We start from the raw sequence: 55,162 nt of genomic DNA, 5'->3' as shown, positions 1-55,162 counted from the left end.
ACCGCGGGACCGCGGGGCCCGCGCGGCGCACCGGGGCGCCCGGCGGTCGCGTTCTCCGGCCCCGGACGTGCGCCGGCCCGCGCTCCCGGGTGGGGGCGCGGGCCGGTCCGCGGGGTCACTTCGCGGTGAATTCCTCGTACGCCTTCAGGACGACGCCCGTGGGGCCGTCCATGCGCAGCTCGCCCTTCTCCAGCCACAGCACGCGGTCGCAGGTGTCGCGGATCGACTTGTTGTTGTGGCTGACCAGGAAGACCGTGCCGGCCTCCTTGCGCAGCTCGCGGATCCGCGCCTCGGAACGCTTCTGGAAGGAGCGGTCACCGGTGGCGAGCGCCTCGTCGATCATCAGGACGTCGTGGCTCTTGGCCGCGGCGATGGAGAAGCGCAGGCGCGCCGCCATGCCGGAGGAGTACGTCCGCATCGGGAGCGAGATGAAGTCGCCCTTCTCGTTGATCCCGGAGAACTCGACGATCTCCTCGTAGCGCCGCCGCACCTCCTCCTGCGACATGCCCATCGCGAGGCCGCCGAGGATGATGTTGCGCTCGCCGGTCAGGTCGTTCATCAGGGCGGCGTTCACACCGAGCAGCGAGGGCTGGCCCTCGGTGAAGACCCTGCCGCTCTCGGCGGGCAGCAGGCCGGCGATGGCCCGCAGCATGGTCGACTTGCCCGAGCCGTTGGAGCCGATCAGACCGATCGCCTCGCCGCGGTAGGCGGTGAAGCTCACGCCGCGCACGGCGTGCACCTTGCGGACGTTCGGGTTGTCGCCCTTGCGGGTGACCAGCCGGGACAGGGCGCCGACGGCGCTGCCCTTGCCCGAGCCGGCGCCGTGCACCCGGTACACGATGTGCAGGTCGTCCACGATCACGGTGGGGATGCGCTCGCCGCCCACGGCGGTGTCGTCGTGCTCAGCCACGGCCGTACCTCTCCTCGGCCTTCCAGAAGTACACGAAGCCCCCGACGCCCATGACCACGGCCCAGCCCAGCGCCAGCGCCCACACGTGCGGGGGCAGCTGCTCGGAGGTGAAGCTGTCGATCAGCGCGAAACGCATCAGGTCGATGTAGACGGCCGCGGGGTTGACGTCCAGGAAGATCTTGACCGGGGCCGGCGCGTGCGCCGCGAAGTGGCTGATGCTGTACATGACACCGGAGGCGTACATCCAGGTCCGCAGGATGAACGGCATCAGCTGCGCGAGGTCGGTCATCTTGCTGCCGAGCCGCGCCATCACCAGCGCCAGGCCCGCGTTGAAGACGCACTGCAGGGCGAGCGCGGGCGCCACCAGCACCCACGACGGCCCGGGCACCTCGCCGGTCATCAGCACGATCGCCAGCAGCACGAACATCGACATCAGCAGCTGCTGCAACTGCACCAGGGTGAAGGCGATCGGCAGGCTCGCGCGCGGGAAGTGCAGCGCGCGGATCAGCCCGAGGTTGCCCGAGACCGCGCGCACCCCCGCGAGCACCGAGGACTGGGTGAAGGTGAAGATGAAGACGCCCGTGACCAGGAAGGCGATGAAGTTGTCGACACCCCGGTCGGTGCCCAGCAGCAGGCCGAAGATGAAGTAGTAGACCGCCGCGTTGAGCAGGGGCGTCAGCACCTGCCAGAGCTGGCCCAGCCGGGCCTGGGTGTACTGCGCCGACACGCGGGCCCGGGCGAACGCCGAGATGAAGTGACGGCGGCTCCACAGCTGCCGTACGTACTCGACGAGGCCCGGCCGTGCGCCGCTGACGGACAAGCCGTACCTGGCCGCCAGCTCGGACGGCGAGGGACCGCCGCCCGCCGGGGGCACTGCGCCCACGGCGACCGCACCGTCGTGCGTTGTCTCGCTCACAGTTGACACTTTCGTCCTCTTGGTGCGCCACGGGCCGGGGCCCGCCGCGCGGGGTCACTCTTCGTCCGAGCTTGTCAGATGATCGGGGGCCGGCCCAGTCGGGCGAGACGCCACACGGTCCGCCACCGCATGGGCCGGCGCGGGCCGCTCGGGGTCGTCCAGCCCTCCTTGAAACCGCCGAACCACGCTCTGAGCGCGGGGCCCGAGGGCCTGCGCAGGAGGGTCAGCAGCAACCACACGCCGAGGTAGACGGGGACCAGGGCCCACGGGAGGTTGCGGCGGGCCAGCCACACCCGGTTGCGGGCCACCATGCGGTGGTAGACCGCGTGCCGGGAGGGGGCGGTCAGCGGGTGGAACAGCACCATGTCGGCGCGGTAGTCGATCATCCAGCCCGCGTCGAGGGCCCGCCACGCGAGGTCGGTCTCCTCGTGGGCGTAGAAGAACTCGTCGGGCAGGCCGCCGACCTCCCGGAAGACCTCCGTGCGCACCGCGTTGGCACCGCCGAGGAAGGTGGTGACGCGTGAGGAGCGCAGGGGGTCGGAGGCCCGCAGCCGGGGGACGTGGCGGCGCTGGGTGGTCCCGGAGTCCGGGTCGGCGATCCGGAAGCTGACGATGCCGAGCGCGGGGTCCGCGGCGAAGGCCTGGCGGACCAGCTCCCCGGTGTCCTCGTTCGGCAGCAACCCGTCGTCGTCCAGGAAGAGCAGGACGTCCACCTCGCTGCCGCCGGGGCCGAAGGCCTCGATGCCGACGTTGCGGCCGCCGGGGATGCCCAGGTTCTCGGGCAGCTCGACGGACCGCACCCCGGCGGGCAGCTCGGGCAGTGGCGAACCGTTGCCGACCACGGCGACCTCGATCGCCGGGCCGCGCTGCTTGGCGACCGAGTCCAGCAGGTCGCGCAGCTCCTCGGGGCGGTTGCCCATGGTGATGATCACCGCGCCGAGGCGGATCGTTCCGGCCGACGTCCCCACGGCGCTCACCTCAGCCTGCTCGACGCGAGGATCGACACCAGGTGCAGCAGCGTCTGCAGCACGGCGATGGCGGCCAGGAGGCAGACGGCGACACGGGTGAACAGCAGGTCGCCGTGGACGGAGTCCGCGACGCCGGCGGCGAGGATCAGCAGCGAGGCCTCGACGCCGCCCACCAGCCGGTGGAACTTCAGCGCGGCCGCGGCCCTGCGGGCCACCGCCAGGCCGGACGAGCGGGGCACGGAGGCCTCGTCCTGCACGGCGGGCAGGCCGCTGCGGGTGCGGGCCACGTCCACCAGGTCCGTCTCGGCCTTGATCAGGATCGCGCCGAGCGCGGCCAGCGTCCCGAGGAAGGCCCAGCCCCACTGGGTGGTGGCGCCGTCGCGGTGGAAGACGTCGGCCGCGCGCACGCCGAAGCCGACCAGCAGCGCCGCCTCGGACAGGTAGTGCCCCACCCGGTCGAGGTAGACGCCGGTGATCGAGGTCTGCTTGCGCCAGCGCGCGACCTCGCCGTCGACGCAGTCCAGCAGCAGGTACAGCTGGATCAGCAGCGCACCCGCGACGGCACCGGCGAGGCCCGGCACCAGCAGCGCCGCGCCGGCCGCGATGCCCGCGACGATCATGAGGTACGTGAGCTGGTTGGGGGTCACCCGGCTGTTGACCAGGTGCCGGGTCCAGCGCAGCGAGATCTCGCGCATGTAGATGCGCCCGGCCCAGTGCTCACCGCTGCGACGGTCCTTCAGCCCGGAGGGGTGAACGACCGGCCGCAGCTCAGCTACCGATGGTTTTGGCATAGTCGGCGTATGCGTCCCTGATCTGGTCGGTGGAGAGCTCCAGGTGCTCCAGGATCGTGTAACGCCCGGGGCGGGTCTGCGGAGCGTAGGCGACGGCCGTGACGAACTCGGCCTCCGTGAAGCCGATTTCACCCGGCGTGGTGGGCAGCCCGTGGCGGTGCAGGACCTCCGCGAAGAGGCCGGCCTCGTCCTCGGCGCCGCGCAGGAACATGGCGAAGGCGGCACCGATGCCGACCTGCTCGCCGTGGGCGGCGGCCCGCTTGGGGTACAGCAGGTCGATGGCGTGGCTGATCTCGTGGCACGCCCCGGAGGCGGGGCGGCTGTCGCCGCTGACCGACATCGCGATGCCGGTGAGCACGAGCGCCTCGGACAGCACGGTCAGGAACTCGTCCTCGCCCGTGCCCCCGGGGTGCCGGAGCACCGACTCGCCGGCGGTACGCGCCATGGCGGCGGCCAGCCCGTCGATCGGCTCCCCGGTCTCGCGGTGGGACAGCTCCCAGTCCGCGATCGCCGAGATGTTGGACAGCGCGTCGCCGATGCCGGAGCGCACGTAGCGGACCGGGGCCTCGCGGATCACGTCGAGGTCGACGACGAGCCCGATCGGGGTCGGCACACCGTAGGAGCCGCGGCCGTTGTCGTTGTCCAGGGTGGACACCGGCGAGCAGATGCCGTCGTGCGACAGGTTGGTAGCGACCGCCACCAGCGGCAGGCCGACGCGCGCGGCGGCGTACTTGGCGGCGTCGATGATCTTGCCGCCGCCGAGCCCGACCACCGCGTCGTAACGGCTGCCGCGCATGGCGTCGGCCAGCTTCACCGCGCCGTCGATGGTGCCCCCGGCGACCTCGTACCAGTCCGCGCCCGGCAGCGCCGGGGCGAGCCGGTCGCGCAGTACGGCCCCGGAGCCGCCGCTTATCGCGATGGCGAGCCTGCCGGAACTGGAAATGCGCTGGTCGGCGAGTACGCCCGCCAGGTCGTCCAGGGCTCCGGCACGGATGTCGACGACGACCGGCGAGGGGATGAGCCTCGTCAGTACCGGCACGCGATCTCCCGGGCACGGTTCAGGTCGTCGTGGTTGTCGATCTCGACCCAGGAGACCTCGCCGATGGGGGCGACGTCGACCTGGAAGCCGCGGTTGACGAGCTCCTGGTAGCCGTCCTCGTAGTACAGCTGCGGGTCGCGCTCGAAGGTGGCCTTCAGCGCGTCGGCGAGCTCGGCGCCGGCCTCGCCCTCGATGAGGGTGACGCCGATGTACTCGCCGGTCGCGGAGGCCGGGTCCATCAGCTTGGTGATCCGCTGGACACCCTTGCCCTCGGCGGTGATCACCTTCATCTCCTCGTCGGCCAGCTGCTTGACCGAGTCGAGGGCGAGGATGATGCGCTGCCCGTCGCCGCGGGCGGCGAGCAGGGTCCGCTCCACCGAGACCGGGTGCACGGTGTCGCCGTTGGCCAGGATGACGCCTTCCTTGATGACGTCACGCGCGCACCACAGGGAGTAGGCGTTGTTCCACTCCTCGGCCTTGTCGTTCTCGACGAGGTGGAGCTTGAGGCCGTACTTGGCCTCCAACTCGGCCTGCCGCTCGTAGACGGCCTCCTTGCGGTAGCCCACGACGATGGCGGCCTCGGTCAGACCGACCTCGGCGAAGTTGCCCAGCGTGAGGTCCAGCACGGTGGTGGTGCCCTCACCCGCCGGGTCCACCGGCACCAGGGCCTTCGGCAGGGTGTCGGTGTAGGGGCGCAGTCGCCGTCCGGCGCCGGCCGCCAGCACGAGGCCGATCATGCAGGTCCTCCAGTTTCGTCGTGTACAGCGGGTGCTTGTGAGGACACCCAGAAGCCGATGCTCTCGGTGAGCACCACCACCGCCAGCGCGACGGCGAGGACCGTCAGCGCGACCGTGAAACCCGTGTTGTGCGCCAGGGCCGCGGCCGCCGCGGTGACCAGCAGTGCCCGGCCCTCGTGACCGCCCGTCGCGCGGACCAGGCCCCGCGGGGGCGCCCCGGTCCCGCCGCGGATGCGGTACACCGTGTCGTAGTGATGGTAGGCGACAGCGGCCACCAGCCCGAAAGCCGCGGGCAATGCCCCGTTCACATGGGAGACCGCCGCGAGCACCAGAATGGTTGCGTATTCGGCCGCGCGGAAGACCGGCGGCACGATCCAGTTGAGGGCCCCCTTGAGCGGCCGTGACACCGCGAGCGCCGACGTCACGGCGTAGCCGCCGGCCGCGACGAGCGGCCACGGACTGCCTGCCGGGGCGAGCATCGACGTGGCGATCATCACTGCCGCGCCCAGCAGCGCGGCGGCGGGGACGCCGCGGCCCCGGAAGAGACCGATGAGGCTCTCGCCGAGCGGCCCCGTGTCGGCGAGGTCGGTCAGCGCGCGAGCGGCGGCATCACCGGAGGGCGTCCTGCGGCGCAGCGAGCGCAGCACGCGGCCCGCGGTGGTGTAGCAGGCCGCGAGCCCGGAGGCGGCGATGAGCACGATGAAGGTGACGCGCGGCGTGGTCGCCGCCGTGAGCACCGCGATCAGCGCCCAGCGTTCGCCGATGGGCAGCACGATCATGCGGCGCAGCCACACCGTCCAGCCGACGTGGTCGAGCTTCCGGGAGAGCACCGCGGCGCCGGTCCCGGCGTCCTGGCTGGTCTCGGCGAAGGCGAAGTCCACGACGTGGCGGCAGGTCTGCAGCACCATGGCGCCGAGCGCCAGCGCCCAGACGTCGTCGCGGCCGCGGGCCGCGCCGAGCGCGAGGCCCGCGTAGTAGGCGTACTCCTTGGCGCGGTCGAAGGTGGCGTCCAGCCAGGCGCCGAGCGTGGAGTACTGCAGCGAGTACCGGGCCAGCTGGCCGTCGGTGCAGTCCAGGACGAACGACGTGAGCAGCAGCACACCCGCGGCGACGAAGCCCGGCCGGGTGCCGGTGGCCGCGCAGCCGGCCGCGATCAGGGCCACGAGCAGCGAGGCGGTGGTCACCTGGTTCGGGGTGAGCCCGCGGCGGGCGCACCAGCGCGCGATGTAGCGGGAGTAGGGGCTGATGAAGAACGTGGTGAAGAAGCCGTCGCGGGACTTCACGGCGCTGCGCAGCCGCACCGCCTCGTCGTCGACGGCGGCGACGGCCGCCTCCGCGCCCGCCCGCGCCGCGGCGTCGGCGGGGACGGTCGCGACCAGGACGCCCAGCTCGGGGCGGTGGACGGGCACGCCGTCCTTGTCCATGCGGGCGGCGAGCCGGTCGGCGAGGGTCTCGCCCTCACCCCCCTCGTCCCCGTTCCCGTTCTCCGCGACGGCCCGCACCAGGGCGGCGCGGGCGGCGGGGCGCACCGAGACGGCACCAGGCAGGGCGGAGGCGTCGAAGCGGGGGTCGGTCAGCCCGAGGCGCAGCGCGTGCACGTGCCCGACGAAGCGCGGGTCGACCACGGCGACGGGCTCGGCCGCGGGGACGGCCCGCAGGCGGCCGGCGAGCGAGGCGGCGTCCTCCGCGGTGACGACCTCGAAGCCGAGCTGCCGCAGGTCGCCCTCGATCGGCGACGACGCGACCCGCGGACCGGTGAGGATGGCGGTCGACAGAAGGACTCATCTCCCTGGACGTGCGTGTGTGCCCGGCGCCTTCCGGGGACGCCGCCGCACGGGTGCGTGACGCACCGCGCGGGGCTGTGTCGGCAGAGGCTATCGGATTCCCGGAAGGCTCCGTTCACCGGCCGTTTCCCCTGCGGTGGGCCACCGGGCGTGATCATCATCGCCGATCGCGGAGGCCCCGACAACGCCCGGTACGCCTCGTATGCGGGACGTCACGGTGGGTGTCCGTACGCCGGTCTCCCTCCTGCCCGGAAGGAGCCGCCCGGGGCTTCCGTCGGGGGCTCTCCGCGGCCGCGATGTGTCGGCCACGCGCCACCGTGCGCGACGCCTCCCCGGGGTCGCGCCCCACAGCGATGCCCCGGCGGGGTGCGGCCCCGCGCTCCGCTGCCGCGTGCCCTGCCCCGGGTCCCGCTGACCCTCCCCAGCTGACGCCGCGTGCGGCCCGGCCGCTCGGCGGCCGACTACGGCGACGACGCGGACGGCCCCGGCCCGAGCCCCAGCGGCAGCCCAAGGGAGCGGGTCCCCACTCCCGCCGACGCAGAGCGGCTCCGGGGGTGTGAGACCCTCCCCTGCGGTGCTGCAGCCGGAGCTCCATCACCGGCGACCGCCCGGAACCAGCACCCCGCCGGGCGCCGCTCGGCGAACGCCCGCGGCGGCAACGCGGACGGCCCCGGCCCGAGCCCCGCCCGGGGCTCGACACCGCCCCGGTCCTGCGCCTGGAAGCGCGACACCTCCCCCGGGTCGAGCCCCGCCGGCAGCCCAAGAGAGCCGGCCCGCACTCCAGCCGACCCGGCCCGAGCCCCACCCGGCGGCTCGACACCGCTCGGGTCTTGCGCCCGGAGCGCGGCACCGGGCCGAGGCCCCAGCGCGAGCCCACGTAAGCGGGCCCGCACTCCCGCCGCCGCGGAGCGGCTTCGGGCGCGCAGGGCCTTCCCCTGCGGTGCTGCAGCCGGAGCCGCTTCGCCGGTGACCCGCCGCGTACTCCGCGACGGCCCGGCCGTTCGGCGATCGCCCACGGCGCCGACGCGGCCGCAGGCCGAGCCCCCGGCGGGAGCCCAAGGAAGCGAGCCCGCACTCCCGGCTGACGCGGAGGGGTTTCGGGGCGCGCAGCGCAGGGCCTCCTCCCCCACAGCGCTGCCGCCGAGCCGCACGTCGCCGGTGACCGGCCGGAAGCAGCACCCCCCGGCGCGCGGGCGGCCCGGCACCGCAGGGGAGCCGGGGCGTCGGGCAGCGGCCAGGGGGAGGCCCGAGGAGGCGGGGGCCGCCGGCGGAGCCACTAGGGTGGCGGCCATGACTTGGTTGATCACCGGCGGGGCCGGCTTCATCGGATCTCACGTGGTGCGGGCGATGAGCCGCGCGGGCGAGCGCGTGGTCGTGCTCGACGACGGCTCGGCCGGTGTGCCGGCCAGGGTGCCCGCGGACGTCCCGGTGGTGACCGGTTCCGTGCTGGACCGGGCCGTGCTGGACGAGGCGATCGCCGCGCACGCGGTCACGGGTGTCGTGCACCTGGCCGCCCGGAAGCAGGTCGGCGAGTCGGTGGAGCAGCCGCTGCGCTACTACCGGGAGAACCTCGGCGGCCTCGGGACGCTGCTGGAGGCGGTGGCGGAGGCCGGCATCGGCCGCTTCGTCTTCTCCTCCTCCGCCGCCGTTTACGGCCTGCCCGACGTGCCGTTGGTGACGGAGTCCACGCCGTGCCTGCCGATCAGCCCGTACGGCGAGACGAAGCTGGCCGGCGAGTGGCTGGTCCGGGCGGCCGGGCGGGCGCACGGGATCTCCACCGCGTGCCTGCGCTACTTCAACGTCGCGGGGGCGGCCGAGCCCCGGCTGGCCGACACCGGGGTGTTCAACATCGTCCCGATGGTCTTCGACAGGCTGACCCGCGGCGAGGCCCCGCAGATCTTCGGGGACGACTACCCGACCCCCGACGGCACGTGCGTGCGGGACTACATCCACGTCGAGGACCTCGCCGACGCCCACCTCGCGGCGGCCCGCTGGGTCGGTGAGCGGGACGGCGCCGCCGACCTGACGGTGAACATCGGACGCGGCGAGGGCGTCTCCGTCCGGGAGCTGATCGACGTCGTCCTGGAGGTCACCGGCCGCAAGGACGTCGAGCCGGTGATCCTGCCGCGGCGCGCGGGCGACCCGGCGAGCGTGGTCGCCTCGTCCGAGCTGATCCGCCGGGAGCTGGGCTGGACGGCGAGCCGCGGGGTCCGCGAGATGGTCGAGTCGGCGTGGGACGGCTGGTGCCTGAACCACCCGGAGGCGCGGGGCGCCTGACCACCGGCGTTCCCCCGCGGCCGTGACGCGGTCCATCGCCGCAGGTCACCACGGCTGACGGCGGTCACCCGTCGGCGAGTTGCCCACGGACGGTGACCGTTGTTCACTGGGCTCGCCGGTCTCCGCGCGCGGGCACGCCGTCGCGCGGAGGGCGTCGGACGGGAGTGTCGGGCGATGGGCGCAGGGCACGCGCACGGCCACGGCCACCCGCACGGGCCGCGGTCGGCGACCACGGGCACGGCGGCCGCCGCGTACCGCGGGCGGCTGCGCACGGCCCTCGGCATCACCCTGCTCGTCCTGGTGGCGGAGGCCGCGGGCGGCGCGCTCACCGGTTCGCTGGCCCTGCTCGCCGACGCCGGGCACATGGCGACCGACGCGGCGGGCCTGGCGATGGCGCTGGTGGCCATCCACTTCGCCAACCGTCCGCCGAGCGAGCGCCGCACCTTCGGTCTGGCGCGCGCCGAGATCCTGTCGGCCGTGGCCAACGCGGTGCTGCTGTTCGGCGTGGGCGCCTTCATCTTCTACGAGGCGGTCCGCCGGCTGATCACGCCCACCGAGGTCGAGGGCGGGCTGACCGTCGTCTTCGGTGCGGTCGGCCTGGTGGCGAACTCGGTGTCCCTGGTGCTGCTGATGGGCGGGCAGCGCGAGAGCCTGAACGTCCGGGGCGCCTTCCTGGAGGTCGCGGCGGACGCGCTGGGCTCGCTGGCCGTGGTCGTGGCGGCGCTGGTGATCCTGGCCACGGGCTGGCAGCGGGCGGACCCGGTGGCCTCGATCCTGATCGGCCTGATGATCGTCCCGCGGACGTGGCGGCTGCTGCGCGAGGCGATCGACGTCCTGCTGGAGGCGGCGCCCAAGGACGTGGACATGGCCGACGTGCGCGCGCACATCCTGGCGCTGCCCGGGGTGGCGGGGCTGCACGACCTGCACGTGTGGACGATCACCTCCGGGATGCCGGTGCTCTCCGCCCACGTCGTGGTCAGCCGGGACGTCCTGGACGCGGTCGGCCACGAGAAGATGCTGCACGACCTGCAGAGCTGCCTCGGCACCCACTTCGACGTGAAGCACTGCACCTTCCAGCTGGAGCCGGTGGGACACGCGGAGCACGAGGCGCGGCTGTGCCACTGAGGGCACGCCACGGCCGCGACGAAGTGTCACCATACGACAACTCGCTGCAACCGCACCGTGCGTCCCCGCGTGAGGCAAACTGAGGTCTTGTCGTCGAAGCAAAGGATGGCCATGCCCACGAGCCCCGCCGCCGACCGGCCCCGCACCCCCGCCGCGGACCCCTCCTCCAACGGTGCCCCGGCACCGATCCTCCTCGAGCTGGTCGACGAGACCGGTGCGACGATCGGCACCGCGGAGAAGCTGTCGGCACACCTGCCGCCGGGGCGGCTCCATAGGGCGTTCTCGGTCTTCCTCTTCGACGGCGAGGGCAGGCTGCTGCTGCAGCGCCGGGCGGCCGGGAAGTACCACTCCCCCGGCGTCTGGTCGAACACCTGCTGCGGCCACCCCTACCCGGGTGAGGCGCCCTTCGTCGCCGCCGCGCGCCGCACCGCCGAGGAGCTCGGCGTGGCGCCCGCGCTGATGCGGGAGGCCGGTACGGTCCGCTACAACCACCCGGACCCCGCGTCGGGCCTGGTCGAGCAGGAGTACAACCACCTCTTCGTCGGCCTGGTGACCGCGCCGCTGGACCCGGACCCGGAGGAGATCGGCGAGACCGCGTTCGTGTCGCCCGCCGGGCTCGCCGCGCTCCGCGCCGAAGGACCGTTCTCGGCCTGGTTCCCGACCGTGCTCGACGCCGCGCTGCCCGCGGTCCGCGAGCTGACGGGCGACGCGGGCTGGTAGTCCCGTCCGCGCCGTCCGTGCGGTCAGTGCACCAGGCCGGGCGGCAGCGGGAGCGCGGCCCAGATGACCTTGCCGCCGGTCGTCGTCTGCTGGACGTCGCACATCCCGCCCGCCTCCGCGGTGACCGTCTTGACCAGCAGCAGGCCGCGCCCGCCGGTGTCGGCGTCGTCGACCTGGAGGGCCTTGGGCCGGTACGGGTGGTTGTCCTCGACGGCCACCCGTACCCAGTCCACGCCCGCGGCGAACTCCACCGCGATCTCCGGCGAGAGCAGCGCGGCGTGCCGCACCGCGTTGGTGACCAGCTCGGAGACGATCAGCAGCAGGCCGTGCAGCAGCTCCTCGGTGACCGGCACGCCCTGGCGGACGATCAGCTCCCGTACGGCGTGCCGGGCCTGCGGCACGGAGGAGTCCAGTGCGGGGGCGGTGAAGCGCCACACGCCCTCGTACGGGCGCGGGACATCCGGCGCCACCGGGGGCACCGGATCGGGGGGCGGGACGCTCCCGCGTACGTCCATGGCGGTCTTCACCCTCGCATTCGCGCGATGCACCCCGCGGTCCCCACGGGCCGCCCACGGCGGCGGCGGGGTCCGCCTCACGGATCGAGTGTCGGCAGGTGGAGGGCCCACCCCGAGCCGCTGACCGTAAATCCGCATCTTTCGACCACGTCCGACCCGGGACGACCGGACGTGTCGGACCGGTGAACCCTCCTGATCCGGCCGTTCCGGTTCACTGACGCGTCAGCGGGGCGTCCCGGGCGTCGGCGACCATGCCGACGATCCGCCGGCCGCCGAGACCGGCGCCGAGCAGCCCCAGCCCGTCGAAGAGCAGCGCCAGCGAGAAGAAGGCGCCGATGACGTAGACGCTGCTGTCCGGCCAGTCGGCGAGGACCAGGATCGCCAGCAGGATGCCGACGGCGCCCTGGATGAGCGTCCAGACCATGTGCGGCCCGCGCACCACCATGCCGCCGAAGAGCCGGAAGATCCCGCCGGTCAGGAAGAGCAGCGCGGCGAACATGGTGAGGGCGGCCGCCGTCTGTTCGGGATTGCGGATCACGACGACCCCGGCGGCGATGTAGAGGGCCGCGACGACCAGGGCGAGCCAGAAGAAGTTGCTGTTGCGGTTCTGCACCGCCTGCACCAGGCCGACGACGCCGCCGACCAGCAGCAGCCAGCCGAAGAGCAGCATCGAGGTGATGGTCGCGAAGCCCACGTAGCACAGCCCGACCAGGCCGCCCACGACCAGGACCGCCCCGAGGGCGGCGACCCAGCCGAAACTGCGCTTGATCCCGGCCTCCGGGGGCTCCGGGCGCCTCTTCCGTCCCTTGAACGGTGCCATGACCGCCGCCTCCTTGCGCTCGTCGGGAGCCAGTCGGGAGCTACAGCTCGTATACCCGATTTGCCGTGGCACGGACCGGGATAGGATCCCCGTCCGGCGGCCTCCGCGATCTCCGCCGCCGGCCGGACGACGACGAGATGAGGGATGCGGGCATGTCCGAGCCGTCCGGACCCGGCCTGCTGGTGCGCACGGTGGGCGCCACCGCCACGGTGACCATCAGCCACCCGGCCAAGCGCAACGCGATGACGGTGGCGATGTGGCGGGAGCTGCCCGCCCTGCTCGACGGCCTCGCGGCGGACCCGGCCGTACGCGTCCTGGTGCTCACCGGGGCCGGTGACACCTTCTGCGCCGGCGCCGACATCTCCGACCTGCGCGACCCGGCGAGTGGTTCCGGCGCTGCGCAGAGCGCGGCCGTGGGCGCGGAGGAGGCCCTCGCGGCGTTCCCCAAGCCGACGCTGGCCGCGATCCGCGGCTCCTGCGTTGGCGGCGGCTGCCAGCTCGCGGCCGCCTGCGACCTGCGGTTCGCCGCGGAGGGGGCGCGCTTCGGGGTCACCCCGGCACGGCTGGGCATCGTCTACCCGGCGTCCTCCACGCGGCGGCTGGTCGGCCTGGTGGGACCGTCGGCGGCGAAGCACCTGCTGTTCTCCGCGGAGCTGATCGACCACGAACGGGCGCTGCGGACCGGGCTGGTGGACGAGGTGCTGGCGGAGGACGCGCTGGACAAGCGGGTCGAGGAGTTCGCTGGGGTGCTGGCCTCCCGTTCGCTGCTGACGCAGGCGGCGGCCAAGGAGTTCACCGCGCCGGAACCCGACCCGGGGCGGGTCGCCCACTGGGCCCGCCAGGCGGAGCGCAGCGAGGAGACGGCCGAGGGCGTGGCGGCGTTCCTGGGGCGCCGCGAGCCCCGCTTCACCTGGACGGTGGGACGCGGCTGAACGCGCCCTGGTGACGCCGGCTCAACGACTCGACACGTGCCCTCCGGGTGTCAGGACCGGTAGCGGATGGCGCGACCGCCGAGCAGCTCCACGACCACCCGCGGGTGGGGCCGACCCGGCTGCCGCGCTGGTCGCCCTGGTTCGCCCGGGCCATCGCGTCGTCGTGGACGACGAAGAGCCGTGGGAACCGGCGATGCGCTCCATCCCCCGAGGGCACCGCCTGCGCGCTGATCGCGCCGGGCCTCGACCTGGTCTGCGACCAGGCGGTCGTGCTCGACCGGCCCTCGCGGCTCCCCGAGCGCCTCGTCACCGCCGGAAGGGGCCGGCGTCTCTACCTGCACGCGATGCACGGCGTCGTCGACTGGCTGGCTTTCGCCGTCTGGGACGACGGGAAGCTCGTCCCCTCCCTGAGCCTGTCCCCGGCGGCGGCGTCATCGAGGACATCGGCGCACCGCTCCCGTTCGAGGTGCCCTACTGCGAAGGGCGGCACCCGGTGGTGCTCTCCCCGCCCTTCGAGGACGACCAGCCGTACCCCCTCCCCTTCCATCCGCTCGCACTGGGCGAGCGGGCGATGCTGGAGTTCTTCGGCTTCTACGTCGAGGGCTTCGCCGACGAGGACGGTCTCCCGGAGCCGGCGGTGGACATCTGGGACGTCGAACCGCACGGCTTCCGGGTCACCGCGACGGCACAGGCCGGGGCCACGGGCTGACGTGCGTCAGCTGCCGGGACCCGGGCCGGCGGGGTCCGACAGGTGCGGAGGCAGGGGCACGCCCGGGCGCAGGGCCGGGTCGGGGACGGGGGTGCCCCGGGTGGTGGTGAGGGGCAGGACGCCCGCCCACACGGGGAGCGCGGCGTCGGGCCCGTCGCCGTCGTCGGGCGGGCCCGTGCGGAGCTTGACCGAGGCCTCGTCGGTGGCCAGCGCGAGCAGGGTCGTCGCGGCGAGTTCGCGACGGTCCGGCCGGCGGGCGTGGTCCCACTGCCCGGGGGCGCACTGCTCGGTCAGCACGCGCAGTCCGTGCAGCTTCTCCTCGGGGTCGGTGACGGTGCGGGGCGTGCCGAGGACCATCGCGCTGCGGTAGTTGACCCCGTGCTCGAAGACGGAACGGGCCAGGACCAGGCCGTCGACGTGGGTCACGGTGACGCACACCGGGGCGCCCGGGGCCTGGCGCAGACTGCGGCTCGCCACGGAGCCGTGCAGGTAGAGGGTGCCCGCGGCGGCGTCGTACCCGTAGACGGTGGGCAGTGGCAGCGGCGTGCCGTCGACGACGACGGCGAGGTGGCAGACGAAGCCCGCGCCCAGCACGGCGTCCAGGTCGTCACGGGCGACGCTGCCCTGCTCGCGGAGGCGGCGGTGGCGGGTGCGGTCGGTTACGCGGAGGGTGCGGTCGGGGGCTGGCACGGGGCCTCCGGGGGTCGTGGCTACTGGGCGCCGAGGCTAGCCATATCGGCATCCCGCCGCCACACTTTCCGCGGAATCGGTGGCAGTATCCGTCCGAGCGACGGATTCGGTGTTTCACGGAGCCGGGCCTCGGCGACATGCCGACCGGTCGGTAACCTGCTGTCATGACCGCCACCGTCCCCGCCCCCGCGCTGGAACCGCGCGCGGGCCGGCGCTGCCACAACAGCCTCAACCCCCTGCACTCGGTCGTGTACTTCTCACCCGAGTACGACCGCGAGCTCACGGCACTCGGCCTGGAGCGCGGCGCCATGGCCTACTTCGCCGGGCGGGCCGCCCCGCTGGGCGCCGTCGCGGCGGGGACGGTCACCGCCACCTTCTACAACTTCAACCACGCGATCATCGCCCCGGTCATCCCGCGCGCCTGGGACGTCGCGACCCCGGAGGTGGTCCTCGCGGCCCGGCTGCGCGTCGCGGACGCCGTCCTGACGCGGCTGCTGGGGCTGGAGATCATCGGTTCCGCCGACCTCGCCGACGCCGCACGCCTGGCGCTGCGGGCCACCGAGGCCTGCACGCGTGAGGCCAGGCCGCTGTACGCCGCGAACGCGGACCTGACCGTGCCGGAGCCGCCGCACCTGACGCTGTGGCACGCCGCCACCCTGCTGCGGGAGCACCGGGGCGACGGGCACCTCGCCGCCCTGGCCGCGGCCGGCCTGAACGGGCTGGAGGCCCTGGTGACCCACACGGCCACCGGCAAGGGCTTCAGCCCCGGCTTCGTCCAGCGCAGCCGCGGCTGGTCCGCCGAGGACTCGGCCGCGGCCCAGGACGGGCTCCGCGAGCGGGGCCTCCTCGACGCGGCGGGCGAGCTCACGGACCGCGGCGTCGAACTGCGCCGTGAGATCGAGGGCGTGACCGACCACCTCGACCGCGCCCCCTACGAGCACCTCGGCGCCGCCGCGGTCGACCGCCTCACCTCCCTCGCCGGCGCCCTCACCCACCGCGTCCTGGGCAACGGCGGCTTCCCCCTGCAGCACTTCGGCAAGGGCTGACGGCACGGCTCACCCCGAGCCCGGCGCCGTGGAGGCTGTCGACGGGCGGTGTCGACACATCGACACAACACCGGGGTCAGGGCGCGGGGGCCGCCGGGGCGGGGTCGGGTGTCCCGCTGCGGGTGACCTCGCGGGCGGGGTGGTCCGCCGCGCGTTTCTCGCCCCGGGCGGCGCCGATCCCGGCGACGACGACCAGAGCCGTCCCCGCCGCCTGCAGGCCGGTGGGGACCTGCGAGACCAGCACCATCGCGGCGAGCAGACTGACCGCGGGTTCCATGCCCGCGAGGGTTCCGTATGCGGTCGTGCCGATCCGCTGGAGGGCCTTCATCTCCAGCAGGAAGGGCACCAGCGGCATCAGGACGGCGATGCCCGCGACCGCCGCCACGACCGGCCACGTGGCGCCCGACACCACGCCAGGCGCGCCGAAGGGCGCGGTGAACACCGTGGCGACGCCGAGGGAGACGGCGAGGCCGTGCTGCGCCGGGAAGCGGCTTCCGACGTGCTGGGTGCCGATCACGTACAGCGCCCAGCACCCGCCTGAGGCGACGCCGAAGAGGACGCCCACCACGTCGGCGCCGCCCTGCCACGGGGAGGTGAGGCACAGGACGCCGACTGCCGCGAGCAGCAGCCAGGCGAGTTCGCGGCGCTGCCGCAGCGAGGCGACGGCGACGGCCAGCGGCCCGAGGAACTCCAGGGCGGTCGCCGTGCCCAGGGGGATGCGTGCGGCGGCCTCCGAGAAGAGCAGCATCATGGCGCCGCTGACCGCGCCGAGCAGGACGACCGCCGCCAGGTCGCGGCGCGGTGCGGCACGCAGCGCGGGCCAGAGCGAGCGGCCGGTGAAGGCGAGCAGCAGCAGGGCGGCGAAGCCGACGCGCAGCCACGTGGTGCCGGCCGGGCCGATGTCGTCGAAGAGTTCCGTCGTCAGGGCGCTGCCGGTGTGCAGGACGGTCATCGCGGCCAGGATCAGCACGGCACCAGGTATGCGGTGCGACGTAAAATTATGCGGCGGGAACACGGCACCCATTGGATACGGCGCCGGTTGTTTCTGTCCACGAGTCATTGGCGGACGCATTGTTTACGATCGGTGGATGATCGAGACGTCCGGCCAGCTCCCCGACCTCGGCCGGCTGCGCCTGCTGGTGGAGCTGAGCCGCCTGGGCACCATGGCGGCCGTCGCCGAGCGCACCGGGTACGGCACCTCGGCGGTCTCCAAGCACCTCGCCGTCCTGGAGCAGGAGGTCGGCACGCGGCTGCTCACCCCGGTCGGCCGCCGTGTGCGGCTGACGCCGGCGGGCGAGCGCCTGGTCGCGCACGCCGTGGGGATCCTCGCGGCGGTCGAGGAGGCCCGGGCCGAGCTGCGCGGGGAGTCCGGCCCGGCCGGCCGGGTGCGGCTGGCGAGCTTCGTCAGCGCCGTCGAGCCCACGGTCGTGCCCGCGATCGGGCGGCTGCGCGCGGAGCACCCGCGCGTCGAGGTGCAGCTGTACGAGCACGAGCCGGAGCAGACCCTCGCGCTGCTGCTGTCCGGGGACGTCGACCTCGGCATCGTCTACGACTACAGCCTGGTGCCGCGCCCGGTGCCGGACGGCCTCGGCGCCCGGCAGTTCGCCACGCAGCCGATGGTGCTGCTGCTGCCGGACGGGCACCCCGGCGACCCGGGACCGGGCGGGCCGGTGCCGCTGTCCGGGCTGGGCAGGCTGTCCGGGGCGGGGTGGATCACCAACTCGCGCGGCAGCGACGACGACGAGCTGGTGCAGCGGGTGTGCGCGATGGCCGGCTTCACCCCGCGGATCGTCCACCGGGTCGACAGCCTGCACCTGGTCAACCTGCTCACCGGAGCGGGGCTCGGTGTGGCGCTGCTCGCCGAGTCGGGGGTGGAACGGCAGCGCGACGACGTGGTGACCCGGCCGCTGGACCCGCTGGTGGGCACGCGGCGGCACTTCCTGGTGGCGCGTGCCGGTCAGTGGTCGTGGCCCCCCATCGCGACGGTCGCCCGGCTGCTCACGGGGTGAGCGGGCCGGGCGACCGGTGAACGGGGATCAAGGGGTCAGCGGACGACCCTGACGGGTTCCTCGCCGGATCCGCCGGCGGAGCCCGCCGCGTCCTTCCGGGACGTACCGTGCGCGCACGGCATCGCCGGATGGCGGCCGAGCAGCACGACGCCCACCGCGATCGCGGCGAGCCCCGCCGCCTCCCAGGCCAGCGCGCCGGGCGTGACGCGTACGCGGTCGCCGAGGAAGCCGACGCCGCAGGCGATCCCGGCCAGCGGCTGGGCGGCGGTCAGCGCGGGCAGCGACATGCGCAGCGGGGCCGTCTCGAAGGCGCTCTGCACGAGCATCAGCCCGGTCAGGCCCATGACGACGACGGCGTACGGCTGCCAGTGCACGAGGAGCGAGCCGACGCCCTCGTCCTGGGCGACCTGGCCGGAGATCCGGGTCAGGGCGTCCTGGAGGCCGTAGAGCAGGCCCGCGGCGAGCGCGAGGACCGTCGCCTCGGGTGACGGGCGCAGCCGGCGTGCGCAGGCGACCAGGAGCAGCGCCAGGCCGACGACGACGCCGACCACCAGCCAGTGGCGCAGCGCCCCCGCGGGTGGCCCGCCGCCGGAGGGACGGCCGGCCACGATGAACGCCGTCACTCCGAGCGCCAGCAGCGCCACGCCCGACCAGCCGTGCCACCCGAGTCTCTGCCCGGTGAGGCGGCGCGAGAGCGCCATCGCGAACAGCAGGTTGGTCGCGGTCAGCGGCTCGACGAGGGAGACCTCGCCCTTGGTGAGCGCGAGTGCGCTGAGCAGCATGCCGCAGATCATCAGGAGGACGCCGAGCAGCCACTGTGGCATCCGCATGAGGTCCAGCAGCAGTCTGAAGGAGAGGAAGTCGGACAGCGGAGCGCGCTGGGCGGCGAGCTGCTGGAGGACGAAGCCGAGCCCCAGACAGCAAGCGGCCCCCACCCCGAGCAGGAATACGGCCACCTCGTCAACCTCCCGGTGTCGCCGACTGGCCCGACCTTAGCCCCTCACCCGTCTTGATCGCGACGATTGTCCGCCCCTGGTTCCCGGCCGCCGGCGGGCACGGTCACGGCGGGGTGCCCCGTGGTGCCCCCGCCCCGCGCGGGCAGGGGCAGGAGCGCCACGAGGCGGCGGATGAGGTGCAGCTCGGTGACGACGTCGGTGACGGTCTCGCACTCCGGGGCCGCGGGGAGCTCCGGGAAGTCCGTGAACGCGCCCCGGCCGTCGAGGGTGTCGGCGACCGCCGTCAGCGCGGCGACCACCTGGGCTCCCTCGCGGGGCGAGGGACGCGGGGCGCCTTGCTCCATTCGGACGACGCATGCGGTGGTCGCGTCCACGATCCGTTCGGAGGCGGCGACCACCCGGAACCAGTCGCCGTTCCCGCCGTGCCGGGAGGGCAGCTCGGCGGCGAGGGTCTCGGCGGCGGCGCGGGCCTCGCCCAGGGCGCTGTAGGCCGCCCGGCGCAGCACCCTGCGTTCCTCGGGCCGCTCGCCTGCGGGCACGGTCAGGACGTGCTCGAGGTAGTCGCGCGTGCGCCGCTGGGCGACGGCCAGCAGGTGACCGACCCGTGCGGTGGGGTCGGTGAGCCGTGGCAGGTGGCCCACGACGACGACGATGGCGCAGGCGATCGCGGTGTCCAGCAGCCTGGTCAGGGCCGCCTGGGTGTCGCCTCCGACCCAGACGAAGGCCAGCACCATGATCGTGACGACGGTGGTCTGCAGCGCGAAGTGGCGGGCCGCGAAGGGCAGGAGCGCGCCCGCCACGCAGGCGCAGACCGCGGTCCACCAGATCCCGCCGCCCAGGGGCGCGGCGAGCGCGGCGAAGACCAGGACGCCGAGGACCGTGCCGAGGAAGCGGTTGACGACCCGGGAGAACAGCGGGCCGATGTCGGGCTTCACGAGGAACGCGGCCGTGAGCGGCAGCCAGTACCAGTGGTCCGCGCGCAGGGCCAGGGCCACGGCCGCACTCGCGGTGACGCACACCGCGACCTTCAGTCCGTACTCGCGGCCCACGGGTCCGAGGACGCGCCGGCGCAGCATCGGGACCGACCCGCGGGCGGGGAGCGGCGCGGCGTCCTCGGGGCGGTCCGCGGCGGGAACCGTACGGGCGAAGACGGCGGCGGCGTGCTGCGTCATGGCGTCGAACGCGGCGCGGGCCGCGGTGGTCGTCCCCGGCGCCGGGAGCGGGCCGGGCGGCGTTCCCGTCCGCACCGCCAGGGCCAGCCGCCGGGGGCCGTCCCCGGTGCGGGGCGGCAGGGGCCGGGCCTCCCAGAGCAGGGCCGCGGCGGCGTCCGTCAGCTCGGTGGCCACGCCGAAGCGCTCCGCGAGCAGCACTTCCTCGGGGCTCGCCGTCCGGCGCAGCAGCCGCCGGCTCAGCCGGCGCAGCCGGACGGCCTCGTCGCCGCGGTCCAGGGCGGCGCTGAGCCGCCGCCGCGCGGCCTCCGCGCCAGGGCCGCCGACGGCGTCGAGGGCGTCCGCGAGGGCGTCGAAGATCCGGGCCAGCGAGGCGCGCTCGCCGTCCAGCGCGCCGACCGCCGAACGGGGCGGGCGCAGGACGAGCCGCAGCAGGAGCAGCCAGCCCGCCCCGGCGAGGAAGCACAGCGCCTTGAAACCGGGGCCGCCGGGCAAGGACAGTCCCATCCCGAGCACGGTGGCGGCCAGCCCCTGCATGGCGGCCCGCGAGCAGACCGGGCCGACCACGCTGACCGCGCCCGAGGCCGCGCCCGCGGCGAACAGCACCGGCAGCACCCACCAGCCGGTCAGCGCCTGCTGCGTCAGAGCCCCCACCAGCACCCCGAGCGCGGCCACGAGGGCGGGCAGCCCGATGTGGACGACGCCCGTCCTGCGGGTGCCCGGCAGGTCGTTGAAGCCCGCGAACAGCGCCCCGAGCCCGGCCATCACCCCGATCTCGACGTGTCCCAGCCCGATCCCCACCGCGAGCAGCGGCCCCGCCGCGAGTCCCCCGCGCAGCACGGCCGGCCAGGGCACCGGCCCCCGCTGCCAGCGCAGTGGATGGGCCAGCCAGGACGGCAGGGCGACGGGTCGGCGGCCGGGGCCACGGGGCAGCACGGGCATCCTCACGGGACGAGAACGATCTCGGCGGCGGGCAAAGACACAGGCGGGCGGGGGTGTCGCGCCGTCGCCTCCGCTTCCTCAGCCTATCGGCCGCGGCCTCCCCGGTCCGGCCCCGGGCCCTGGCGGCCCGCGTGCGGGTCCCCCGGGCCGCGGCACTCCCCCGGCCGCCGGACCGGGAAGGGCCGCATCGTCCGGGCAGCCCGCGGTACGGAAGGGCGCGGGCCGAGCCGCGGAGCCGCTCCGGCGACAGGCGACCGGCGACCGGCCTAGTAGCGCGTGACCGCGGTCGCGCCCGACTCGGTGCCGATGGCGATGTGGGGGTACCGGTCCGGGTCGGCCCAGGCCAGGACGCGACGCATGGCGTCCGCCGGGACGGAGACGCAACCCGCCGTGGCGGCGCGGCCGTTCACGTGGAGGAAGATCCCGGCGCCGCGTCCGCGGACCGGGGTGCGGTAGTTGAAGCCGATGACGAGGGCGTGCGCGTACTGCTTCCCGAAGTCGGCGAGGTGCTCGGACTCCTCGGGGGCGCAGTCCTCGGGCAGGGGTTCGGCCCAGCGGTTGTAGGAGTCCGAGGCGTTGTCCTGGCACCACCAGGAGTCCTCGGTGACCGGCAGGTACCGGGTCGTCGTACCGGGAGGCGCCGGTTCGGTGCCGAACGCGAACGGCAGGTCGTACAGGCCGGTCGGGGTGGTCGAGGTGTCCTGCACCCGGTTCCCGCCCTCGACGAGGCCGCCCCCGCCGAAGCGGGCGGCCGCGGATCCCGCGGCGGCCCAGCGGCCGTCGCGGCGGTCCCACCAGGTCAGGGTCCCGGTGGTGGCCCCCGGGGAGGCAGCGACGGCGGTGATCAGTTGGGTGCCGCCGCCGGTGTCCGTCATCCGGTCCGGCAGCGCGGGCGGTGCCCAGGGCACCGCTGCCGCCGTGCCGGCCACGACGGCCGGCACGGCGAGGCGCGTCAGTGCCGCGCGCAGGCTCAAGCGGGGAGGTGCGCCTCGATGGCGGCGACGACCTCGTCGGCCTCGGGCTCGGTGCGGGGGCGGAAGCGGCCCACCACCCGGCCGTCGGCGGCGACGAGGAACTTCTCGAAGTTCCACTGCACGTCGCCCGCCTGGCCCTCGGCGTCGGCGGTCTCGGCCAGCGCCGCGTACAGCGGGTGCCGGTCGTCACCGTTGACGTCGGACTTCTCGAAGAGCGGGAAGCTCACGCCGTAGGTCGCGGAGCAGAAGGTGGCGATCTCCTCGGCCGTGCCCGGCTCCTGGCCCGCGAACTGGTTGCTGGGGACGCCCAGGACGGTGAACCCGCGGTCGGCATACCGCTTCTGCAGCCGCTCCAGGCCCTCGTACTGCGGGGTCAGACCGCACTTGGAGGCCACGTTGACGATCAGCAAAGCCTTGCCCCGGTGGTCGCCGAGGGAGGCGGGCTCCCCGGTGAGGGTCCGCAGCGGGATGTCGTAGATGCTCACGTCGTTGTCTCTCCTCGTTCGGGCGTGGACTGACCACAGGTCGTCCATTCAACCCCGGTCACGTTGCCGATCTTCCCACGGGAGGGGGCTCCGGGCGCGACCGCGACCGCCGTCCGGCGTCAGTGCTCGGTGACGCGGCCGGAGTCGACCCGGATGCGGCGGGTGGTGCGCACGGCCTCCAGCATGCGGCGGTCGTGGGTGACCAGCAGCAGGGTGCCGTCGTAGGAGGCGAGCGCCGACTCCAGCTGCTCGATGGCGGGCAGGTCGAGGTGGTTGGTGGGCTCGTCCAGGACGAGGAGGTTGACGCCGCGGCCCTGCAGGAGGGCGAGCGCGGCCCGGGTGCGCTCCCCGGGGGAGAGGGTGGCGGCGGGACGCAGTACGTGGGCGGCCTTGAGGCCGAACTTGGCCAGCAGCGTGCGCACGTCGGCGGGGGCCGTGTCGGGGACCTCGGCGCCGAAGGCGTCCATCAGCGACTCGCCGCCGTGGAACAGCTTGCGGGCCTGGTCGACCTCGCCGACGACGACGCCGGGGCCGAGGTGGGACGCGCCCGCGTCGAGGGGCACCCGGCCCAGGAGGGCGGCCAGGAGGGTCGACTTGCCGGAGCCGTTGGCGCCGGTGATGGCGACCCGGTCCGCCCAGTCGACCTGCAGGTCGACCGGCCCGAGGGTGAACTCCGGGCCGCGGCGGACCTCCGCGCCGCGCAGCGTGGCGACGACCGCGCCCGCGCGGGGCGCGGCGGCGATCTCCATGCGCAGCTCCCACTCCTTGCGGGGCTCCTCGACGACGTCGAGCCGTTCGATCATGCGCTGGGTCTGCCGGGCCTTGGCGGCCTGCTTCTCCGTTGACTCCGAGCGCAGCTTGCGACCGATCTTGTCGTTGTCGGTCGCCTTGCGGCGGGCGTTGCGGACGCCGTGCTCCATCCAGTTGCGCTGCATGCGGGCACGGGACTCCAGGCCCGCCTTGGTGTCGGCGTAGTCCTCGTAGGCCTCGCGGGCGTGCCGCCGGGCGGTCTCGCGCTCCTCCAGGTAGGAGGCGTAGCCGCCGCCGTAGGTGTTGACCTCCTGCTGGGCGAGGTCGAGTTCGACGACGCGGTTGACGGTGCGGGTCAGGAACTCGCGGTCGTGGCTGACCAGGACGGTGCCCGCCTTGAGGCCCCTGACGAAGGTCTCCAGGCGCTCCAGGCCGTCCAGGTCGAGGTCGTTGGTGGGCTCGTCCAGCAGGAAGACGTCGTACCGGCTCAGCAGCAGGGACGCCAGGCCCGCGCGGGCGGCCTGCCCGCCGGAAAGGGCCGTCATGGGCGTGTCGAGGCCGACGCCGAGGCCGAGCCCCTCGCCCACCTCCTCGGCCCGTTCGTCGATGTCCGCGCCGCCGAGGGCGAGCCAGCGCTCCAGGCCGTCGTTGTAGGCGTCGTCCGCGCCGGGCGTCCCGTCGACCAGCGCCTGGGTGGCGGTATCGAGCGCGGCCTGGGCGGCGGCCACTCCGGTGCGCCGGGCGAGGAAGGCCCGTACGGTCTCGCCCGGGCGGCGATCGGGTTCCTGCGGGAGGTGGCCGACGGTCGCGGTGGGCGGGCTGAGCCGCAGCTGCCCCTGCTCGGGCGCGCTCAGGCCCGCGAGCAGGCGCAGCAGCGTCGACTTACCGGCACCGTTGGCCCCGACCAGACCGATGACGTCGCCGGGGGCGACGACGAGGTCGAGTCCGGAGAACAGGACGCGGTCCCCGTGGCCTGCGGCGAGATCCTTGACGACAAGAGTGGCACTCATCAGGCTGCTGATGCTATCGCCCCGCAGGCCCGCGCCCCGCGGCCCGGACCCACCGCGGCCGCTGCGCACCGCCCGGTGCGGCCGGGGGCCGCCCCGTCCAGGGAGGGAACGTACCGTGCCGAGCAGGAAGGCCCTCGTCCGCCCTCCCGGCCCGCGGCTCGCCGAAGGGCTGGTGACCCACCTCGCGCGCTCCCCTGTCGATCCCGGGCTCGCCGTGCGCCAGTGGGAGGGGTACGTGGCGGCGCTGTGCGCCCACGGCTGGGAGACGGTGGAGGTGCCGGCGGCCGACGACTGCCCGGACGCCGTCTTCGTGGAGGACGCGGTGGTCGTCTTCCGCGGCGTCGCGCTGCTGGCCCGGTCCGGTGCCCCCTCCCGGCGCCCGGAGACGGCCGGGGCCGAGGAGGCGGTCACGGCGCTGGGGCTCCGGGTCGAGCGGGTGCGCGCGCCGGGCACGCTGGACGGCGGGGACGTGCTCAAGTCCGGCGACACCGTGTACGTGGGGCGGGGCGGGCGGACCGACGCCGAGGGGGTGCGGCAGCTGCGGTCGGCGTTCGAGCCCCTGGGAGCCCGGGTGGTGGCCGTACCCGTCACCAAGGTGCTGCACCTGAAGTCCGCGGTGACGGCGCTGCCCGACGGCACGGTCATCGGGTACCCGCCGCTGGTTGACGACCCGTCGGCTTTCTCCAGGCTCCTTCCGGTTCCGGAGGAGCCGGGCGCGCACGTGGTGCTGCTCGGCGGCGGCCGGCTGCTGATGGCGGCGAGCGCGCCGCGCACCGCGGAACTCCTGGCCGGCATGGGATATGAGCCCGTTTTGGTGGACATCGGCGAGTTCGAGAAGCTCGAGGGATGTGTGACCTGCCTGTCCGTCCGCCTGCGGGAGCCGTACGTCTGACGGCGGGTTGCCTTTTGAGTGGCACCTAACCTACGGTTTCGTAACTTACGATTCCGTAGGCACCCTCAGCGAGCCCTCAGGAGCCCAGCGTGACCATTGCCCCGTCCCAGAGCACCGGATCGGAAGCATGGAGCGACACCAGGCTGCTGTACGCCTTGGAAGAGGTCGTCGAGACCGAGATCAACCGTCACCTGACGGCGGCCAAGGAGTGGATGCCCCACGAGTACGTTCCGTGGAGCCAGGGGCGTGACTTCGACGGGCTGATGGGCGGCGAGGCCTGGGCGCCCGAGCAGTCGAAGGTCACCGAGATCGGCCGGATATCGCTGGTGGTCAACCTCCTCACGGAGGACAACCTTCCCAGCTACCACCACGAGATCGCCACCCTCTTCGGCCGGGACGGCGCGTGGGGCACCTGGGTCCACCGCTGGACCGCGGAGGAGGGCCGGCACGCCATCGTCATGCGCGACTACCTGCTCACCACGCGGGCGGTCGACCCGGTGGAGCTGGAGCGGCTGCGGATGCGTCACATGTCGGACGGCTTCGAGTCCGACAACGCGCACAGCATGCTGCACTCGGTGGCGTACGTGGCCTTCCAGGAACTGGCCACCCGCATCTCGCACCGCAACACCGGCCGCGAGTCGGGCGACCCGTTGTGCGAGCGCATGCTGGCGCGGATCGCGACCGACGAGAACCTGCACATGGTCTTCTACCGCAACCTGCTGGCGGCGGCGCTGCAACTGGCGCCGGACCAGACGATGCAGGCCATCCGCGACGTGGTCGTCGGCTTCCGGATGCCGGGGCACGGAATGCCCGGTTTCGAGCGTTCCGCGGCGCGGATCGCCATCGGTGGCATCTACAACCTCCGCATCCACCACGACGACGTGCTCCAGCCCGTGCTGCGGCACCTGAAGGTGCTGGAGACGCCGGGACTGGGCGCCGAGGGCCTGAAGGCACAGGAGGAGCTGGGCTTCTTCATGGGCGAACTGGACAGCCAGGCCCGCAAGTTCGAGGAGCGCAGGGACGCGCTGCTGGCCCGGCGGGCCGCCCGCGCCTGACCGGCCCGTCCGCACGGTGGGCGCCTCCCTGGAGGCGCCCACCGTCGCGGGGCGGTCAGCCCGCCACCATGGCGACGTCCGACACCATCCAGATCAGGCGCTCCCCGTCGTGCTCGAACCCGTGCCGGCTCACCATGCCCATTCGCAGGTAGAACCCCTCGGCCCGCGGGTCCGCGCCGACCCCGAGCAGACGCGCCTCCAGCGCGACCGCCCGCCGTACCAGGTCGTCCCACAGCAGGCGCCCGACCCCGGTGCCGATGAACGGGCGGTCGACGAACAGCAGCCCGATCCCCAGGTAGTCCGCGTGCTCGTTGAACGTGTAGAAGCCGATGGGCACCCCGCCCCTCGCGGCGACCGTGACGTGCCGTGCGGCGATGTCCGTCGCCTGGAGCCTCGGCGTCACATCGGGGACGTCCGCCACGCGGCCACCCACCCAGTGCGACCTCGACCGCAGCACCAGCGCGTCCAGGAACAACAGTTCCTCCGGGCGCGCCGGGCGGACCACGACGCCTTCCATGCCACGAGCGTGCCAGGACGGAGGCCGTGAGCCACCGGTTTTCCCGCTCCCCACGCGCGCGGGCGCCGGCGGCGGCGCTTAGTTCCAGGCGTGCGCAGGGCCGAGGATCCAGGCCGCGGCGGAGAGCGTCACCATCGAGAGCAGCGTGGAGACCATGACCGCGTCGCGGGCGAGGGCCGTGCTCAGGTCGTACTGGCGGGCGTAGACGAAGACGTTCTGGGCGCTCGGCAGCGCGGAGAGGATCACCACCGCGAAGAGCTGATGCGCCGGCAGGTGCAGGACGAGGCTGCCGACCGCGAACGCGGCCAGGGGCTGGACGAGGGTTTTGATCAGGACGGTGGCACCGACCTCCGCCCGGAACGCCGTGCCCGTGGCGGGCGGGCGGCCGTGCAGCGACATGCCCAGGGTGATCAGCGCGGTCGGCACGCCCGCCCCGCCGAGCAGCCCGATCGAGTGACCGAGCGCGGTGGGCAGCCGCCAGCCGGCCGCGGACACCACGCAGCCGAGGGCGGCGCCCAGGATGACCGGGGTGCGCAGCGGCACCAGGAGCAGGCGGGCGGCACCGCCGCCTCCCCGCCGCCGCCCGGCGGCACCACCGGTGCCCGCGTCGAGGACGGTCAGGATCACCGGGGTCACCAGCAGCACCTGGAACAGCAGCACCGGGGCGACGAACGAGGCGTCGCCGAGCAACTGCACCGCGACCGGGATGCCGAGGTTGGCGGAGTTGACGTATCCGGCCGCCATGCCACCGATCGCCTGGTCGGGCAGACGCCGTCCGAAGAGCCACCGGCTGACGGCGAACCCGAGCAGGCACGCCAGGGCCGTGCCGGCCGCGAAGGCGATCACGGACGTGTTCGCGAAGGCGTCCAGGGGCGTGCCGGCGACCATGGTGAACAGGGCGGCCGGCATCGCGACGTGGAAGACGAACCGCCCCAGCACGGACTCCGCCTGCGGTCCCAGCAGTCCGGTGCGGCCCACCACGTAGCCTGTCGCACTGAGCGCCCATATGGGGACGAAACCGGATAGCAGTGGTGGCAGGGCGTGCATGGGACCTCGGGTTGTCCGGTGGGCCGTCGGGCGCCGTCCCGGGGTCTCCGGGGCGGCCCGGAGCAGTCAACCAGGTGGTCGCACGCCCGCCGCCCGGCCCGTGCGAAAAATCATGCAAGCACGCTTGATTGTTTCCGGTCGCGGTGCCAGCCTGTGACGCGCACGGCTTCGCTGACGCTGCGTCATTCAGGGGGACCCTTGTCCGACCCCACACCCGTACTGGACGACCTTCGGGACGAGAGCGAGGGCCTGGACGCCCTGGTCGCGCCGCTCCCGCAGAACGCCTGGGCGACGCCGACGCCCGCCCCGGGCTGGACGGTGGCGCACCAGATCGCCCATCTGGCCTGGACCGACCGGCAGTCCGTGCTGGCGGTCACCGATCCGGAGGGCTTCGGCTCCGTGGTGGAGAAGGCCGCCGCCGCGATCGGCACCTTCGTCGACGACGGCGCCGCGGAGGGGGCGGCGCTCCCGCCAGCCGAACTGCTCGCGCGGTGGCGCTCGGGGCGGGCGGAACTGCAGGCCGCGCTGCGGGCGCAGCCGCCCGGGACGCGGTTCCCGTGGTTCGGGCCGCCGATGAGCGCCGCCTCCATGGCCTCGGCCCGGCTCATGGAGAGCTGGGCGCACGGCGAGGACGTCGCGGACGCCCTCGGCGTACGGCGTGCGCCGAGCGCGCGCCTGCGGCACGTGGCACGGATCGCCGTACGGGCCCGCGACTACGCGTACGCCGTCAACGGGCTGACCCCGCCCGCCGGGGAGTTCCGGGTGGAACTGACCGCCCCCGACGGCACGCTGTGGGCGTACGGCCCGCAGGACGCCGCGCAGCGCGTCACAGGCCCGGCGCTCGACCTGTGCCTGCTGGCGACCCGCCGCAGGCACCGTGCCGACCTGGCCGTGCGCGCCGAGGGCGTGGACGCCGACCGCTGGCTGGACATCGCCCAGGCGTTCGCCGGACCGCCGGGGGCGGGGCGCGCACCGGGCCAGGGAGGAACGGCGTGAACACCGAGAACCGCACGACCATGCTGGAGCGCCTCGCCGAACTGTCGGCCGAGCACGAGAAGGCGCTCGCCGGCGGCGGCCCCAAGTACGTGGACCGACACCGGTCGCGCGGGAAGCTGACCGCGCGCGAGCGGGTGGAGCTGCTGCTGGACCAGGACAGCCCGTTCCTGGAGCTGTCGCCGCTCGCGGCCTGGGGCAGCGACTACCCGGTGGGCGCGTCGCTGGTGACCGGGATCGGCGTGATCGAGGGCACCGAGTGCGTGATCACCGCCAACGACCCCACGGTGCGCGGCGGGGCGAGCAACCCGTGGACGCTGAAGAAGGCCCTGCGGGCCAACGAGATCGCGCTCGCCAACCGGCTCCCGCTGGTCAACCTCGTGGAGTCGGGCGGCGCGGACCTGCCCAGCCAGAAGGAGATCTTCATCCCGGGCGGCGCGCTCTTCCGCGACCTGACCCGGCTGTCGGCGGCCGGCATCCCCACCGTCGCCGTCGTGTTCGGCAACTCGACGGCCGGCGGCGCGTACGTCCCCGGGATGTCCGACCACGTGATCATGGTCAAGGAGCGCTCCAAGGTGTTCCTCGGCGGCCCGCCGCTGGTGAAGATGGCCACCGGCGAGGAGAGCGACGACGAGTCGCTGGGCGGCGCCGACATGCACGCGCGGGTCTCCGGGCTCGCGGACTACTTCGCGCCGGACGAGCCCGGCGCGCTGCGCACCGCCCGGCGGGTGGTGGCACGCCTCAACTGGCGCAAGCAGGGCCCCGCCCCGGCCGCCGCATACGAGCCGCCGCGCCACGACGAGGACGGGCTGCTGGACATCGTCCCCGCCGACCTGAAGACGCCCTTCGACCCGAGGGACGTCATCGCGCGGGTCGTGGACGGCTCGGAGTTCGACGAGTTCAAGCCGCTGTACGGGCCGAGCCTGGCCACCGGCTGGGCGCAGGTGCACGGCTATCCCGTCGGGATCCTGGCCAACGCCCAGGGAGTGCTGTTCAGCGCCGAGTCGCAGAAGGCGGCGCAGTTCATCCAGCTCGCCAACCAGCGCGACGTCCCGCTGCTGTTCCTGCACAACACCACCGGCTACATGGTGGGGCGCGAGTACGAGCAGGGCGGCATCATCAAGCACGGCGCCATGATGATCAACGCGGTGTCCAACTCGCGGGTGCCGCACATCTCGGTGCTGATGGGCGCCAGTTACGGTGCCGGGCACTACGGCATGTGCGGCCGGGCGTACGACCCGCGCTTCCTGTTCGCCTGGCCCAGCGCCAAGTCGGCCGTCATGGGGCCCGCGCAACTCGCGGGCGTGCTGTCCATCGTGGCGCGGCAGTCGGCGGCCGCCCGGGGCCTGCCCTTCGACGAGGAGGCCGCCGCCGGGCTGCGGGCGATGGTGGAGCAGCAGATCGAGTCCGAGTCCCTGCCGATGTTCCTGTCGGGGCGGCTGTACGACGACGGGGTGATCGACCCGCGCGACACCCGCACGGTGCTCGGCCTGTGCCTGTCGGCGGTCCACAGCGCACCGGTCGAGGGCGCCCGCGGCGGCTTCGGCGTCTTCCGGATGTGAGGAGCACCTGACCGTGATCGCATCAGTGCTGGTGGCCAACCGCGGCGAGATCGCCCGCCGTGTCTTCCGCACCTGCCGCGACCTGGGCATCGCCACGGTCGCCGTCCACTCGGACGCGGACGCCTCCGCCCCGCACGTACGGGAGGCGGACGCCGCCGTGCGGCTGCCGGGGGACGCGCCCGCCGACACCTATCTGCGCGGCGACCTCATCGTGAAGGCCGCCCTCGCGGCGGGCGCGGACGCCGTCCATCCCGGCTACGGATTCCTGTCGGAGAACGCCGGGTTCGCCAGGGACGTCATCGCGGCGGGCCTGACCTGGATCGGGCCCTCGCCGGAGGCCATCGAGGCGATGGGCTCCAAGACCCGCGCCAAGCGGCTGATGGCCGAGGCCGGCGTCCCCGTCCTTGAGGCCGGGCCGGACGACCTGCCCCTGCTGGTGAAGGCGGCGGCGGGCGGCGGCGGCCGCGGCATGCGCGTCGTCCGGGACGCGGCCGCGCTGGAGCGGGAACTGGCCGCCGCCCGTGCGGAGGCGCTGTCCGCCTTCGGGGACGGCGAGGTGTTCCTGGAGCCGTACGTCGAGGACGGCCGGCACATCGAGGTGCAGGTGCTGGCGGACACCCACGGCACCGTGTGGACGCTCGGCGAGCGCGACTGCTCGGTGCAGCGCCGGCACCAGAAGGTGATCGAGGAGACCCCGGCGCCCGGCGTCGGCGACGAGTTGCGCCGGACGCTGCACGAGGCGGCGGAGGCGGCGGCGCGGGCCATCGGCTACGTCGGCGCGGGGACCGTGGAGTTCCTGGTGTCGCCGGCCGGCCGGCCGTACTTCCTGGAGATGAACACCCGCCTCCAGGTGGAGCACCCCGTGACCGAGTGCGTCTTCGCGATGGACCTCGTCGCGCTGCAACTGGACGTCGCCGAGGGCGGGCGGCTCCCGGCCGCTCCCCCGGTGCCGTCCGGGCACGCGGTCGAGGCCCGGCTGTACGCCGAGGACCCGGCCCGCGACTGGCAGCCGCAGACCGGGGTCCTGCACCGCTTCCAGGTGCCGCCGGCGCCGGGACTGCGGGTGGACGCGGGCTTCGGGGACGGCGACCGGATCGGGGTGCACTACGACGCGATGCTCGCCAAGGTCGTCGCCCACGCCCCCACCCGCCCGCAGGCGCTGCGGCTGCTCGCCGGCGCCCTGGAGCGGGCCCGGGTGCACGGCCCGGTGACCAACCGCGACCTGCTCGTACGGGTGCTGCGCGACCCGGACTTCGCCGCCGGAGGGGTGTCCACGGCCTTCCTGGGACGTCTGGGCCCGGCCCCCGACGGGGACGAGGGCGCGGCGCGGCTGGCGGCCCTGGCGGCCGCTCTCGCCGACGCCTGCGGCCGCCACCCGCTGGGCGGCTGGCGCAACCTGCCGTCGGCGCCGCAGTCCAAGACCTACCGCGCCGAGCCCGCGGGCGCGGAGTACGAGGTCCGCTACCGGCTCGGCCGTGACGGCCTGACCGCCGAGGGCCACCCGGACGTCCGCCTGCTGGAGCGGACGCCGGAGCGGGTCGTGCTGGAGGTGGCCGGAGTGCGCCGCGCCTTCGACGTCGCGGTCCACGGGGACGAGGTGTACGTCGACGTGCCCCCTGCCTCCGGCAGCGGGCTCGCCCCCGGCTCCCACCGCTTCACCGCGCTGCCGCGCTTCCCCGACCCGGTCGCGCAGCTCGCGCCGGGCTCGCTGCTGGCCCCGATGCCGGGGACGGTGGTCCGCGTCGCGGAGGTCGCCGTCGGCGACAAGGTGACGGCCGGGCAGCCGCTGCTGTGGCTGGAGGCCATGAAGATGGAGCACCGCGTCGCCGCCCCGGCGGACGGTGTGCTCACCGCACTGCACGCCGAGGCCGGCCGCCAGGTCGACGTCGGCACCGTACTCGCCGTCGTCCAGGAGGAGGACTCCCCATGAGCGCCACGCCCGCCGGGAACGGACCGACCGGCACCTTCGACAACATCCTGCTGGAGAGCGAGGAGCGCCGCGCGCTGCGCAAGGCCGTCTCCGACCTGGGCCGCCGCTACGGGCGTTCCTATTTCCTCGACGCCGTGCGCGAGGGCCGGCACACCGACAAGCTGTGGCAGGAGGCCGGGGCGCTGGGCTACCTCGGCGTCAACCTGCCGGAGGAGCACGGCGGCGGGGGCGGAGGCCTGGCCGAGCTCTCCATCGTGCTGGAGGAACTGGGCGCCGCGGGCTGCCCGCTGCTGCTGCTCATCGTCTCCCCCGCGATCTGCGGCACGGTCATCGCGCGCTTCGGCACCGAGGAACAGAAGCGCCGCTGGCTGCCCGGCCTGGCGGACGGCTCCCTGCGCATGGCGTTCGGCATCACGGAGCCGGACGCCGGCTCCAACTCGCACCGGCTGACGACCACGGCCCGCCGGGACGGCTCGAACTGGCTGCTCACGGGCCGCAAGGTCTTCGTCTCCGGCGTCGACATCGCCGACGCCACGCTCGTCGTGGGCCGCACCGAGGACGCACGCACGGGCAAGCTCAAGCCGTGCCTGTTCGTCGTGGAGCGGGAGACGCCCGGCTTCGAGTTCCGGCCGATCGACATGGAACTGTCGGCGCCCGAGAAGCAGTTCCACCTCTACATGGACGACGTGCGGCTGCCCGCGGACGCCCTGGTCGGCGACGAGGACGCGGGGCTGCTGCAGCTGTTCGCAGGCCTCAACCCCGAGCGCGTCATGACGGCCGCCTTCTCGATCGGCATGGGCCGCTTCGCCCTCTCGGCGGCCGTGGACTACGCCCGCACGCGGCAGGTGTGGAAGGCCCCGATCGGCTCGCACCAGGCCATCGCCCACCCGCTGGCACAGGCCCACATCGAACTGGAACTGGCCCGGCTGATGATGCAGAAGGCCGCGTTCCTGTACGACGCGGGGGACGACACGGCGGCGGGCGAGGCCGCCAACATGGCGAAGTACGCGGCGGCCGAGGCCGGCGCGAAGGCCGTCGACCAGGCCGTGCACACCCTGGGCGGCAACGGGCTGACGGCCGAGTACGGGCTGGCCTCCCTCCTCACGGCCTCGCGCGTGGGTCGCATCGCGCCGGTCAGCCGGGAGATGATTCTCAACTACGTCTCGCACCACACGCTGGGTCTGCCCAAGTCCTACTGAGCACGTCCTACCCAGGAGGGGGGAACGGCCATGGCACAGCCGGCCGTGTTCCACAGCGAGTACCCCGCGGTTCCCGCCATCGACCTGCCGATCCACGAGGCCGTGCTGGGCCACGCCGCCGAGTTCGGCGACCGGCCCGCGCTCGTGGACGGGGTGGAGGGCACGACGCTCACCTACGCGCAGCTCGACGCCTTCACCCGTCGCATCGCGGCGGCACTGGCGGAGTCGGGGCTGCGCAAGGGTGACGTCCTCGCCCTGCACAGTCCGAACACCATCGCCTACCCGCCGGTCTTCTACGGCGCCACGCGCGCCGGCGCGGCCGTCACCACGGTGCATCCGCTCGCCACCGCCGAGGAGTTCGCGCGGCAGCTGCGGGACAGCGGCGCCTCGTGGATCGTCACCGTCTCACCCCTGCTGGAGACCGCCCGCAAGGCCGCCGACCAGGTGGGCGGCATCAAGGAGATCCTGGTCTGCGACAGCGCCGAGGGCCACCGCTCGGTCCTCGACCTGCTGGGATCCACGGCCCCCGAGCCGGACATCGCGTTCGACCCGGGCGAGGACGTGGCCGCGCTGCCCTACTCCTCGGGCACCACCGGCGTGCCCAAGGGCGTGATGCTGACCCACCGCAACATCGCCACCAACCTGGCCCAGCTGGACCCGACCCTGTCGATGGGACCGGGGCACCGCATCCTGGCCGTGCTCCCGTTCTTCCACATCTACGGTCTCACCGCGCTCATGAACGCCCCGCTGCGCAAGGGCGCCACGGTCGTCGTGCTGCCGCGCTTCGACCTGGAGCAGTTCCTGAAGGCGGTGGCGACCCACCGGGTACAGGGGCTGTTCGTGGCCCCGCCGATCGTGCTGGCCCTCGCCAAGCACCCCGCGGTCGCCGCGCACGACCTCAGCTCGCTGGAGTACGTGCTGTGCTCGGCGGCCCCGCTCGACGCGGAGCTGGCCCGGGCCTGCTCGAAGCGGCTGGGACTGCCGCCGATCCTTCAGGCGTACGGGATGACCGAACTCTCCCCGGGCACCCATGTGGTGCCGCTGGACGCGCGCGACGCGCCGCCCGGCGCGGTCGGCAAGCTGCTGCCCGGCACGGAGATGCGCATCGTGCCGCTCGACGACGAGGACGGCGACGACGGCTCCGGGGAGATCCACATCCGTGGTCCGCAGGTCATGAAGGGCTACCTCGGGCGGCCCGAGGAGACCGCCGCCATGATCGACGACGAGGGGTGGCTGCACACCGGCGACGTCGGCCGGGTGGACGCCGGCGGGTGGCTGCACGTCGTCGACCGCGTCAAGGAGCTGATCAAGTACAAGGGCTACCAGGTGCCGCCCGCCGAGCTGGAGGCCGTGCTGCTCACCGACCCGAGGGTGGCCGACGCCGCCGTCATCGGGGTGGTGGACGAGGACGGCAACGAGGTCCCGAAGGCGTACGTGGTGCCGCAGCCGGGCGCGGCGCTCACCGCGGACGAGGTGATCGCGCACGTGGCGGCGCAGGTCGCGCCGTACAAGAAGGTGCGCCGGGTGGAGTTCACCGACGCCATACCGAGGGCCGCCAGCGGCAAGATCCTCCGGCGTGAACTGCGCGACCGGGAAAGGGGAACGGCCTGATGACCGGCGACGCCGCGGCACCCTTCGTGCGGAGCGCGCACGACCGGGGGATCACCACGCTGACGCTGGACTCCCCGCACAACCGCAACGCGCTCTCCGCACGCATGGTCGACGAGCTGTCCGACGCGCTGGCCCGGGCCGCCAAGGACCCGGCCACGCGGGCGGTGCTGCTCACGCACACCGGCGGCACCTTCTGCGCGGGCGCGGACCTGAAGGAGGCGGCGTCGCCGGAGGGGCCGGGGCGGCTCGTGGCCCTGCTGCGGGCGGTCGTGGAGCTGCCCAAGCCGGTCGTGGCGCACGTGACGGGCCATGTGCGCGCCGGCGGCCTCGGGCTGCTGGCGGCCTGTGACGTCCCCGTAGCGGGTCCGGGGGCGAGCTTCGCCTTCACCGAGGCGCGGCTCGGCCTCGCCCCGGCCGTCATCTCGCTGACAGTGCTGCCGCGCATGGACGCCAGGGCCGCCGCCCGCCACTACCTGACGGGCGAGGTCTTCGACACCGCCGAGGCCGTGCGCACCGGCCTGGTCGCCGCACCGGAAGAGGCCCTGGAGGGCATCCTCGCGGGGCTGCGCGCCGCGTCGCCGCAGGGGCTCGCCGAGTCCAAGGCGCTGACGACCGCGGCGGTGCTGCGCGTCTTCGACCGGGACGCGTCGGCGCTCACCGAGCGGTCGGCCCGGCTGTTCGGTTCGCCCGAGGCGGCGGAGGGGATGCGCGCGTTCCTCGAACGGCGGGCCGCGCCATGGGCGCTGTGAGCGCCGGCACCCGTACACCCAAGCAGGACCGCAGCCGCGCCACCCGGCAGCGGCTGCTGGAGGCGGCCGTCGCCTGCCTGGCCGAACACGGCTGGGCGGGCAGCACGGTGACGGTGGTCGCGGAGCGGGCCGGGGTGTCGCGGGGCGCGGCGCAGCACCACTTCCCCACCCGCGAGGACCTGTTCACCGGGGCGATCGAGTTCGTCGCCGAGCAGTGGCTGGTGGCCCTGCGGGAGCACGCGCACGCCCTCCCCGGCGAGGGCGTGCACCGCACGCACGCCGTGGTCGGCATGGTCGTCGACCTCTACACGGGACCGATCTTCCGGGCGGCGCTCCACCTGTGGGTGGCGGCCGCCAACGAGGAGCAACTGCGGCCCCGGGTTACGGCGCTGGAGGCGCGCATCGGGCGGGAGGCGCACCGGCTCGCCGTGGAGATGCTCGACGCGGACGAGGCGGTGGCCGGGGTCAGGGAGACCGTGCAGGCCACCCTCGACATGGCACGCGGCCTGGGGCTGGCGAACCTGCTCAGCGACGACAGCGGCCGCCGCGCGGGCATCGTCCGCGCGTGGTCGGCGGTCCTGGACGAGGTGCTGCGCCGCGGAATCTGAGTCGCCCGCTGTCGGTGGCCGGTGAGAAGATCGCGGCATGCTGAACGAGGCGGTGTCCGCCGGCGAACTGGGCTTCCTGCTGGGTCTCGTGGACCCGGCGCTCGCCGCGCGTGCGCGGAGCCGGACGGGGGTCCCGGAGGAGGATCCGGCGACGGCCGCGAGGCGACCGGAGCACTCGGTGTGGAGCTGGGGCCGTTGGTTCAACGACATGCCCACGTCGGTGCTCTGGTGGATGCTCCAGGAGGACGATCCCGAGGTCAACGTGGCGGTGTACCACCACTGGCGCACCGACGAGCGGGTGCGGTACGACATCCTCAAGGGCATTCCGTACGGGCCGGATCGCTCCGGTCGTCTGGAGGTTCCGGAGGACCTCTCGGGGTATCCGGCGCCGGAGCTCGCCCTGCCGTCCGGTCCGGAGGCGCTGGTCGCCGCGCTGCGTGCGGTCACGGGCATGTCCGCCGGCCGCGCCGCCGCGCGGATGGTGGGGCGGGACGAGTGGGCGTCGGTCGCCGCGGCCGACCTCGAGCAGCCGCTGCCCGGCTACGCCCGCTGGGCGCTGGCGATCCGCCCCGACTGCCCGCCGGCGCTGCGCACGCAGTTCGGGACACACCGCAAGTTCACCAACCGGCTGCGTGACGCGGGCGTCGTGGACGGCCCCGCGGCGTACGCGACCGGCACCCGCCCGGCTCACGATGTCCTGCGCGTCCTGGCCATGGGCCGCTGGGGGTTCCCGCGGCGGTTGCCGGAGGCGGCCGGGGCGCTGCGCCCGCTGGTGCGCGCGGAACTGGGGGCGAACACCGAGGCGTGGGCGGTACTGGTGCAGCTCCTGCCGACGTTCACGGGCACGTTGCCGGAGCTGGTCCGGACGGCGGGGGCGATCGCGGGGGGCGCCGGGGAGGACGCCGGTGACCCGTTGTCAGTGGCCTCTGGTAACACTGAGTCACCAGGGGAACCGGAGGGTTCGGGGCACGGAAGTGGGGGGCTGACATGGGATTCGACGAGCGGTCACGACGACGACCCGTGGTCGACCTCGCCGACCGGCGGGCGCTGGAGCGGTGGCGTCCGGCGGATCCGGACGTCGTGGCGGAGGCGGAGCGGCTGAAGGAGGCCGCGCTGCTCGACTTCGGGCTGACCGAGTCGGCGGTGGCGTCCTGGCTGTACGCCAAGTGCCCGCACCAGATCGCGACCACGGCCGTGGACACCGCGGCGGTGGTGGCCTCGGGGGACGGCTCGGTGCTGCTGCTGTACAACCCCGGGTTCTTCGTCGACCTCGGGCTGGAGGGGGTCAAGTTCGTCCTCTTCCACGAGGCCCGGCACGTGGTGCACCGGCATCTGCTCGCGGAGCCGGTGCTGCGGGACGACCCGGTCTTCACCACGGCGGCCGAGGTGGCCATCAACCACGTGGCGCTGGTCCGCCTGCGGCGGGACGGGATGCCGCTGCGGGGCGGCCGCCCGACCGGGGTGGACCCGCACGAGGTCCACGCCGCGTACGAGCGGGATCTGACGGAGCAGGGGCTGACGCCGCTGCCCTACCCGGAGTTCGTCGAGACCGACATGGGCGTCTACACCGAGCTCAAGCGGATGAAGCACCCGCCGGTGCCTCCGGGGGCGCTGTGCGTGCACCTGGCGGGAGAGGGCGTGCCGGGCGACCAGGGGACGATCGACGAGCTGGTCTCCTCGTCCCTGCTCAACGCGTTGCTGGCCGCGCGGCGCGGGCACACCGGTGCCGAGCGGGAGTTGCTGGACCTGATGGACCGCACGCAGGGCGCCTCGGAGCGCACGGACCGGCTGTGGGGCCGGCTGGGCGCCGGTGCGCTGCGGGGCGAGACGGCCAGGACGGGGCGGGTGGACTGGTGGCAGCGGTGGCTGGTCGACGTGGTCGCCTCGAAGCTGCGGGAGGGCGAGCGGCTGGTCTACCCGAAGAAGCGGGGTGCGCTGCTGGCGGCGCTCGGGCACGACCCGATGCTGTCGCGGCGCGGCCCGGTCCGTGACAAGGTCCTGGTCATCGCCTACGACACCTCGGGGTCGATGCCGGGTTCCGTGATCACCTGGCTGACCGAACTGGTGGGGCGCATCGAGGGCGTGGAGGCGCACTGGCTCTCCTTCGACGGCGTGGTGATGCCCTTCGTCCCCGGGGAGCGGGTCTACGGCGGCGGGGGCACGAGCTTCCAGGCCGTGGCCGACTACGTGGAGGGGCGCACGGAGGTCCGGGGCCGGCGCTTCGAGGAGCGTCCCGACGCGGTGATCGTGCTGACCGACGGCTACGCCCCGCACATCACGCCGCGGGATCCCGACAGGTGGATATGGCTGATCACCGAGGGCGGCGACGACTGGCCCGACGCCCACACCCCGCCCATGGCCTGCCACCGCGTCACGACAGGAGCGAAATGACCACCACCGCGGCGACCGCCACGGCCGGCCCCCGGCCCTGGCGGCCCAACGCCACCTATCCACGACCGCCCGAGGGCGGCCCCGAGGTCTCCCGGCTGGAGTCGTTCATCGACGCGATGATCGACATGGGCCAGACCGGGCAGGTCTTCGGCGAGCACGGCATCGGCAAGACGTCGACGTTCTTCTCACACGTCGCCGAGGCCCATCCGCACGCCGAACTGGTCTACGTGCCGGCCGCCAACCTCACCCCGGACGACCTCCTGGTCAACGCCCCGGTCCGTGATCCGCACACGGACGAACTGGTGCTGCGCCAGCTGGTGATGAGCCAGCTGCGGCCGGGGCGCCCGTTCGTGCTGCTCATCGACGACTCGCTGCAGGCCGGCGAGACGATCCAGTCGCAGCTGATGCAGATCGCCTGCAACTGGACGCTCGGCGAGTACGACCTGCGGGCACTGGGCTGCGTCGGGGTGTTCCTCAGCGACAACGAGTCACTGTCCGAGACGGCCGCTCGCCGCGGCGACCTGGCCGTCCTCGACCGCATGGTCACGGTGCGGGTGACCGCCAACGACACGGCGTGGCGGCGCAAGCTGGCCGAGAAGTACCGGGACCGGGACCTGAACGGGGTCTTCGCCGTGTGGGCGTCGCTCGGTCCCGCTGTGCGCGAGCTGCTCTCCCCGCGCACCCTGGACCACGTCCTCGCCAACGCGCGGGAGGGCTTCCCGCTGCGCTGGGGGCTGCCCCTGGTCAACGGCGAGCGGCTGCGCCTGGCCGAGCCCCGGCCGGACGGCGGACCGGGGCAGGACCGGACGGCGGAGATCCTCGACCGGATCGCCGCGGAGCTCGGTGTGCCCAATCCGGCCACCGTGCCGGACCCGGTGCGCTCGGTGGTGCGCGCGGCGCTGCGCAACCGGTGGTCGGTGCTGCTCCAGGGGCCGCCGGGTTGCGGCAAGACCGAGGTGGTGCGCGAGACGCTGCGCGAGGACCTCGGCCGGGACCCGCTGTACTTCTCGCTGCCGGTGACGAACGTCGAGGACCTGTGCGCGCCCGTCCCGGACCGCAACGGCTCGCTGGACACCCTGCTGGCGCTGAAGTTCACGGGGAGCGAGCCGAAGGCGATCGTCTGGGACGAGTACAACCGGCCCAAGGACAAGGCGGCGTTCGCCAAGCTGATGGAGATCACCCAGGAGTGGTCGCTGGCCGGGCGCCCGATCGAGAACCTGCGCGCCCAGATAGCGGTGCAGAACCCGCCCTACCATCTGGGCCGCCGGCTGATGGTGTCCCGCAACAACATCGCCCAGGCGACCCGCTTCACCGCCTCGCTCACCGTGGAGCCGGGCGACATCCCGGCCAACGAGTGGCTGATCGCGCGGTACGGCGGCCTGGCCGAGACGGTGCTGGAGTGGTGGAAGCACGACATCGACGAGGACGGCCGCGCCTGGATCACCAAACGCACCATCGAGCGGCTGATCAAGCTGCACCAGCGGGGCCTGCCCCTGCAAATGGCCACCGTCTACCTGGGCGACGGCGAGTACGCCCCGGTGCCGCTGACCGCCCTGGTCGACCGGCTGGCGAACCGCTCGGTGACGGGGCTGCGCGAGCTGGCACGGGACGTGGACGCCTGGGAGTCCCGGCTCAGACGGGCCCGGGATGAGTCCGGGGAGGGCAACGACGAGACCGACGTCGTCCACCAGGTGATCGCCAACGCGGAGCTGTCCCAGCTCAAGCGGCACCGCAAGGCGGTCGCCCGGCTGGTGGCGCTGCTGCCGCCCAAGCTGCGCTCCACCTACCTGATGGGGGCCTCGGAGCAGACGCAGCGCTTCTGGATCGAGACCTTCGCCCGTATGCCCCGCTGATCAGCCGCCAGTGCGGTGGACGCTGTGCACGGCGGCCACGTCCGCGGGGACGGCCGGCGGCGGCAGGTGCGCGCTGAGCGCGTCGAGCCGCCGCCGGACACTGGTCGCGATGCCCTTGCCGAGGACGTAGCGGGTCGCGGTCGCGGCCGCCGGGGCGGTGTCGAGCAGACGGTGCGCCTCGCGGCTGCGCATCCCGGTGTGGGCCAGCACGAGATGGGTCAGCCGGTGCGGCGTCGCGCTCAGTGCCGCGCCCATCGCCGTGGCCGCCTCGGTGTCGACCCGGTTGTCCGCGGCGCCCAGGACCCGGGCGGCCTTGACCCGTCCCAGGTCCAGGAGTTCCACGCCCGCGGCCGTCGCGGCCGCGACCAGCCGGGCGCAGGCAGCCGGCCCGATGCCGTTGCTGGCCACGGAGAGCCGGACGAGCCGGCCGTACGGTGCACGGGCGAGGGCCTCGGCGAGCAGGAGCGCACCATCGTCGCCGAGGCGGGCGGCCGACACGTACAGTTCGGCGACCGCTCCGGTGGTGACGAGGGTCGTCAGGCAGGCCGCGCCGGCCGTGCCGAGCGCGTTGCCGCCGACGAACAGCCGCTTCACGGCGCGTCCCGAGCGGGCCGCGACGACGAGCGCGTCGGCCAGCACGGCGAGGCCCGCCGGGTCGAGGCCGGTCTGCACCAGGTCCAGGGTGCGCAACGACCGTGCGGCCTCGACGAGTCCGGCGCCCGCCTCGCCGGCGCCGCCGCCGAGCGGGTTGCGCTTCAGCCAGACCCCGGTGACGGCCTGCGGGGAGGCCCGCAGGTTGTCGGCGATGCGGCAGGCGCCGCCCGCCGTGATGCCGTTGCAGCCGAGGTAGAGCGTCCGGACGCCGGTGTCCCGGGTGCGTTCGGCGACGGCGGCGGCACCCTCGTCGCCGAGCCCGTCGGTGCCGAGCAGCAGATGGCGCACGGCGCCGGTGGCCGGTGCCTGGCGCAGGGCCTCGGCGACCGCCGCGGCGCCCTCCGGGCCCAGCGCCTGCTTGCAGAGGTCGAGGCGCCCGTCGGGCAGGGCGGTCCCGGCCGGGAAGTCCCGGCGTTCGGCCACCGTCTCCCCGCCGCGCAGCCAGCCCAGCAGCGGCTCGAGGTCGGCGGCCGGACGTGGCACGACCTCGGGGACACCCGCGTACGGCGGCCGGTCGTCCGTCATGTCACCACTCGGCTTCCTGGTAGTCCTTGAGGAAGACGCCGGAGAACGGGTGCCCGGCCTCTCCGCGCACGATCGGGTCGTAGACCCGGGCCGCGCCGTCCACGACGTCCAGTGGGGTGCGGAAGCCCTGACCGGCCAGCCGGTTCTTCTTCGGCAGCGGGTTCTCGTCGGTGATCCAGCCGGTGTCGACGCTGCACATGTGGACCCCCTGCTCGGCGAGCGCCGGCCCGCTGGTGCGGGTCAGCATGTTCAGGGCGGCCTTGGCCATGTTGGTGTGCGGATGACCGGCGGTCTTGTTGCGCACCGCGAAGCGGCCCTCGACGGCGGTGACGTTGACGATGTAGCGGCGCGGCCGCGGGGAGGCCAGCAGCAGGGGCAGCAGGCGGTTGCAGAGCAGCGCGGGGGCGAGGGAGTTGACGAGCTGGGTCTCCAGCACCTCGGCGGGGTCGAGGCCGCCGAGCTCGGCCGACCAGGAGTTCTCGGGGGCCGTGTCGGGCAGCAGCCCGGCCTCGTCGGTCCCGGTCAGCAGGAGTTCGGCGGTGGGCCCGGCGGCGGCCGGCAGCGCGTGGACGGTGCCGAACCCGGGCGCGGTGAGCATCCCCCCGTTCCGCGGCCCGGCGGGCAGCGGGGCCCGTTCGCCCGCGGTGAGCGCCGCGTACGACTCGGGGGGCCGCCGGACCGTCTGGGCGGCGTTGTTGACCAGGATGTCCAGCGGCTCGCCGCTCTCGCGGAGCCGTTCGCACAGGCCGACCACCTGGCGGGGGTCGCGCAGGTCGACGGCGACGACGGTGAGCCGGTGCAGCCACCGCTCGCTGCCGGGCGCCTCGGTGAAACGGCGCAGCGTGTCGCGCGGGAAGCGGCTGGTGACCAGGAGTTCGGCCCCGTCCCGCAGCATCATCAGGGCCAGCTGGAAGCCGATCTTGACGCGGCCGCCGGTCAGCAGCGCGCGCCGGCCGGTGAGGTCGGTCCCGGCCCGCCGCCGCGCGGTGTTGTCCACGGCGCAGTCGGGGCACAGCAGGTGGTAGAAGGCGTCCGCCCGCCGGTAGGGGGACTTGCACACGTAGCAGCGGCGGGGCCTGGTGAACTCCCCCGCCGCGCCGCCCTGCGGCGTCTCGGCCAGGGGTGCGTCCTCGCGGCGTTCGCGTGCGCCGGTCGCCGTGGCGGCCACGACCTCCGCGTCCGCCGTGGCGCGGTCCTCGCGCCGGGACTTCCTGCGTCGCAGCCGGCCGTCGCGCGCGAAGGAGGCGGCCACCTGCTCGGCGCGCAGCCGTACCGGGTCGTCGGCGGGCAGTTCGCGCAGCTTGCCGACCACCGCGTCGAAGGCGGCGAGTTCCGCCTCCGTGATGTCGCCCGTGTCCCCCATGACTCCCACCGATGTCCCGCCGTCGCGCAGGGGGATGGATCCGGCCGGATTCGAACCGGCGTATCCGATCTTGCGGAGTCGGCGCGCCTGCCTCTGCGCTACGGACCCGTGCTCCCCCGGCTGCCCGGACGGCCGGATTCGAACCGGCGTGATCCCTCCTTGAGGGGAGGGGCGCCTGCCTCTGCGCTACGTCCGGGCATTGCGATGATCCTATCGGGGGCCCGGCCGGATTCGAACCGGCGTATCCGCCTTGACAGGGCGGCGGGTCTGCCTCTGCCCTACGGGCCCGTGTGCCCCGACTGCCCGGACGGCCGGATTCGAACCGGCGTGTTACGCCTACGCAAGGCGGTGCGCCTGCCTCTGCGCTACGTCCGGGCATTGCCGCGATCCTACCGGCGCCGCGGCTCCCGCTCCGGACGGGCCCCACCGGCCAATCCACCGGAGGATTCCGGGCGTTCACCGCCGAAGCACGCATTCCTCATTGACGAGGTCATGCCATTTACGCACGATCGGTCCGCACTCCTGCGCCACCCCCACATCCAGGAGGACGACCATGCGCATCCCCCGGACCGGCAGACGGGCGGCGGTCACCGCCGCGCTGCTCGCCTGCGCCCTCGCCACCTCGCTCGCCGTGCAGGCCGACGCCTCACCCGCCACCGCCGGCGGCCGTCCCGTCGCGGCCGCCGCCGACGAGGTCGTCCGGCAGTACGAGGTGGCCGGCACCGGCAGCGTCGCAGCCCGTACGGCCCTCGCCGCCCACGGCGTGTCGATCGACGCGGCCCGCAGCCACTCCACCGTCGTCACCGCGAACGCCGCCCAGGCCGCCGCGCTGCGCTCCGCCGGCTACCGCCTCACCGCGCTCCCCGCACCGCCCGCGGCGAGCGCCGCGGGCCGCGGCGTCGAGGGCGACACCTCGCTGCTGGACTTCCCCGGCTCCGACTCCGGCTACCACAACTACGCGGAGATGACCGCGGACATCAACTCCCTGGTCGCCGCGCACCCCGGCATCATGCGGCAGCAGGTCATCGGCACCTCCTACAGCGGACGGAACATCGTCGCCGTCAAGATCAGCGACAACGTCGGCACCGACGAGGCCGAGCCCGAGGTGCTCTTCACCCACCACCAGCACGCCCGTGAGCACCTCACCGTCGAGATGGCGCTCTACCTGCTGCACCAGTTCGGGGACGGCTACGCGACCGACAACCGCGTCAAGAACATCGTCGACTCCCGCGAGATCTGGATCATCCCGGACCTCAACCCGGACGGCGGCGAGTACGACATCGCGACCGGCGCCTACCGCAGCTGGCGCAAGAACCGCCAGCCCAACTCCGGCACCTCGGCCGTCGGCACGGACCTCAACCGCAACTGGAACTACCGCTGGGGCTGCTGCGGCGGCTCCTCGGCCTCGAAGTCGAGCGAGACCTACCGCGGTGCGTCCGCGGAGTCCGCACCCGAGGTCAGGCTGGTCGCGGACTTCGTGCGCGGGCGGGTCGTCGGCGGCAAGCAGCAGATCACCGCGGGCATCGACTTCCACACCTACAGCCAGCTCGTGCTGTGGCCCTTCGGCTACACCACCGCGAACACCACCACCGGCATGACGGCCGACCAGTACAACACCTTCGCCACCTTCGGCCGCACCATGGCGGCCACCAACGGCTACACCCCCGAACAGGCCAGCGACCTCTACATCACCGACGGGTCGATCGACGACTGGCTCTGGGGCACCCAGGGGATCTGGGCGTACACCTTCGAGATGTACCCGGGCCCGAACGGCTCCTCGGGCTTCTACCCGCCCGACGAGGTGATCCCCGCGCAGACCAGCCGCAACCGCGAGGCGGTGCTGCTGCTCCTGGAGAACGCGGACTGCATGTACCGCGCCATCGGCAAGCAGGCGCAGTACTGCTCCTGACCGGGACGGCCCGGCGGGCCCCGCGGCGCCCCGCGCGCCGCGGGGCCCGCCTGCCGGGGAACAGGGGCGGCACCCGCCTACGATCAGGCGTACGCGTGCCCGTCGACCGCCGTCCGCGTCCGCCCGGGAGGCCCCGTGACCACCGTCCACGACCCGCTCGCCGTGCGCGCGAAGGTACGCGCCTTCGCGCTCACGCTGCCCGGCGCCGCCGAGGAGTTCCCGTGGGGCGAGAGCGTCGTCAAGGTCAACAGGAAGGTCTTCGTCTTCCTCGGTGCCGGCGACGGCAGCCACCCGCCCGGCATCAACGTCAAGCTGAAGGACCCCCAGCTCCACGAGCACGCGATGTCGGTCCCCGGTGCGCGGCCCTCCGGCTACGGCCTCGGCAGGGCCGGCTGGGTCTCCGTCCCCCTCACCGGGGAGACGCCCGCCGCCGAGGTGCTGTGCGACTGGGTGGAGGAGAGCTACCGCGCGGTCGCCCCGAAACGGCTCGTCGCGGAGCTGGACGGCGGTTAGGCGGGCCCCGTCGTCGCGCCGATCACGGCGGCGGTCGCCGCGTCCAGCGAATAGGGCCGCTCCCGCGGCAGCAGCGCGGCGGCGGCCTCGCGGTCGCCGGAACGGACGAGCTCGTGGACGCGGTGGGCGAGTCCGGTGACGTCCCTGATGCGGACGATCCAGTGGTCGGCGTAGTCGCGGGTCGCCCGGCCGGTGAGCCCGACCTGCAGCGAGCGGTACGGCAGCGCGTTCAGCGCGAGGTCGCGCTCCGGGTCCCACTGGACGCGGACCTCCGTCGCGCGCACCCGCTCGGCCCAGGTCTCGCGGTCCGGGTACACCGAACGGTCGAAGTGCGACAGGCAGGCCCGGCGGAGCGCGGAGTCGAAGCCCTCACGGCTGACGTCCAGGGCGAGCACCCGCTCCTGCCCCTCCTTCCGGCCCCAGCCGCTGCGGTACATCATCCACAGGAAGGACGGCTTGATCCACGTCATCCGGGAGCGGCTCCAGCTCCCGGGGAAGCGGCCGTGGAGCACCGCGGGATCGCCGATCCCCGAGCGGTAGGCCTGATAGACCGTCACGATGTCGTCGGTGTGCGCGGCCCTGATCATCCGGTACGGCGTCTCGGTGTTCTCCATGCTGCGGGCATCCTGCCCGCCGTGGCCCGACGTCCGCCACGGGTTTTCCGCCGGGCCTCCCGCCCCTTCCGCCCACCCCTTCCGACCGCCCCTTCCGCCCGCCTCCCCCGCCCGCCCCGGCGAGCCGTGCCGTGCGGGCCACGGGCACCTCGCCTAGCCTGGAATCCCGAGCCGACATCGGTATGCCGGGCCCGGTGACCGCACCGCACCCAGGTGGGAGGTATGCGGTGGGCTCTGTCTCCTTTCTCATCATCGTCGTCATCGTCACGGCTCTCGCCTTCGACTTCACCAACGGGTTCCACGACACCGCCAACTCCATGGCCACGTCGATCGCCACGGGTGCGCTCACGCCCCGGGTGGCCGTGGCGGTGGCGGGCGTGCTGAACCTGCTGGGCGCCTTCCTCTCCACGGAGGTCGCCAAGACCATCTCCAACGGCATCGTCAACGACGCCAAGGTGTCCGCCGTGATGATCTTCGCCGGGCTGGTGGGGGCCATCCTGTGGAACCTCGTGACCTGGCTGCTCGGTCTGCCCTCCAGTTCCTCGCACGCGCTGTTCGGCGGGCTCATCGGCGCGGTCTGGGTGGGCGCGGGCGCGTCCGCGGTCAACGCGGGAGAGGTCCTGGAGAAGATCGTCATCCCGGCGGTCGCCTCACCCGTCGTGGCCTGCGTGGTGGCGATGCTGGCCACCTACCTGGCCTACGTGATCACCAGGCGGACCCGGGGCGACAAGGTGAAGCGGGGCTTCCGGGCCGGCCAGGTCGGCTCCGCCTCGCTCGTGGCGCTCGCCCACGGCACCAACGACGCGCAGAAGACGATGGGGGTCATCACGCTGACGCTCATCTCGGGGGGCCTGCTCGCGCCCGGCACCGGTCCGCCGTGGTGGGTGGTGCTCAGCGCCGGGCTGGCGATCGCACTCGGCACGTACATGGGCGGCTGGCGGATCATCCGCACCATGGGCAGGGGGCTGACGGACATCCAGACGCCGCAGGGCTTCGCCGCCGAGACCAGCGCGACCTCCGTGATCCTCGCGTCCTCGCACCTGGGTTTCGCGCTGTCCACCACCCAGGTCTGCACGGGCAGCATCCTGGGCGCCGGCCTCGGCCGCAGGCTCGCGCAGGTGCGCTGGGGGGTCGCCGGGCGGATCGCGGTGTCCTGGGTGCTGACGCTCCCCGCCGCGGCGGCCGTCGGCGGGGTGGCGGCCTGGGTCGCGGACCACGGCGACCTCGGCGTCGCGCTCGTGGCGGGCGTGGCGGTCGCCGCCGCCGCGGGCTTCTACCTGCTGTCGCGCCGCCGTCCGGTCAACGCGGACAACGTCAACGACTCCCGGTCGGGTGTGCAGGAACCGAGCCCCGCCGGCCAGTCGGCCCGGTGACGGTCAGGAGCGGATGCGCATGGACATCGAATGGGGCAACCTCGGCGCCGTGTTCGGGGCCAGCCTCGGCATCACGATCGCCCTGGTGGTGATGTTCTCGCTGGGCGTCGCCGCGTGGGACCGCGCCGGCGGCGGCCCGCGCGACGGGCAGCCGCGCGACGGCCTGGAGAAGGCGGCCCTGGCCGTGGCGGCCGTGTGCTTCGCCGCGTGCCTGGCGGTGGCGGCGTACGGGATCGACCTGATCGTTCCCGGCTGAGACCGGGACCGAGGCGGTCGGGGCCGGCCCGCCCGACCGGCCGCTACCTCGGGTAGACCTGGAACGCCACCGCAGGGCGCTCGCCGTAGCGCCGGGCCGCGAGCTCCAGGTTGCGGCCGAGGAATTCGCGCGCGTAGTCGGCCGGTTCCTGGTCGGTGAGCGCCCGGATGTACGCCTGGTGCTCGGCGAGGGAGGCGACGGCCCGCTCGACGTCGGCGTCGCCGACCTCGACCGCGTGCGTGGGGTACGGCGATCCGGCGACCGCCGCCCAGCGGACGCCGCCCCAGGGCTCCAGTCCCTCGTCCTCGATCAGTTCCGGGAAGATCCACCGGTTTCCGGCGTCACCGGCGGCGTCCAGGGCGGCCCGGCCGACGGCCCGGTGGTCCGGGGTGTTCCAGACCGTGCCGCCCCAGGTGTCGTGGTGGTTGAACGTGATCAGCAGCTCGGGGCGGTGCCGGCGGATCGCGGCGGCGATCTCGCGGCGCAGGGCCGGTCCCTCCTCTATGACGCCGTCGCGGTGCCCGAGGAACTCCACGGTCCGCACGCCGACCACCTTCGCGCTCGCGCGCTGCTCCGCCTCGCGTATCCGCGCCGCGTCCTGCGGGCGTACGCCGTCGATGCCGGCCTCGCCGCGGGTCGCCAGCAGGTAGCCGATCTCGCGGCCCGCCTCCGTCCAGCGGGCGATGGCCGCGGCGGCGCCGTACTCCAGGTCGTCCGGGTGGGCGACGACGGCGAGCGCCCGCTGCCAGTCCTCGGGCATGGTGTCGAGGTGCTGCTCGGGCACGGGGGGCCGCCTCCTTTGATCCGCAACGGGCGCGTCGAAGCCCTGATCATGGCACGCCCTCCCCGGCCCCCTGGCGTGGGGTCCCCCGGCCCCCGCACGGCCGCGGCCGGCGGTTCCACCACGGGGCCCGGAGGGCCGGGTGCCGGTCAGGCGGGGTCGCCGGTCAGGCCGGGCTGCCGTCCGCCACGGGGGTGGGAGCGGGCAGCGGGGTGACCGTGGCGCCGTCGTCGACGACGGGCTCCGGAGACGGGGCGGCGGCGGGCGCCTGCCCCGCGGTGTGCTTCTTCTCGACGACCTTCTCCGCGGTCTTGCCGCCGAAGTAGAAGCCCACCATCACGATCATGAAGGTGTTGAAGCTGCCGTAGACGTCGTCGAGGAAGCCGGACGTGTCGGCCATGGCCCGGGCGACCTCGCTGTTGAACGAGGCCGCGACGAAGCCGAAGTAGAGGACCGTGAAGGCGGACATCACGGCGGTGCGCACGTCGCGGGAGTCGGTGAAGAGCACCAGGAAGGTGCACAGGCTCATCGCGGGCAGCGCCACGGACAGGCCCGCGATGCCGATGTCCTGCCCGAAGAACCAGAAGGTGGAGGCCACGCCCAGCGCGAGCAGCAGCACGTTGACGACGACGAGCAGCAGGCCCACCTGCCAGTTGATCCGGCCGTCGCCGATGCGGCCGGAGAACCTGTCCGGCGGCCTCTCCCCGTTCACGGCGCTCAGGGTACACCGGGGTCCTGCGAAGTGGCCTCCTCCGCAAGGCGTTTGATGGCCGACAGCCGGGCGTCCCAGCGGGCGGCGACGCGGTCCATCCACCGCGCCGCCGCGACCAGCCGCTCGGGCCGTACGGCGTAGCGCATCTCGCGCCCAGCGCGCCGCCCCGCGACGAGCCCGGCGTGGTCGAGCACGGTGAGGTGCTTGACGATCGCCTGGCGGGACACGGGGAGTTCGGCCGCGAGCACGGTGGCGGTGGCGTCGCCGTGCTCGGCGACGGCGTCCAGGATGCGCCGCCGCATGGGGTCGGCCAGCGCGGCGAAGACGTCCTCCTCGCCGCTGGTGGGGGTCTGCGTCATGCGGGCAGCTTCTCCACGTACGCGGCGAGTCCGGCCGTGACCTCCACCCAGCCCTGCGAGTGGCTCTCGTGGCCGGCGTAGGGGACGCGCTCCTCGGGGATGTCGAGGGCCGCGAAGCCGCTCTCGACCACCCGCAGCCGGGTGCCGTCCCCGTCGGGGGTGAGGGTGAACTCGACCAGGGTGGAGTTGTCCTCCGCGGCCTCCGAGCCGGGGAAGGCGGTGGCCCAGCGGTACGCGAAGTAGCGCGGCGGCTCCACGCCCACGACGCGGCTGGGGTAGACGCCGAAGCCGTGGTCGATCTCGAAGGCGCCGCCGGGCCGCAGGTCGACGTCCGCGGGCGCACCGCTGCCGCCGAGGTCCGCGCCGAACCAGCGGCCGATGTGTTCCGGCCGGGTCAGGACGTCCCACACGCGCTCGACCGGCGCCGCGATGCTGATCTCCCGCTCGATCCGGTCCGGGGTCTGGGTGCTCATGGTGGTTCCTCCGTCGCTGGACAGCATTACGTGCAACTCCAGGGTTGCACGTGAGGACGCCTCGCGCAACCAAGGGGTTGCACGTTGCGGGGTTCCGTCCGGGATCAGTCGGTGAGCAGCGCCCCCCGCAGGGCGGTGAGCAGGGCGTCGTCCGTGCCGAGCCGTGCGCGGGCGTACCCCTCGACGGAACCGTGCTCGGCGGCCAGCCCGGCGAGGAAGATCCGCATCGCGTCGGCGGGCGCCCTCCCCCAGCCGGGCCACCGCAGACTCCGCTCCGGATTGGCCGCCGTCCAGTCCGCGAGCAGACGGGCGGTCGCCAGCTCGCTCAGCGCGTAGTCGGCGACGACGTCCTCCTCCGGCACCCCCAGCAGCCCGAGCACCAGCGCCGCCAGCAGTCCCGTGCGGTCCTTGCCGGCCGCGCAGTGGAAGACCAGCGGCCCGCTGGTTCCGGCGGCGATCACCTCCAGCGCGCGGGCCAGTTCCTCGACGCCGTCGGCCGCGACCTCGGCGTGCAGCCGTGCGTAGAAGGCGGTCGTGTCGACCTCCGGCCCGAACGCGGTCTGGTCCACGGGCCGGTGCTCGATGCTGAGGTTGTGGTACGCGACCCCGGTGGCGGCCGGGACGCGCCCCTTGGCCTCGATCTCGAACGGGTAGCGCAGGTCGATGACCGTACGCACGCCGAGGGCTGCGAACCGCTCCAGGTCCGCGCCCCCGAGCTTCGAGAGCGCGTCGGAACGGTAGAGCCGCCCCCAGCGGACCGTACGGCCGCCGGCCGTGCGGTAGCCGCCCAGGTCACGGAAGTTGTGCAGTCGCTCGAACGCGATATGTCTCCCCATGGGGGGACCTTACGGGGCCGCCGTCCCGCTTCAGAAGATCCCCTGACCGGGGACGAGGACCCCCCGGGGGTCGTAGCGCCGCCGGGCCGCCGCCAGCGCGGGCCACGCGGGACCGAAGTGGGTCCGCCAGTCGGCCCGGCCGAAGGGGACGGAGCCGACCGGGTACTGCGTGCCGCCCGCCGCACGGGTGGCCTCGAACCCGGCCCGGTTGGCGGCCAGGAGACGGTCGATCGTCGCGGTGTCCTGCGGCGGGGTGGTGCGCAGCACCGCGAGCAGGTACGGGACCGGGTCCGCGCCGGCCCGCAGCAGGGGACGGTGCAGGCGCTCGCGCAGCAGCGGGTACAGCAGCACGACACCAGGGCCGAGGTCGGCGGGCGTGAGGGCGTCGAGGATGCCCCCGGCGACGGCGACGGCCGCGTCGCCGGGGATGAGCAGGTTCAGCCAGGGATGGGCGAAGTCCCACAGACCGGCGGCCTTCAGCGCCTCCACCGAGGCGGCGAGCCGGTCGAGGAAGGCGAAGTAGCCGAGGTCCTCGATCTGCACGCCCGCGGTGTCGTGGCGCAGCCCGGCGAGCAGCGCGGCGTCGTCGGGCGCGGCGTCGTAGGAGACGGCCTCCAGCACGTAGCCGCGGAAGGAGCCGTCGGCGTCGGGGACGACCTGGCCCTCGACGTAGCCGAACCGGCCGTCGGTGACCAGCGTTCGCTGGTCGGCGAGGAAGGTGCCGAGGTCGTGGTACGGCAGCAGGTAGTGCCGGACCGTCGTCGGGGCCGTGACCAGGCGCAGCGTGGCCGAGACGATGACGGCGCACTGGCCCAGGCCCGCCAGCACCGCCTCGAACAGGTCCCGGTGCCGCGACGCCGAGCAGCGGACCAGCTCGCCCGCGCCCGTGACGACCTGCAGTTCGGTGACGTTGTCGACCTGCGCGCCGTGGTGGTGGCTCTGGCCGCCGAGTCCGCCCACGGACAGCGTGCCGCCGACGGAGAGTTCGAGGTAGTCGGTGAACACGGGCGGCGTGAGGCCGTGCGCCAGGGTGGCCCTGGTGACGTCGCTCCACTTGGCCCCCGCGCCGACGGTGACGGTGCGGCTGCGCGGTCCGACCGGACCGATCTGCGCCAGGGGCGTGGTCTCGACGACCAGTCCGCCGTCCACCTGCGCCTGGCCGGAGGTCCCGTGGCCCTGGCCGCGCGGCGCCACCTTCAGTCCGTGCCGGTTGCAGAAGCGCACCATGGCGACGACGTCGTCCACCGACCCCGGGCGCAGCACGGCGACCGGCCTGCGGTGCACGACGTGCCCGAAGTCGTCCGCAGCGGCGCCGAGGGAGGCGTCGTCGGTGAGCAGCGTCCCGTCCAGCCGGGGAAGGCCCACCAGCGCGCCGTCCGCCCGCTCCGCGGCGTCCGCCGCCACGGCCCAGCTCCTGCCGACCGGGTCGAACCCGACCGCCACGGCGCCGGCAGCCGTCGCCGCCGTTCGCAACATGGCACGCCTGGACGGGAGTTGGGACATGCGCGCTCCCCTGAACGGGTCGGTGGACGGTACGACAGTCCGGGATTCTAGGCCCGCCGTCCCCGCGTCGACAGCGGCTCGGGAAATCCCGTGCGACCACGGGCGACGCTAACCGGCCCGCGGCCGGGCGGCCCGCCGGACGGGCCGCCCGGGTGATCATCCGAGCGAGTTCCACCGGGAGTCGGTGGCGGCCGCCACGAGCTGGTCCATGGTGAGGGCGGGTGCGGACCGGGTGGGGGGCCGGTGGTAGCCGCCGGAGTTGAGTTCCGCGACGACGACACGCAACCCGTCGGGGCGCACGGTGTCGGCGATCCACTGCCTGATCCCCGCCCCGCCCTTGTCGCCCGGCCCTTGGCGGGTCTGCACCTCGGTCCCGTCGGGCAGCTTCTTGGGGTCCGTGAACCGCAGCGCCGCGGTTTGCTCCGGGTCCCAGTGCTGGACGTTGACCTCGACCAGCGTTGCCCCGTGGCCGTCGTCCACGGTGATGTGGGCGTAGCCGTCCTCGGCGACCGGCTCCGTGATCTTCAGCCCTGACGGCATGACGGCCTTGAGGCGCTTGAGGATCTCCTTTCCGCTCACCTCGCCGGATCCGGCGGCGGGTTCCTCGGGCGTGGCCGACGGGTCGGGGAACGAGGCAAGCACACGCTTCCAGTCCGCCGCGCCCACCACGGCGCCGAGTTGGGCCGTGCTGAGCGGCGGGTCCTCCCGGGTGGTGTGCTCTGCCTTCTGCTCGGTGGCGTTCCACTCGTCGACCGCGATCTCGAAGCCCTCCAGGGTGGTCAGGACGGCCCGCCAGTTCTTGGGCCCCATGCGCTCGTCCTGGTACTCCCAGGTCTTGAGGACCACCAGCACCGACCCGTTCGCGAGTTTCGTGCGCGCGCAGGCGCTGCCTTCCCTCAAGGTCGTGAGGTCGGGACAGCGCGTGCGGTCCTGACCGGGCGTGGCCCGCTTGATGTCGACGGCGATGGTCGAGGCGCCGCGGCCGTCGTCCCACACGACCTGGGCCCTGGGCCACATGTCCGCCGCGGGCCGCGTGTCGGTGGCGTGCCCGCTGAGGATCCTGCCCTCGGGGAGGAGGCCCTCGAACAGGGCGAGCATCTTCCGGTCGGAGTCCGTCTCGGGACCCCATCCGGTGTTCCGGTCCACCGCCACCGCGGCGGGGCCGGCGCTCCGCGCGCCCTCGCGCGGTACGACCACCGCGGCCGTCACCCCCGCGGCCGCCACCGCCGTGACCGTGCCGACGACGGCGGCCGTACGGCGGCGGCGGAATCGCCGGCCACGGGTGAGTCCGACCGCGGCCAGTGCGCTGCCGTCGGTGCTGAAGGTGTCGCCGGTGCGCCGCAGCGCGGCGCCGAGGTCGTCTTCGAAGGGCATGGTGGACCACCGTCCGGAGGAGAAGCGGAAGAAGCAGGGAGGAAAGGGGCTGAGGGGAGAGGGGTGGGTTCAATAGGAGGAGACGAGTTCCGCGAGGCTGTCGCCGAGCAGTTCACGGAGCCTGGCGAGGGCCCGCACCGACCGGCTGCGCACGGCACTGGAGCTGACCCGCATCGCGTCGGCGGTCTCCTCGATGCTGCGGTCCTCCCAGTAGCGGAGGACCACGACCGCGCGGTCCTTGGGCGCCAGCCGGGCGAGCGCGTCGAGGAGGGTCAGCCGCAGCAGCGCGGTGTCGCTGTCGGAGCCGTCGGCGGCCGCGGGCACGTCGGGGAGTTCGCCCGTGGGCGCCTCGCCGCTGCTGCGCCGCCGCCGGTGGGTGAGGAAGGTGCGGACGAGCACGGTCTGCGCGTAGCCGGAGGGGTTGCCCACCCGGGACACCCGCCGCCAGGTGACGTACAGCTTGCCGAGGGTCTCCTGCACGAGGTCCTCGGCGAGGTGGGTGTCACCGCCGGTGAGCAGGCAGGCCGACCGGAAGAGGTGTGCCGCGCGGGTCCTCGCGAAGTCCAGGTAGTCCTTCGTACGGTCCTCGTGCATGCCCCACCCCGTTGTCGTCCGGCACCGCCTTCACCTCACTGACGTCGTGGGGGTGCGGAAATGTTGCACCGCGAGAGCAGGATCACGGGAAGCAGGAGCGGAAGGGCCGCCAGGGCGAACAGCGGCCCCGGCCCCGACCAGTGCGAGCCCAGGGCCCACAGGCCGAAGAGGAGCAGGGAGCCGGCCTCGGAGCCCAGGCCCGCCAGGGAGGTGACCGTGGCGCGGGTGCGGTCGGTGATGCGCTCCTGGAGGCGGGCGTCGGCGGCCGTCGTCGCCCAGTCGAGGAGGCCGAAGGCCACGGCCACCAGGACCAGGCCCGCCGGGTGCGTGCCCGCCGCGCCCGCGGCCAGGCAGGCGGCGGCCACCGCCGGCGCGAGCGGCGCCCAGCGGGTGCCACGGCCCGCGAGCCAGCCCCCGGCCGTGGAACCCGCGGTCACCAGGAGCACCAGCAGCGGAACGAAGGACGCCCGGACGCCGGTCGCCTGCGCGAGCAGCGGGACGTACTCGTCCAGCGCGGTCGCGCCGGCCAGCAGGGAGACGACGGCCACCATGCGCCCCGCGCCGGGGGCGTGCCGGGCCTGGGCGAGGGCCTCGCGCAGCAGCCCGGCGCCGGACGCCGCGGGGTCGTCGTCCTCCGCGGCG

At 74.0% G+C, this 55,162-nt stretch carries 52 protein-coding genes, 4 tRNA genes and 1 pseudogene (1 of these 57 cut by a window edge); 23 read left to right on the top strand and 34 right to left on the bottom strand.

All coding sequences use genetic code 11. The features are described 5' to 3' along the window. Window positions 1-115 precede the first annotated feature (115 nt). The 7 genes from ACFZAU_RS31615 to ACFZAU_RS31585 all read right to left on the bottom strand — a co-directional run bounded on the left by ACFZAU_RS31615 (window position 116) and on the right by ACFZAU_RS31585 (window position 7,136). Window positions 116-910 (bottom strand): ABC transporter ATP-binding protein, encoded by a 795-nt coding sequence (locus ACFZAU_RS31615; RefSeq protein ID WP_500554986.1) that lies wholly within the window; start codon window positions 908-910, stop codon window positions 116-118. Continuing rightward, window positions 903-1,826 (bottom strand): ABC transporter permease, encoded by a 924-nt coding sequence (locus tag ACFZAU_RS31610; RefSeq protein WP_500554985.1) that lies wholly within the window; start codon window positions 1,824-1,826, stop codon window positions 903-905. Before ACFZAU_RS31610 ends, ACFZAU_RS31615 begins: the two co-directional genes overlap by 8 nt. A 74-nt stretch (window positions 1,827-1,900) precedes the next feature. Next, entirely contained in the window at window positions 1,901-2,746 is an 846-nt protein-coding gene (locus ACFZAU_RS31605) for a glycosyltransferase family 2 protein (protein WP_500554997.1), read from the bottom strand. A 53-nt stretch (window positions 2,747-2,799) separates the two neighbouring features. After that, window positions 2,800-3,585 (bottom strand): CDP-alcohol phosphatidyltransferase family protein, encoded by a 786-nt coding sequence (locus ACFZAU_RS31600; protein WP_500554984.1) that lies wholly within the window; start codon window positions 3,583-3,585, stop codon window positions 2,800-2,802. Then, window positions 3,563-4,624: an iron-containing alcohol dehydrogenase family protein gene (locus ACFZAU_RS31595; protein WP_499604279.1), complete on the bottom strand. Its 1,062-nt coding sequence runs from the start codon at window positions 4,622-4,624 to the stop codon at window positions 3,563-3,565. The genes ACFZAU_RS31600 and ACFZAU_RS31595 overlap by 23 nt, the downstream gene beginning before the upstream one ends. Beyond that, entirely contained in the window at window positions 4,612-5,361 is a 750-nt protein-coding gene (locus tag ACFZAU_RS31590) for a phosphocholine cytidylyltransferase family protein (RefSeq protein WP_500554983.1), read from the bottom strand. The genes ACFZAU_RS31595 and ACFZAU_RS31590 overlap by 13 nt, the downstream gene beginning before the upstream one ends. Beyond that, window positions 5,358-7,136 carry a DUF5941 domain-containing protein gene (locus ACFZAU_RS31585; protein ID WP_500554996.1) on the bottom strand — a complete coding sequence of 593 codons (1,779 nt, stop codon included), beginning with the start codon at window positions 7,134-7,136 and terminating at the stop codon, window positions 5,358-5,360. The genes ACFZAU_RS31590 and ACFZAU_RS31585 overlap by 4 nt, the downstream gene beginning before the upstream one ends. Before the next feature lie 1,299 nt (window positions 7,137-8,435). Between ACFZAU_RS31585 and galE the strand changes: the two genes are divergently transcribed. From galE to idi, 3 genes are all read left to right on the top strand, one after another. After that, on the top strand, window positions 8,436-9,422 hold the full coding sequence (galE, locus tag ACFZAU_RS31580) for a UDP-glucose 4-epimerase GalE (RefSeq protein WP_500554982.1): 987 nt from the start codon (window positions 8,436-8,438) through the stop codon (window positions 9,420-9,422). Between the two features lie 174 nt (window positions 9,423-9,596). Further along, window positions 9,597-10,547 carry a cation diffusion facilitator family transporter gene (locus ACFZAU_RS31575; protein ID WP_500554981.1) on the top strand — a complete coding sequence of 317 codons (951 nt, stop codon included), beginning with the start codon at window positions 9,597-9,599 and terminating at the stop codon, window positions 10,545-10,547. 111 nt (window positions 10,548-10,658) lie between these two features. Further along, window positions 10,659-11,267: an isopentenyl-diphosphate Delta-isomerase gene (gene idi, locus ACFZAU_RS31570; RefSeq protein WP_499604273.1), complete on the top strand. Its 609-nt coding sequence runs from the start codon at window positions 10,659-10,661 to the stop codon at window positions 11,265-11,267. 23 nt (window positions 11,268-11,290) lie between these two features. Here idi and ACFZAU_RS31565 read toward each other — a convergent pair whose 3' ends face one another. After that, window positions 11,291-11,782 (bottom strand): ATP-binding protein, encoded by a 492-nt coding sequence (locus ACFZAU_RS31565; RefSeq protein WP_499604271.1) that lies wholly within the window; start codon window positions 11,780-11,782, stop codon window positions 11,291-11,293. A gap of 211 nt (window positions 11,783-11,993) precedes the next feature. After that, complete coding sequence (locus ACFZAU_RS31560) at window positions 11,994-12,602, bottom strand: HdeD family acid-resistance protein (protein ID WP_500554980.1); 609 nt, start codon at window positions 12,600-12,602, stop codon at window positions 11,994-11,996. Between the two features lie 152 nt (window positions 12,603-12,754). Here ACFZAU_RS31560 and ACFZAU_RS31555 point away from each other — a divergent pair, with 152 nt between their 5' ends. Both ACFZAU_RS31555 and ACFZAU_RS31550 read left to right on the top strand, forming a co-directional pair. Continuing rightward, complete coding sequence (locus tag ACFZAU_RS31555; protein WP_500554979.1) at window positions 12,755-13,534, top strand: enoyl-CoA hydratase/isomerase family protein; 780 nt, start codon at window positions 12,755-12,757, stop codon at window positions 13,532-13,534. Between the two features lie 47 nt (window positions 13,535-13,581). Next, window positions 13,582-14,243: pseudogene (locus tag ACFZAU_RS31550) on the top strand (DUF6928 family protein). 6 nt (window positions 14,244-14,249) lie between these two features. Here ACFZAU_RS31550 and ACFZAU_RS31545 read toward each other — a convergent pair. Further along, entirely contained in the window at window positions 14,250-14,933 is a 684-nt protein-coding gene (locus ACFZAU_RS31545; protein ID WP_500554978.1) for a pyridoxamine 5'-phosphate oxidase family protein, read from the bottom strand. A gap of 164 nt (window positions 14,934-15,097) precedes the next feature. Between ACFZAU_RS31545 and ACFZAU_RS31540 the strand changes: the two genes are divergently transcribed. Next, the gene (locus tag ACFZAU_RS31540) at window positions 15,098-15,979 is read left to right on the top strand and encodes an SCO6745 family protein (protein ID WP_500554977.1); all 882 of its coding nucleotides are present in this window, start codon (window positions 15,098-15,100) and stop codon (window positions 15,977-15,979) included. 76 nt (window positions 15,980-16,055) lie between these two features. Here the strand turns inward: ACFZAU_RS31540 and ACFZAU_RS31535 are convergent, their stop codons facing one another. Beyond that, window positions 16,056-16,949 (bottom strand): EamA family transporter, encoded by an 894-nt coding sequence (locus ACFZAU_RS31535; RefSeq protein ID WP_500554976.1) that lies wholly within the window; start codon window positions 16,947-16,949, stop codon window positions 16,056-16,058. 118 nt (window positions 16,950-17,067) lie between these two features. Here ACFZAU_RS31535 and ACFZAU_RS31530 point away from each other — a divergent pair, with 118 nt between their 5' ends. Continuing rightward, window positions 17,068-17,988 (top strand): LysR family transcriptional regulator, encoded by a 921-nt coding sequence (locus ACFZAU_RS31530; protein ID WP_500554975.1) that lies wholly within the window; start codon window positions 17,068-17,070, stop codon window positions 17,986-17,988. Between the two features lie 35 nt (window positions 17,989-18,023). Here the strand turns inward: ACFZAU_RS31530 and ACFZAU_RS31525 are convergent, their stop codons facing one another. From ACFZAU_RS31525 to ACFZAU_RS31505, 5 genes are all read right to left on the bottom strand, one after another. Further along, window positions 18,024-18,944, bottom strand: coding sequence for a DMT family transporter (locus ACFZAU_RS31525; protein ID WP_499604258.1), 921 nt, complete (start codon window positions 18,942-18,944; stop codon window positions 18,024-18,026). A gap of 44 nt (window positions 18,945-18,988) precedes the next feature. After that, a complete protein-coding gene (locus ACFZAU_RS31520) occupies window positions 18,989-21,055 on the bottom strand; it encodes an FUSC family protein (protein ID WP_500554995.1) in 2,067 nt (688 codons plus the stop codon). A 266-nt stretch (window positions 21,056-21,321) separates the two neighbouring features. Next, window positions 21,322-22,011: a L,D-transpeptidase family protein gene (locus tag ACFZAU_RS31515; RefSeq protein WP_500554994.1), complete on the bottom strand. Its 690-nt coding sequence runs from the start codon at window positions 22,009-22,011 to the stop codon at window positions 21,322-21,324. Between the two features lie 14 nt (window positions 22,012-22,025). Further along, complete coding sequence (locus ACFZAU_RS31510; protein WP_500554974.1) at window positions 22,026-22,514, bottom strand: glutathione peroxidase; 489 nt, start codon at window positions 22,512-22,514, stop codon at window positions 22,026-22,028. A 119-nt stretch (window positions 22,515-22,633) separates the two neighbouring features. Next, window positions 22,634-24,274 carry an ABC-F family ATP-binding cassette domain-containing protein gene (locus ACFZAU_RS31505; RefSeq protein ID WP_500554973.1) on the bottom strand — a complete coding sequence of 547 codons (1,641 nt, stop codon included), beginning with the start codon at window positions 24,272-24,274 and terminating at the stop codon, window positions 22,634-22,636. Between the two features lie 115 nt (window positions 24,275-24,389). Here ACFZAU_RS31505 and ddaH point away from each other — a divergent pair, with 115 nt between their 5' ends. Both ddaH and ACFZAU_RS31495 read left to right on the top strand, forming a co-directional pair. After that, window positions 24,390-25,166, top strand: a complete 777-nt coding sequence (gene ddaH / locus ACFZAU_RS31500) for a dimethylargininase (protein WP_500554972.1) — start codon at window positions 24,390-24,392, stop codon at window positions 25,164-25,166. 89 nt (window positions 25,167-25,255) lie between these two features. After that, complete coding sequence (locus tag ACFZAU_RS31495; RefSeq protein WP_499604250.1) at window positions 25,256-26,221, top strand: acyl-ACP desaturase; 966 nt, start codon at window positions 25,256-25,258, stop codon at window positions 26,219-26,221. A 55-nt stretch (window positions 26,222-26,276) separates the two neighbouring features. Here the strand turns inward: ACFZAU_RS31495 and ACFZAU_RS31490 are convergent, their stop codons facing one another. Both ACFZAU_RS31490 and ACFZAU_RS31485 read right to left on the bottom strand, forming a co-directional pair. Next, complete coding sequence (locus ACFZAU_RS31490) at window positions 26,277-26,738, bottom strand: GNAT family N-acetyltransferase (RefSeq protein ID WP_500554971.1); 462 nt, start codon at window positions 26,736-26,738, stop codon at window positions 26,277-26,279. Window positions 26,739-26,816: 78 nt separating this feature from the next. Continuing rightward, window positions 26,817-27,785 (bottom strand): AEC family transporter, encoded by a 969-nt coding sequence (locus tag ACFZAU_RS31485; RefSeq protein WP_500554970.1) that lies wholly within the window; start codon window positions 27,783-27,785, stop codon window positions 26,817-26,819. Window positions 27,786-27,983: 198 nt separating this feature from the next. Between ACFZAU_RS31485 and ACFZAU_RS31480 the strand changes: the two genes are divergently transcribed. The 10 genes from ACFZAU_RS31480 to ACFZAU_RS31435 are packed head-to-tail and all read left to right on the top strand — an operon-like array spanning window position 27,984 to window position 40,681. Then, window positions 27,984-28,781, top strand: coding sequence for a TIGR03084 family metal-binding protein (locus ACFZAU_RS31480; protein ID WP_500554969.1), 798 nt, complete (start codon window positions 27,984-27,986; stop codon window positions 28,779-28,781). A 20-nt stretch (window positions 28,782-28,801) separates the two neighbouring features. Beyond that, on the top strand, window positions 28,802-30,340 hold the full coding sequence (locus ACFZAU_RS31475) for an acyl-CoA carboxylase subunit beta (protein ID WP_500554993.1): 1,539 nt from the start codon (window positions 28,802-28,804) through the stop codon (window positions 30,338-30,340). Window positions 30,341-30,353: 13 nt separating this feature from the next. Next, window positions 30,354-32,270, top strand: a complete 1,917-nt coding sequence (locus tag ACFZAU_RS31470) for an acetyl/propionyl/methylcrotonyl-CoA carboxylase subunit alpha (RefSeq protein WP_500554968.1) — start codon at window positions 30,354-30,356, stop codon at window positions 32,268-32,270. Next, on the top strand, window positions 32,267-33,469 hold the full coding sequence (locus tag ACFZAU_RS31465; protein ID WP_500554967.1) for an acyl-CoA dehydrogenase family protein: 1,203 nt from the start codon (window positions 32,267-32,269) through the stop codon (window positions 33,467-33,469). Before ACFZAU_RS31470 ends, ACFZAU_RS31465 begins: the two co-directional genes overlap by 4 nt. A gap of 30 nt (window positions 33,470-33,499) precedes the next feature. Next, entirely contained in the window at window positions 33,500-35,080 is a 1,581-nt protein-coding gene (locus tag ACFZAU_RS31460) for a 4-coumarate--CoA ligase family protein (RefSeq protein ID WP_500554966.1), read from the top strand. Then, window positions 35,080-35,829: an enoyl-CoA hydratase family protein gene (locus ACFZAU_RS31455; protein ID WP_500554965.1), complete on the top strand. Its 750-nt coding sequence runs from the start codon at window positions 35,080-35,082 to the stop codon at window positions 35,827-35,829. The genes ACFZAU_RS31460 and ACFZAU_RS31455 overlap by 1 nt, the downstream gene beginning before the upstream one ends. Further along, window positions 35,817-36,437 (top strand): TetR/AcrR family transcriptional regulator, encoded by a 621-nt coding sequence (locus ACFZAU_RS31450; protein WP_499604237.1) that lies wholly within the window; start codon window positions 35,817-35,819, stop codon window positions 36,435-36,437. Before ACFZAU_RS31455 ends, ACFZAU_RS31450 begins: the two co-directional genes overlap by 13 nt. Window positions 36,438-36,474: 37 nt before the next feature. Beyond that, window positions 36,475-37,539 carry a hypothetical protein gene (locus ACFZAU_RS31445; RefSeq protein WP_500554964.1) on the top strand — a complete coding sequence of 355 codons (1,065 nt, stop codon included), beginning with the start codon at window positions 36,475-36,477 and terminating at the stop codon, window positions 37,537-37,539. Then, window positions 37,425-38,828, top strand: coding sequence for a vWA domain-containing protein (locus ACFZAU_RS31440; RefSeq protein ID WP_500554963.1), 1,404 nt, complete (start codon window positions 37,425-37,427; stop codon window positions 38,826-38,828). The genes ACFZAU_RS31445 and ACFZAU_RS31440 overlap by 115 nt, the downstream gene beginning before the upstream one ends. Further along, on the top strand, window positions 38,825-40,681 hold the full coding sequence (locus tag ACFZAU_RS31435) for an ATP-binding protein (protein ID WP_500554962.1): 1,857 nt from the start codon (window positions 38,825-38,827) through the stop codon (window positions 40,679-40,681). Before ACFZAU_RS31440 ends, ACFZAU_RS31435 begins: the two co-directional genes overlap by 4 nt. On the opposite strand, the gene ACFZAU_RS31430 is transcribed toward ACFZAU_RS31435, so the two are convergent. From ACFZAU_RS31430 to ACFZAU_RS31405, 6 genes are all read right to left on the bottom strand, one after another. Beyond that, entirely contained in the window at window positions 40,682-41,860 is a 1,179-nt protein-coding gene (locus ACFZAU_RS31430; RefSeq protein WP_500554961.1) for a leucine-rich repeat domain-containing protein, read from the bottom strand. A gap of 1 nt (window position 41,861) precedes the next feature. Then, window positions 41,862-43,223 carry an SDR family NAD(P)-dependent oxidoreductase gene (locus ACFZAU_RS31425; RefSeq protein ID WP_500554960.1) on the bottom strand — a complete coding sequence of 454 codons (1,362 nt, stop codon included), beginning with the start codon at window positions 43,221-43,223 and terminating at the stop codon, window positions 41,862-41,864. A 35-nt stretch (window positions 43,224-43,258) separates the two neighbouring features. Then, window positions 43,259-43,331, bottom strand: a tRNA-Ala gene (locus ACFZAU_RS31420). Window positions 43,332-43,346: 15 nt separating this feature from the next. Further along, a tRNA-OTHER gene (locus ACFZAU_RS31415) sits at window positions 43,347-43,419 on the bottom strand. A 20-nt stretch (window positions 43,420-43,439) separates the two neighbouring features. Further along, a tRNA-Asp gene (locus tag ACFZAU_RS31410) sits at window positions 43,440-43,511 on the bottom strand. Between the two features lie 14 nt (window positions 43,512-43,525). Continuing rightward, window positions 43,526-43,598, bottom strand: a tRNA-Arg gene (locus ACFZAU_RS31405). A 178-nt stretch (window positions 43,599-43,776) separates the two neighbouring features. Here ACFZAU_RS31405 and ACFZAU_RS31400 point away from each other — a divergent pair. Together ACFZAU_RS31400 and ACFZAU_RS31395 are read left to right on the top strand one after the other, a co-directional pair. After that, a complete protein-coding gene (locus ACFZAU_RS31400) occupies window positions 43,777-45,132 on the top strand; it encodes a M14 family metallopeptidase (RefSeq protein WP_500554959.1) in 1,356 nt (451 codons plus the stop codon). 135 nt (window positions 45,133-45,267) lie between these two features. Beyond that, on the top strand, window positions 45,268-45,645 hold the full coding sequence (locus tag ACFZAU_RS31395; protein ID WP_500554958.1) for an MmcQ/YjbR family DNA-binding protein: 378 nt from the start codon (window positions 45,268-45,270) through the stop codon (window positions 45,643-45,645). On the opposite strand, the gene ACFZAU_RS31390 is transcribed toward ACFZAU_RS31395, so the two are convergent. Beyond that, window positions 45,642-46,259, bottom strand: coding sequence for a DUF4291 domain-containing protein (locus tag ACFZAU_RS31390; RefSeq protein ID WP_500554957.1), 618 nt, complete (start codon window positions 46,257-46,259; stop codon window positions 45,642-45,644). The two genes, ACFZAU_RS31395 and ACFZAU_RS31390, sit on opposite strands and share 4 nt — an antisense overlap. Window positions 46,260-46,486: 227 nt before the next feature. Between ACFZAU_RS31390 and ACFZAU_RS31385 the strand changes: the two genes are divergently transcribed. Next, window positions 46,487-47,632 carry an inorganic phosphate transporter gene (locus ACFZAU_RS31385; protein ID WP_500554956.1) on the top strand — a complete coding sequence of 382 codons (1,146 nt, stop codon included), beginning with the start codon at window positions 46,487-46,489 and terminating at the stop codon, window positions 47,630-47,632. 19 nt (window positions 47,633-47,651) lie between these two features. Next, window positions 47,652-47,888, top strand: coding sequence for a hypothetical protein (locus tag ACFZAU_RS31380; RefSeq protein ID WP_500554955.1), 237 nt, complete (start codon window positions 47,652-47,654; stop codon window positions 47,886-47,888). 43 nt (window positions 47,889-47,931) lie between these two features. Here the strand turns inward: ACFZAU_RS31380 and ACFZAU_RS31375 are convergent, their stop codons facing one another. The 9 genes from ACFZAU_RS31375 to ACFZAU_RS31335 form a co-directional block, all read right to left on the bottom strand. Then, the gene (locus ACFZAU_RS31375) at window positions 47,932-48,648 is read right to left on the bottom strand and encodes a PIG-L deacetylase family protein (protein WP_500554992.1); all 717 of its coding nucleotides are present in this window, start codon (window positions 48,646-48,648) and stop codon (window positions 47,932-47,934) included. A 187-nt stretch (window positions 48,649-48,835) separates the two neighbouring features. Next, window positions 48,836-49,381 (bottom strand): hypothetical protein, encoded by a 546-nt coding sequence (locus ACFZAU_RS31370; RefSeq protein ID WP_500554954.1) that lies wholly within the window; start codon window positions 49,379-49,381, stop codon window positions 48,836-48,838. A gap of 5 nt (window positions 49,382-49,386) precedes the next feature. Beyond that, entirely contained in the window at window positions 49,387-49,740 is a 354-nt protein-coding gene (locus ACFZAU_RS31365) for an ArsR/SmtB family transcription factor (RefSeq protein ID WP_500462339.1), read from the bottom strand. Continuing rightward, window positions 49,737-50,213, bottom strand: a complete 477-nt coding sequence (locus tag ACFZAU_RS31360) for an SRPBCC family protein (protein WP_500554953.1) — start codon at window positions 50,211-50,213, stop codon at window positions 49,737-49,739. Before ACFZAU_RS31360 ends, ACFZAU_RS31365 begins: the two co-directional genes overlap by 4 nt. 104 nt (window positions 50,214-50,317) lie before the next feature. Then, window positions 50,318-51,049 carry a tyrosine-protein phosphatase gene (locus ACFZAU_RS31355; protein ID WP_500554952.1) on the bottom strand — a complete coding sequence of 244 codons (732 nt, stop codon included), beginning with the start codon at window positions 51,047-51,049 and terminating at the stop codon, window positions 50,318-50,320. Window positions 51,050-51,079: 30 nt separating this feature from the next. Next, the gene (locus ACFZAU_RS31350) at window positions 51,080-52,552 is read right to left on the bottom strand and encodes an FAD-binding protein (protein WP_500554951.1); all 1,473 of its coding nucleotides are present in this window, start codon (window positions 52,550-52,552) and stop codon (window positions 51,080-51,082) included. Window positions 52,553-52,708: 156 nt separating this feature from the next. Continuing rightward, window positions 52,709-53,926, bottom strand: a complete 1,218-nt coding sequence (locus ACFZAU_RS31345) for a hypothetical protein (protein ID WP_500554950.1) — start codon at window positions 53,924-53,926, stop codon at window positions 52,709-52,711. A 69-nt stretch (window positions 53,927-53,995) separates the two neighbouring features. Next, the gene (locus ACFZAU_RS31340; RefSeq protein ID WP_500554949.1) at window positions 53,996-54,520 is read right to left on the bottom strand and encodes a SigE family RNA polymerase sigma factor; all 525 of its coding nucleotides are present in this window, start codon (window positions 54,518-54,520) and stop codon (window positions 53,996-53,998) included. 35 nt (window positions 54,521-54,555) lie between these two features. Next, window positions 54,556-55,162: the 3' portion of an MFS transporter gene (locus tag ACFZAU_RS31335; protein ID WP_500554948.1), read on the bottom strand. The gene runs 494 nt beyond the window's last position; the window shows 607 of its 1,101 coding nt (coding positions 495-1,101); its start codon lies off the right edge, out of view — the gene reads right to left on this strand; its stop codon occupies window positions 54,556-54,558.

Source organism: Streptomyces sp. NPDC008238 (assembly GCF_042956445.1).
Lineage (GTDB): Bacteria > Actinomycetota > Actinomycetes > Streptomycetales > Streptomycetaceae > Actinacidiphila.
Note: the sequence above shows the minus strand (reverse complement) of the source record. Positions and strands in the feature narration are given on the sequence as shown.

What these genes read in the sequence shown, in the direction of transcription:
- ACFZAU_RS31605 (WP_500554997.1), bottom strand. Translation starts at nt 2,746, where the DNA reads ATGGGCAACCGCCCCGAGGAGCTGCGCGACCTGCTGGACTCGGTCGCC.
- ACFZAU_RS31600 (WP_500554984.1), bottom strand. Translation starts at nt 3,585, where the DNA reads ATGCCAAAACCATCGGTAGCTGAGCTGCGGCCGGTCGTTCACCCCTCC.
- ACFZAU_RS31590 (WP_500554983.1), bottom strand. Translation starts at nt 5,361, where the DNA reads ATGATCGGCCTCGTGCTGGCGGCCGGCGCCGGACGGCGACTGCGCCCC.
- galE (WP_500554982.1), top strand. Translation starts at nt 8,436, where the DNA reads ATGACTTGGTTGATCACCGGCGGGGCCGGCTTCATCGGATCTCACGTG.
- ACFZAU_RS31575 (WP_500554981.1), top strand. Translation starts at nt 9,597, where the DNA reads ATGGGCGCAGGGCACGCGCACGGCCACGGCCACCCGCACGGGCCGCGG.
- idi (WP_499604273.1), top strand. Translation starts at nt 10,659, where the DNA reads ATGCCCACGAGCCCCGCCGCCGACCGGCCCCGCACCCCCGCCGCGGAC.
- ACFZAU_RS31565 (WP_499604271.1), bottom strand. Translation starts at nt 11,782, where the DNA reads ATGGACGTACGCGGGAGCGTCCCGCCCCCCGATCCGGTGCCCCCGGTG.
- ACFZAU_RS31560 (WP_500554980.1), bottom strand. Translation starts at nt 12,602, where the DNA reads ATGGCACCGTTCAAGGGACGGAAGAGGCGCCCGGAGCCCCCGGAGGCC.
- ACFZAU_RS31555 (WP_500554979.1), top strand. Translation starts at nt 12,755, where the DNA reads ATGTCCGAGCCGTCCGGACCCGGCCTGCTGGTGCGCACGGTGGGCGCC.
- ACFZAU_RS31540 (WP_500554977.1), top strand. Translation starts at nt 15,098, where the DNA reads ATGACCGCCACCGTCCCCGCCCCCGCGCTGGAACCGCGCGCGGGCCGG.
- ACFZAU_RS31530 (WP_500554975.1), top strand. Translation starts at nt 17,068, where the DNA reads ATGATCGAGACGTCCGGCCAGCTCCCCGACCTCGGCCGGCTGCGCCTG.
- ACFZAU_RS31520 (WP_500554995.1), bottom strand. Translation starts at nt 21,055, where the DNA reads ATGCCCGTGCTGCCCCGTGGCCCCGGCCGCCGACCCGTCGCCCTGCCG.
- ACFZAU_RS31505 (WP_500554973.1), bottom strand. Translation starts at nt 24,274, where the DNA reads ATGAGTGCCACTCTTGTCGTCAAGGATCTCGCCGCAGGCCACGGGGAC.
- ACFZAU_RS31490 (WP_500554971.1), bottom strand. Translation starts at nt 26,738, where the DNA reads ATGGAAGGCGTCGTGGTCCGCCCGGCGCGCCCGGAGGAACTGTTGTTC.
- ACFZAU_RS31485 (WP_500554970.1), bottom strand. Translation starts at nt 27,785, where the DNA reads ATGCACGCCCTGCCACCACTGCTATCCGGTTTCGTCCCCATATGGGCG.
- ACFZAU_RS31475 (WP_500554993.1), top strand. Translation starts at nt 28,802, where the DNA reads ATGCTGGAGCGCCTCGCCGAACTGTCGGCCGAGCACGAGAAGGCGCTC.
- ACFZAU_RS31465 (WP_500554967.1), top strand. Translation starts at nt 32,267, where the DNA reads ATGAGCGCCACGCCCGCCGGGAACGGACCGACCGGCACCTTCGACAAC.
- ACFZAU_RS31460 (WP_500554966.1), top strand. Translation starts at nt 33,500, where the DNA reads ATGGCACAGCCGGCCGTGTTCCACAGCGAGTACCCCGCGGTTCCCGCC.
- ACFZAU_RS31455 (WP_500554965.1), top strand. Translation starts at nt 35,080, where the DNA reads ATGACCGGCGACGCCGCGGCACCCTTCGTGCGGAGCGCGCACGACCGG.
- ACFZAU_RS31450 (WP_499604237.1), top strand. Translation starts at nt 35,817, where the DNA reads ATGGGCGCTGTGAGCGCCGGCACCCGTACACCCAAGCAGGACCGCAGC.
- ACFZAU_RS31445 (WP_500554964.1), top strand. Translation starts at nt 36,475, where the DNA reads ATGCTGAACGAGGCGGTGTCCGCCGGCGAACTGGGCTTCCTGCTGGGT.
- ACFZAU_RS31440 (WP_500554963.1), top strand. Translation starts at nt 37,425, where the DNA reads ATGGGATTCGACGAGCGGTCACGACGACGACCCGTGGTCGACCTCGCC.
- ACFZAU_RS31435 (WP_500554962.1), top strand. Translation starts at nt 38,825, where the DNA reads ATGACCACCACCGCGGCGACCGCCACGGCCGGCCCCCGGCCCTGGCGG.
- ACFZAU_RS31430 (WP_500554961.1), bottom strand. Translation starts at nt 41,860, where the DNA reads ATGACGGACGACCGGCCGCCGTACGCGGGTGTCCCCGAGGTCGTGCCA.
- ACFZAU_RS31425 (WP_500554960.1), bottom strand. Translation starts at nt 43,223, where the DNA reads ATGGGGGACACGGGCGACATCACGGAGGCGGAACTCGCCGCCTTCGAC.
- ACFZAU_RS31400 (WP_500554959.1), top strand. Translation starts at nt 43,777, where the DNA reads ATGCGCATCCCCCGGACCGGCAGACGGGCGGCGGTCACCGCCGCGCTG.
- ACFZAU_RS31390 (WP_500554957.1), bottom strand. Translation starts at nt 46,259, where the DNA reads ATGGAGAACACCGAGACGCCGTACCGGATGATCAGGGCCGCGCACACC.
- ACFZAU_RS31380 (WP_500554955.1), top strand. Translation starts at nt 47,652, where the DNA reads ATGGACATCGAATGGGGCAACCTCGGCGCCGTGTTCGGGGCCAGCCTC.
- ACFZAU_RS31375 (WP_500554992.1), bottom strand. Translation starts at nt 48,648, where the DNA reads ATGCCCGAGGACTGGCAGCGGGCGCTCGCCGTCGTCGCCCACCCGGAC.
- ACFZAU_RS31365 (WP_500462339.1), bottom strand. Translation starts at nt 49,740, where the DNA reads ATGACGCAGACCCCCACCAGCGGCGAGGAGGACGTCTTCGCCGCGCTG.
- ACFZAU_RS31360 (WP_500554953.1), bottom strand. Translation starts at nt 50,213, where the DNA reads ATGAGCACCCAGACCCCGGACCGGATCGAGCGGGAGATCAGCATCGCG.
- ACFZAU_RS31355 (WP_500554952.1), bottom strand. Translation starts at nt 51,049, where the DNA reads ATGGGGAGACATATCGCGTTCGAGCGACTGCACAACTTCCGTGACCTG.
- ACFZAU_RS31350 (WP_500554951.1), bottom strand. Translation starts at nt 52,552, where the DNA reads ATGTCCCAACTCCCGTCCAGGCGTGCCATGTTGCGAACGGCGGCGACG.
- ACFZAU_RS31345 (WP_500554950.1), bottom strand. Translation starts at nt 53,926, where the DNA reads ATGCCCTTCGAAGACGACCTCGGCGCCGCGCTGCGGCGCACCGGCGAC.
- ACFZAU_RS31340 (WP_500554949.1), bottom strand. Translation starts at nt 54,520, where the DNA reads ATGCACGAGGACCGTACGAAGGACTACCTGGACTTCGCGAGGACCCGC.